General features: G+C 40.6%; 39 protein-coding genes. 13 read left to right on the forward strand and 26 right to left on the reverse strand.

Annotated elements, in window-relative coordinates; translation table 11 throughout:
- A partial coding sequence (locus QNK26_RS09445) for an AsmA family protein (protein WP_319222460.1) occupies nt 1-1,902 on the reverse strand: 1,902 nt, incomplete at its 3' end.
- Nucleotides 1,903-2,545: 643 nt separating this feature from the next.
- On the opposite strand from QNK26_RS09445, the gene QNK26_RS09450 reads away from it, so the two are divergent.
- The gene (locus QNK26_RS09450) at nt 2,546-3,937 is read left to right on the forward strand and encodes a YjiH family protein (protein ID WP_319222462.1); all 1,392 of its coding nucleotides are present in this window, start codon (nt 2,546-2,548) and stop codon (nt 3,935-3,937) included.
- A gap of 138 nt (nt 3,938-4,075) precedes the next feature.
- Here the strand turns inward: QNK26_RS09450 and dcd are convergent, their stop codons facing one another.
- The 3 genes from dcd to apbC all read right to left on the reverse strand — a co-directional run bounded on the left by dcd (nt 4,076) and on the right by apbC (nt 6,587).
- Nucleotides 4,076-4,678: a dCTP deaminase gene (dcd, locus tag QNK26_RS09455; RefSeq protein WP_319222464.1), complete on the reverse strand. Its 603-nt coding sequence runs from the start codon at nt 4,676-4,678 to the stop codon at nt 4,076-4,078.
- Nucleotides 4,679-4,704: 26 nt separating this feature from the next.
- Nucleotides 4,705-5,361, reverse strand: a complete 657-nt coding sequence (udk, locus tag QNK26_RS09460) for a uridine kinase (RefSeq protein WP_319222465.1) — start codon at nt 5,359-5,361, stop codon at nt 4,705-4,707.
- 149 nt (nt 5,362-5,510) lie between these two features.
- Nucleotides 5,511-6,587 carry an iron-sulfur cluster carrier protein ApbC gene (apbC, locus tag QNK26_RS09465; protein WP_319222467.1) on the reverse strand — a complete coding sequence of 359 codons (1,077 nt, stop codon included), beginning with the start codon at nt 6,585-6,587 and terminating at the stop codon, nt 5,511-5,513.
- A 203-nt stretch (nt 6,588-6,790) separates the two neighbouring features.
- On the opposite strand from apbC, the gene metG reads away from it, so the two are divergent.
- From metG to cdd, 3 genes are all read left to right on the forward strand, one after another.
- Nucleotides 6,791-8,851 carry a methionine--tRNA ligase gene (metG, locus tag QNK26_RS09470; RefSeq protein WP_319222473.1) on the forward strand — a complete coding sequence of 687 codons (2,061 nt, stop codon included), beginning with the start codon at nt 6,791-6,793 and terminating at the stop codon, nt 8,849-8,851.
- Between the two features lie 120 nt (nt 8,852-8,971).
- Entirely contained in the window at nt 8,972-10,162 is a 1,191-nt protein-coding gene (locus QNK26_RS09475; RefSeq protein ID WP_319222475.1) for a class I SAM-dependent methyltransferase, read from the forward strand.
- Nucleotides 10,163-10,264: 102 nt separating this feature from the next.
- Nucleotides 10,265-11,161: a cytidine deaminase gene (cdd, locus tag QNK26_RS09480; protein WP_319222477.1), complete on the forward strand. Its 897-nt coding sequence runs from the start codon at nt 10,265-10,267 to the stop codon at nt 11,159-11,161.
- Between the two features lie 116 nt (nt 11,162-11,277).
- Here cdd and QNK26_RS09485 read toward each other — a convergent pair whose 3' ends face one another.
- Entirely contained in the window at nt 11,278-12,270 is a 993-nt protein-coding gene (locus QNK26_RS09485; protein WP_319222478.1) for a GGDEF domain-containing protein, read from the reverse strand.
- Nucleotides 12,271-12,536: 266 nt separating this feature from the next.
- Nucleotides 12,537-13,214: a thiol:disulfide interchange protein DsbA/DsbL gene (locus tag QNK26_RS09490; RefSeq protein WP_319222480.1), complete on the reverse strand. Its 678-nt coding sequence runs from the start codon at nt 13,212-13,214 to the stop codon at nt 12,537-12,539.
- 400 nt (nt 13,215-13,614) lie between these two features.
- On the opposite strand from QNK26_RS09490, the gene QNK26_RS09495 reads away from it, so the two are divergent.
- From QNK26_RS09495 to QNK26_RS09505, 3 genes are all read left to right on the forward strand, one after another.
- Entirely contained in the window at nt 13,615-15,528 is a 1,914-nt protein-coding gene (locus QNK26_RS09495; RefSeq protein ID WP_319222481.1) for a methyl-accepting chemotaxis protein, read from the forward strand.
- 302 nt (nt 15,529-15,830) lie between these two features.
- Entirely contained in the window at nt 15,831-17,744 is a 1,914-nt protein-coding gene (locus QNK26_RS09500) for a methyl-accepting chemotaxis protein (RefSeq protein ID WP_319222482.1), read from the forward strand.
- 363 nt (nt 17,745-18,107) lie between these two features.
- On the forward strand, nt 18,108-20,021 hold the full coding sequence (locus QNK26_RS09505; protein ID WP_319222484.1) for a methyl-accepting chemotaxis protein: 1,914 nt from the start codon (nt 18,108-18,110) through the stop codon (nt 20,019-20,021).
- Between the two features lie 51 nt (nt 20,022-20,072).
- On the opposite strand, the gene QNK26_RS09510 is transcribed toward QNK26_RS09505, so the two are convergent.
- The 9 genes from QNK26_RS09510 to QNK26_RS09550 all read right to left on the reverse strand — a co-directional run bounded on the left by QNK26_RS09510 (nt 20,073) and on the right by QNK26_RS09550 (nt 31,978).
- Nucleotides 20,073-20,876 (reverse strand): EAL domain-containing protein, encoded by an 804-nt coding sequence (locus tag QNK26_RS09510; protein ID WP_319222485.1) that lies wholly within the window; start codon nt 20,874-20,876, stop codon nt 20,073-20,075.
- 154 nt (nt 20,877-21,030) lie between these two features.
- Entirely contained in the window at nt 21,031-22,494 is a 1,464-nt protein-coding gene (locus tag QNK26_RS09515; protein ID WP_319222486.1) for a diaminobutyrate--2-oxoglutarate transaminase family protein, read from the reverse strand.
- Nucleotides 22,495-22,547: 53 nt separating this feature from the next.
- On the reverse strand, nt 22,548-23,717 hold the full coding sequence (gene nspC, locus QNK26_RS09520) for a carboxynorspermidine decarboxylase (RefSeq protein WP_319222487.1): 1,170 nt from the start codon (nt 23,715-23,717) through the stop codon (nt 22,548-22,550).
- Nucleotides 23,717-24,937, reverse strand: a complete 1,221-nt coding sequence (locus tag QNK26_RS09525) for a carboxynorspermidine synthase (protein ID WP_319222488.1) — start codon at nt 24,935-24,937, stop codon at nt 23,717-23,719. Before QNK26_RS09525 ends, nspC begins: the two co-directional genes overlap by 1 nt.
- A gap of 94 nt (nt 24,938-25,031) precedes the next feature.
- A complete protein-coding gene (locus QNK26_RS09530) occupies nt 25,032-26,585 on the reverse strand; it encodes an aspartate aminotransferase family protein (protein WP_319222490.1) in 1,554 nt (517 codons plus the stop codon).
- Between the two features lie 549 nt (nt 26,586-27,134).
- Nucleotides 27,135-28,334, reverse strand: a complete 1,200-nt coding sequence (gene gltS, locus QNK26_RS09535; protein WP_319222491.1) for a sodium/glutamate symporter — start codon at nt 28,332-28,334, stop codon at nt 27,135-27,137.
- Nucleotides 28,335-28,618: 284 nt separating this feature from the next.
- Complete coding sequence (locus QNK26_RS09540; protein WP_319222492.1) at nt 28,619-29,041, reverse strand: universal stress protein; 423 nt, start codon at nt 29,039-29,041, stop codon at nt 28,619-28,621.
- Nucleotides 29,042-29,165: 124 nt separating this feature from the next.
- Nucleotides 29,166-30,290, reverse strand: coding sequence for a DNA alkylation repair protein (locus QNK26_RS09545; protein ID WP_319222493.1), 1,125 nt, complete (start codon nt 30,288-30,290; stop codon nt 29,166-29,168).
- Nucleotides 30,291-30,343: 53 nt separating this feature from the next.
- Nucleotides 30,344-31,978, reverse strand: coding sequence for a sensor domain-containing diguanylate cyclase (locus tag QNK26_RS09550; RefSeq protein WP_319222518.1), 1,635 nt, complete (start codon nt 31,976-31,978; stop codon nt 30,344-30,346).
- A gap of 350 nt (nt 31,979-32,328) precedes the next feature.
- Here QNK26_RS09550 and QNK26_RS09555 point away from each other — a divergent pair, with 350 nt between their 5' ends.
- From QNK26_RS09555 to QNK26_RS09575, 5 genes are all read left to right on the forward strand, one after another.
- A complete protein-coding gene (locus QNK26_RS09555; RefSeq protein WP_319222494.1) occupies nt 32,329-32,778 on the forward strand; it encodes an SMI1/KNR4 family protein in 450 nt (149 codons plus the stop codon).
- Nucleotides 32,779-33,218: 440 nt separating this feature from the next.
- A complete protein-coding gene (locus QNK26_RS09560) occupies nt 33,219-34,691 on the forward strand; it encodes a DUF1254 domain-containing protein (RefSeq protein ID WP_319222496.1) in 1,473 nt (490 codons plus the stop codon).
- A 98-nt stretch (nt 34,692-34,789) separates the two neighbouring features.
- On the forward strand, nt 34,790-35,128 hold the full coding sequence (locus QNK26_RS09565) for a hypothetical protein (protein ID WP_319222497.1): 339 nt from the start codon (nt 34,790-34,792) through the stop codon (nt 35,126-35,128).
- 15 nt (nt 35,129-35,143) lie between these two features.
- On the forward strand, nt 35,144-35,470 hold the full coding sequence (locus QNK26_RS09570; protein WP_319222498.1) for a hypothetical protein: 327 nt from the start codon (nt 35,144-35,146) through the stop codon (nt 35,468-35,470).
- A gap of 227 nt (nt 35,471-35,697) precedes the next feature.
- Nucleotides 35,698-37,773: an alpha-amylase gene (locus QNK26_RS09575; RefSeq protein ID WP_319222500.1), complete on the forward strand. Its 2,076-nt coding sequence runs from the start codon at nt 35,698-35,700 to the stop codon at nt 37,771-37,773.
- Between the two features lie 120 nt (nt 37,774-37,893).
- On the opposite strand, the gene QNK26_RS09580 is transcribed toward QNK26_RS09575, so the two are convergent.
- Nucleotides 37,894-38,844 carry a chromosome segregation ATPase gene (locus QNK26_RS09580; RefSeq protein WP_319222502.1) on the reverse strand — a complete coding sequence of 317 codons (951 nt, stop codon included), beginning with the start codon at nt 38,842-38,844 and terminating at the stop codon, nt 37,894-37,896.
- Entirely contained in the window at nt 38,844-40,181 is a 1,338-nt protein-coding gene (locus QNK26_RS09585) for a sphingomyelin phosphodiesterase (protein ID WP_319222503.1), read from the reverse strand. The genes QNK26_RS09580 and QNK26_RS09585 overlap by 1 nt, the downstream gene beginning before the upstream one ends.
- 333 nt (nt 40,182-40,514) lie before the next feature.
- On the opposite strand from QNK26_RS09585, the gene QNK26_RS09590 reads away from it, so the two are divergent.
- A complete protein-coding gene (locus QNK26_RS09590; RefSeq protein ID WP_319222504.1) occupies nt 40,515-41,447 on the forward strand; it encodes a DUF368 domain-containing protein in 933 nt (310 codons plus the stop codon).
- 98 nt (nt 41,448-41,545) lie between these two features.
- Here the strand turns inward: QNK26_RS09590 and QNK26_RS09595 are convergent, their stop codons facing one another.
- The 9 genes from QNK26_RS09595 to QNK26_RS09635 all read right to left on the reverse strand — a co-directional run.
- Complete coding sequence (locus QNK26_RS09595) at nt 41,546-42,040, reverse strand: nitrous oxide reductase accessory protein NosL (RefSeq protein ID WP_413816356.1); 495 nt, start codon at nt 42,038-42,040, stop codon at nt 41,546-41,548.
- Between the two features lie 37 nt (nt 42,041-42,077).
- On the reverse strand, nt 42,078-42,896 hold the full coding sequence (locus QNK26_RS09600) for an ABC transporter permease (RefSeq protein ID WP_319222506.1): 819 nt from the start codon (nt 42,894-42,896) through the stop codon (nt 42,078-42,080).
- Nucleotides 42,893-43,864, reverse strand: coding sequence for an ABC transporter ATP-binding protein (locus QNK26_RS09605; protein WP_319222508.1), 972 nt, complete (start codon nt 43,862-43,864; stop codon nt 42,893-42,895). Before QNK26_RS09605 ends, QNK26_RS09600 begins: the two co-directional genes overlap by 4 nt.
- The gene (locus QNK26_RS09610; protein ID WP_319222510.1) at nt 43,861-45,180 is read right to left on the reverse strand and encodes a nitrous oxide reductase family maturation protein NosD; all 1,320 of its coding nucleotides are present in this window, start codon (nt 45,178-45,180) and stop codon (nt 43,861-43,863) included. The genes QNK26_RS09605 and QNK26_RS09610 overlap by 4 nt, the downstream gene beginning before the upstream one ends.
- Before the next feature lie 119 nt (nt 45,181-45,299).
- The gene (gene nosZ, locus QNK26_RS09615) at nt 45,300-47,198 is read right to left on the reverse strand and encodes a TAT-dependent nitrous-oxide reductase (protein ID WP_319222512.1); all 1,899 of its coding nucleotides are present in this window, start codon (nt 47,196-47,198) and stop codon (nt 45,300-45,302) included.
- A gap of 116 nt (nt 47,199-47,314) precedes the next feature.
- Nucleotides 47,315-49,420, reverse strand: a complete 2,106-nt coding sequence (gene nosR / locus QNK26_RS09620; RefSeq protein ID WP_319222519.1) for a transcriptional regulator NosR — start codon at nt 49,418-49,420, stop codon at nt 47,315-47,317.
- A 251-nt stretch (nt 49,421-49,671) separates the two neighbouring features.
- Complete coding sequence (locus QNK26_RS09625; protein WP_319222514.1) at nt 49,672-50,133, reverse strand: cytochrome c-type biogenesis protein; 462 nt, start codon at nt 50,131-50,133, stop codon at nt 49,672-49,674.
- Nucleotides 50,134-50,142: 9 nt separating this feature from the next.
- The gene (locus tag QNK26_RS09630; RefSeq protein WP_319222515.1) at nt 50,143-50,700 is read right to left on the reverse strand and encodes a DsbE family thiol:disulfide interchange protein; all 558 of its coding nucleotides are present in this window, start codon (nt 50,698-50,700) and stop codon (nt 50,143-50,145) included.
- On the reverse strand, nt 50,690-52,246 hold a 1,557-nt coding region (locus QNK26_RS09635; RefSeq protein WP_319222516.1), incomplete at its 5' end, for a heme lyase CcmF/NrfE family subunit. The genes QNK26_RS09635 and QNK26_RS09630, both read right to left, overlap by 11 nt.

Consider the following 52,246-nt stretch of genomic DNA (forward strand, 5'->3'; position numbering starts at 1 on the left):
AAACCCTTTAAATAGCTTTTCCTTAAGTTTGTCTTTTTTCTCATCTGAACCAAGATATTTATCAATTAGTTTATCTTTTTCAAGCTCGAGAACTTGCTCAGTGATATCACCAAAATCAAACTTAATACTCGGCGCTGCAAAGCTGCCTTTTACATCAATAGGCAGACGTAAATCACGTACTGCTTTCATTGTTGAACTCGATTGACCACCAATATTCTCAGCTACCGATGCATTGAAAGTAAAATCAAGATTCTCACGCATTAAGTCTGCATAACCTTTACCATCGACCTTGATTGCAGGTGAAGCCAAATCAATCTTAGTTGATGTTAACTTACCGCCGCCCAGTTTAAAGTTTGCTACCATGGCGCTAAAGTCTGTCTGCTCGGCTTCATCAGCTGACTCCTTAGCTGGTTTTTTACTAAACATGGCAATGGCTTTACGCACTTCTTGCGCCACGTTAACCCCTAATACCGCGCCGTCAGTGAAGCTGGTATTAATTGTACCTTTGGTTGCAGATTTAAGTTTAGTCATGGTCAGGCCTTTACCGCTTACACGCACGTCAACATCAACTAACCCAGTTAACATTTTCTTACCCGCGGCGATTGTGACTAATTGTTCTGACTGTACTTTTTCTAGCGTGCTGTTCAAATTGAACGTCGCTGGTTTTTTGTTGCTGTCTAATAACGCTTTAACCATTAACTTACCTTCATATAGATCTGAAGATAGTTTCGTGAGTTGGAATACACCGTCTTTTAACTCACTTTGCAGTTTAATATTATCCAAGACATATGCGCCTTGTTTAATTTTAGTAATGGTTAATGTGCCTTTTTGATTCACACTTGATAATGCACTCAGGTCAGGTTCAACTTCAGGTGCAGGTTTCGCTGCGCCCTTTTTAGTACTAGCAGTGCCTTTCGCAGCAGTATTATCATTCGCAGCTGCAGTCTTAGGTAACCAATCATCAACAACCAGGGTATTCATTGCTAGGTTATATTCTAAACTCGGTTTTTCAAATATATCAGCTGACAAATCACCCGTGATATTAAGTTCATCAACGTCTAATTTAAGTCCTGCTAATGTCATGGTTTTATGCGTATTATCGTATGTCATATCACCTTGTAGTGAGATATTCATTTCAGGACGTGGTAATGACTCGCCTGTTAATGCGAGTTTATTATCAAGCTGGGCTAACTTTATTTCATTAAGCTGTTCATCAACCGTCAGCGTCAAGCTGGTATTTAATTTAGCCGTTAACTCGTTAGAACGATAATTCGCGGATAACACAATGTCCACAGGTTTAGAAAAAGCAAACTCCCCCACCTTTAAACTACTGTCAGACAATTTATGATAAGTACCATCTTGACGGTTATTTAACGATAATTGTGCGTTAGTGATATTTACACCTTTAACAATAAACTGATAATCACTTTTGGCTGTGTCCGCTTTAGGTGTGACTTCAATCGCTTGAATATCTCCGTTTGATGATGGTTTTTCCGAGGGGGCTAATGTGGCTAACAATTCGTCCATATTATTACGGCCGTCAGCCAGTGTTTCTATATTGACTGTAAAACCGTCGACTTCCACATTGGTTACTACGATTGTCTTAGTAAATAGTGACATTAGTTCAACAGAAGCACGTACACTACTTACTTCTATTTGTTTTGAGTCTGCATATTCAGGCTTATTAAATAACGTTACTTCCCCTAATTCAAAACCAATCTGTGGATAGAAAGTTAAATTCAAATCACCTTCAATTGCAACATCTTGCTTAGTGAACTGTTTGGCTTGTGTAACCAAGTTATCTTTAATTAATTCTTCATTAACTAAAAACTTAATCGCAACGACACCCACGATAATAAGAATAGCAATGAGCCCACCAATACTAAGAAGTATTTTTTTCATCCTGAAACCACCTTAATAGAAATATATCTTAATCAGCTAAAACAACGTATTACATGTGATGTTTATGCTATCTGCCTTAAGAATATCATGTAATTAGTATAAGCGCAGAAAGATAAACAAAAAGCACACCGACTTAGCATTAATTGTAACGACTAAATAATAAAATTCAGCCGAAAACCAACAATCCGCTTAAAAAGTCAACATAATGTGAATGCTATCATCTAGTTATTATTCACTAATACAGCCACAATGCGCATCTGCAATCACTATTACTGCATATCTATTGATTATCGATATATAAATCTAGAAAAAACACAGTAATCAACACAATAATTCATTTTTAAAGTCTATTTATGTGAGCCATGACACTTAAAATGCTATGAATTATTTTATTTTTATGACACTCGGCACATGGTGTTAATAATATGTTTCTCACATGTATATTCGCAGTTACTATCCCCAGCAATCACGGTCATAACAGAGTTTTAAATCGCGCTGAAATAAGATATCAGGATTTAATTCATCGGATTAATGATGATTCGATAGCTTATGACCTTAGCTAAGATTGAATATGGAATATTTAGTGATGAATACCAGCCTCACTTGATGCTGTTTCTCACGCTATAAAAAAGGGAACAATTTAATGAAAGATAATAACGTTTGCGCAGAATCACCACAAAATGCCAATCAAACCAGCTCAGGTAATAAATCACTACTGCGATTTTTATTGCCCTCGTTAATCGGCTTATTCTTATTCATGACACCGATGAGTTATGAAGGTCAGATGACGATACCAGTGGCTATTCTAGCCAAGTCTTTACTTGCGTTGTTGGATGGTTACTTGCTCAACATCATCACAGTAATCATTACATTCATGGCGCTGGCATCAACATTAGCCGTTCTGCTTAAACCGGCATTTATAACGGAGCGGGCGTTCCTTAAAGAATTGTTTATTCCAACACCACTTTGGCTAATAGTCAGAATTGTTAGTTGCGCTTTTACTATAGCGACCATTTTTCAAGTTGGCCCAGAATATATTTGGAATGCAAATACCGGTGGCCTAGTGCTAAACGATTTACTACCAACGCTATTCGCGGTATTTATCTTTGCCGGTTTGTTACTGCCCCTACTGCTTAATTTTGGTTTGCTGGAATTATGTGGCGCGTTATGTACCAAAATCATGCGTCCAATATTCAATCTGCCAGGGCGCTCAGCAGTTGACTGTATTGCTTCTTGGTTAGGTGACGGTAGCGTGGGTATCTTATTAACTGATAAACAGTACCAAGAGAAGTTTTATACTCAACGTGAAGCGGCTGTTATTGGTACCACGTTCTCGGCGGTATCGATTACTTTCAGCCTCGTTGTTATTGCACAAGTTAATTTAGAGCAATACTTCTTACCTTACTACCTCGCCATTACCTTATCAGGCATCGTTGCGGCAATCATCGTGCCGAAGCTACCACCGCTATGTTGGAAAAAAGATATCTACATTGACGGCACACCAAAAAAACACGATTTAGAGTCAATTCCTACTGGACACACGGTTTTTTCATGGGGCATTGACCAAGCCGTTGATCGTGCATCAAAAGTAACATCATACCGCACAGTATTTATCGAAGGTCTGAAAAATGCAACGCATATGGTATTTGGTATCTTACCTGTGGTAATGGCTATCGGTACTGTTGGTTTGCTTATCGCTGAGTACACATCTGTGTTTGCCGTGCTTGGTAAACCGTTTATGTATTACCTTGATTTCATGAATGTACCAGAAGCTGCACTAGCATCTGAATCGTTAGTGGTTGGTTTTGCTGATATGTTTGTACCAAGTATTCTTGCGACATCAATGGAAAGCGATATGACTCGATTCATTATTGCGGGTGTATCAGTATCGCAACTTATCTATATGTCTGAAGTTGGTGCATTACTGTTAGGCAGTAAAATACCGGTAAACATCGTCGATTTGTTTATTATTTTCGTACTACGTACCATCATAACATTGCCGATTATTACCGGTGTTGCTCATCTGATATTTTAATCAATATTAAAATATAGAAAACACTAATAATCTAAACGAAAAAAATCCCCATCACTACAAGCGTGCTGGGGATTTTTGTCTTTATACTAGCGGTATCATTAACGGTATTCAGTCAATCAGTGTCTAGTCGTGTTAATACTAGTTGCTTTGATTACTATTGTCGTCTTGGTTAATACGACTTGAATCAGCACCATGTTGATTTTTATACTTAGCATCTTTACGTTGATTGTAAGGACGCGCAGCAGGTGCAGTCAGTGTTTCAAAGTTTAGCGCTGCAATCGTCATTTTCGGACGTAATGCTAACGGTAATTTACCACTGTTATAAAACTCAAGTACGATACGACCAGACCAGCCAGGATCAATACGATGCGCAGTTACATGCACCATAAGACCAAGACGCGCTAATGACGAACGTCCATCTAACCAACCCACAATATCTGCTGGTAACGTTACTTTTTCAAACGTAACAGACAACGCGAACTCACCTGGGTGTAAAATGAAAGCTTCACCGTCAGGTACCACGATTTCATCGCTCATTACTTTATCAAGTTGGGTAGCGACTTCTTCTTTCGGGCCACTCAAATCGATGTAAGGCGCATTATGTGCTTGGAATACTCGGAATTCATGACCTAAAGTAACATCAACGCTTACGCCGCTAATTTTACTTTGATCAGGTTTTGGTTCGATAGAAATTCGACCATCATCTAAGTATTTTTCAATATCAGTGTCGCACAGGCGCATGTTTTCTCTCTTTAATAGGTGCTGTGTTAGCTGTTATTAGTTCTCACTAATAGCTGACAAATTTTTGCTTTTAATGTATCAATCGCAAAACGGTTTTTACCACCGCGCGGAACAATAAGATCTGCATATTGTTTTGATGGTTCAATGAACTGTAAGAACATAGGACGAACAGTATCATTATATTGTTCAATTACCGATTCCATTGTTCTGCCACGTTCAGCAACATCACGTTGTAAACGACGAACGAAACAAATATCTAACGGTGTATCCATAAATACACTTGCGTGAATAATGTTACGGATAGCTGGATCTGTCAGTAATAAGATACCTTCTAAAATGATCACTTTCTTTGGTGTCAATTTAGTCGTTTCAGCCATACGCGTATGTTCTGTATAGCTGTACGTTGGAATTTCCACTGCATTGCCATCACTCAAACCCTGTAAATGACTGCACAATAATTTATGGTCCATCGCTTGTGGATGGTCATAATTTGTTTTAACTCGGTCTTCCATCTCGAGGTGACTTTGATCACGGTAATAACAATCTTCGGTAATTACAGCAATTTGTGATTCGCCGAACTCAGCAACAAGCTCATTGTAGATTGTTGAAGAAAGTAAGCTTTTTCCAGATGCAGAAGCACCTGCGATTGCGATGATCACACAAGAGTTAGATGTATTATTCATTAATTAAATGATCCGTTAGGGCTTAAGACCCCGTTATTATAGAAATTTATAGTCCGTCATTCTAGAGTAAACATAAAAATACCTATAATAAGTTAGAAAATACCTATAATAAGTTAGAAAACACCTATTAATTTACAACAATAACGATATTAGGTTAGCTTAATTGGGATTTCTGTCGATATTGTGTGCGTTTGAAAGAACATTTTACTGACAATATCACTTGCTAATTGCGCATAAACGGCTGAAAAGGCAGAGTCAGGTTGCGCAACAACCGTTGGTTTACCCGCGTCAATATCCGCACGTAGGTCAATGTGTAGCGGTAACTGCGCGACACATTCTGTATCAAAACGCGCTGCCATTTTAATCACACCACCCGTGCCGAAAATTGCCTCTTCGTGTCCACAGTTATTACAGATATGGGTACTCATATTTTCGACCACACCCAATACAGGCACTTTCACTTGCCTAAACATGCTGATGCCTTTCGCTGCGTCAGCCAATGCCACATCTTGTGGGGTTGATACGATTAGCGCACCGGTTACTGGAATATTTTGGCTTAATGTTAATTGAATATCGCCCGTGCCCGGTGGCATATCAATAAACAGGTAATCAAGTTCGCCCCAATGGGTTTCGCCCAACAGCTGCATTAATGCTTTACTCGCCATGGGACCACGCCAAATCATCGCTTGATCATTTAGCGCAATAAAACCAATACTATTAACGGCTAAACCATGGGCATTGATCGCCTTCATGGTATTACCATCGTATGCTTCTGGACGAGACTCGCTCACACCGAGCATAAGCGGAATTGATGGCCCGTAAATATCCGCATCCATGATGCCGACCTTGGCGCCGAGTTTAGCCAAGGCTAATGCGGTATTAACAGTGGTCGTTGACTTGCCTACCCCACCTTTACCCGATGCAACAGCAATAACATTCTTAACACCATTGATAGCAGGAGCCTCATTACAACGCGCAAGTGTCGCGACATCTAATTTTATCAACCAATTGACGCTTTCAACGCCTTTTATTAATGCGACTTTTGGCTCTAACTTAGTTTTTACTTCGTCTTCAAAATCTAATGATGGAAACGGTAAACGTATCTGGATCTCAACACAGCCATTCTGGTGGCTAATTGTCTCTAATACATTAGTGTCGGCGATATTTTTTAACCAATTTTTAGGTTGAAACATACCAACAAGCTGAGTGATCTTTGCAATATCCATAACCGCCTCTTAATTTAAGGTTGTAAGTGTTTAGCTTTTAAGCATTTCTACTTTATTAATCTACAATATCAATCATAAAGCAAAGGATCACAAATAAATACGCTAAAAATAGCAGGGTTTTTAGCCTAACATCTATGCTTTATAAGCCGTATCAGGTAACATCGGATAACTTTATTTTTAACCACAAGATGAATCAGATTTTTATGACATCAGAACGCAAAATCTTAGTAACAAGCGCATTACCCTATGCCAATGGCCCTATTCACTTAGGCCATATGCTTGAGTATATCCAGACTGACATCTGGGTTCGTTTCCAAAAGCAACGTGGCAACACATGTACATATGTATGTGCAGATGACGCCCACGGCACGCCAATCATGCTTAAAGCGCAAGAGCGCGGCATTACGCCGGAAGCAATGATCGCGCAAACTAAAATTGAGCATATGGCAGATTTTGCTGATTTCAATGTTGGTTTTGATAACTATCATTCAACGCACAGTGATGAAAACCGTGAACTTGCAAGCATGATCTACACGCGTTTACGCGACAATGGTCATATCAAAACACGTGTAATCTCACAGCTATTTGATCCTGAAAAACAAATGTTCTTACCTGATCGTTTTGTTAAAGGCATCTGCCCAGAATGTAAGAGCGAAGATCAAAACGGCGATAACTGCGACAACTGTGGTGCAACTTATTCTCCAACCGATCTAATCGAACCTCGTTCTGTTGTATCTGGTGCTGAACCAATTCTTAAAGATTCTGAGCATTATTTCTTCGACCTGCCTGCATTTGGCGAGATGTTACAAGAATGGACACGTTCTGGTACATTACAAGAAGAAATCGCTAACAAACTTGCAGAATGGTTTGAAGTGGGCCTACAGCAGTGGGACATCAGCCGTGATGCACCTTATTTTGGTTTCGAGATCCCGGATGCACCAGGTAAATTCTTCTACGTTTGGTTAGATGCGCCAATTGGTTATATGGGCAGCTTTAAAAATCTTTGTGATCGTAGCGACGACCTAGATTTTGATGAATACTTCAAAAAAGACTCAACGACTGAACTTTATCATTTCATTGGTAAAGACATCGTTAACTTCCACAGCCTATTCTGGCCTGCAATGCTTGAAGGTACGGGGTTCCGTAAACCGACTGGCGTATTTGCACACGGTTTTGTTACTGTTAACGGTAAGAAAATGTCTAAATCACGCGGTACATTTATCATGGCGCGTACTTATTTAGACAATCTAAACCCAGAATACCTACGTTATTACTACGCAGCTAAACTAAGCAACAAGATTGTTGATTTAGATTTAAATCTTGAAGATTTTGCTCAGCGCGTAAACTCTGACGTTGTGGGTAAAGTAGTTAACCTGGCAAGCCGTACTGCAGGTTTCATCTACAAACGTTTTGATGCAAAACTAGCAAGCGAAATTTCAGAACCTGAATTACTTGCTGAGTTTGTTGCTGCTGGCGATACCATTGCGCAATATTACGAAACACGTGATTTCAGCAAAGCAATTAAAGAAATTATGGCATTAGCTGATAAAGCAAATGCTTACATTGCTGATAAAGCACCGTGGCAATTAATCAAACAAGAAGGCTGTGAAGCAGAAGCGCACCTTGTTTGTACTATGGGCATCAACTTATTCCGTATCTTATCGGTTTACTTGAAACCTGTATTACCAGAAATGGTTGCTGAAGTTGAAAAATTCTTAAACGATGAATTCAACTGGGAAAGCTACAAAACAGTATTAACAGACCACGAGATCAACAAGTTCAAACCGTTAATGCAACGTGTTGAAATGGACAAAGTTGAAGCGATGGTTGAAGCATCGAAGCAAAACTTAGTGGTTGCTGAAGAAGAGAAAGAAGTAGTTGAAGAAACGCCTGCTGACCTTGCTTCTGACAAGCACCTTAAAGAAGAGCCAATTGGTGAAATGATCGCATTTGATGATTTCGCAAAAGTTGACTTACGTATTGCTAAAATTGTGAAAGCTGAGCATGTTGAAGGCGCTAAGAAATTACTTAAGCTAACCTTAGATGTGGGCGGTGAAACGCGTCAAGTATTTGCTGGTATCAAATCAGCTTACGAACCAGAGCAACTTCAAGGTCGCTTAACGGTTATGGTAGCTAACTTAGCACCCCGTAAGATGAAGTTTGGTATGTCAGAAGGCATGGTACTTGCTGCAGGCCCTGGCGGCAGCGACATCTTCGTACTAAACCCGGATGAAGGTTCTGAACCTGGCATGCGTGTAATGTAATTAAGCTCAGTTATCGAATGGCGATTTAAGCTATTTTACAACTGACTTTTAAAGGGACTCACACTGGGTCCCTTTAGTATTTATGATGTATCACTACATTTATAACGATAAGAGATTGAAATGACAGCTCAAATTATCCTTGCTAAAGGCAAAGAAAAAGCACTTAAACGTAAACACCCGTGGATCTTCTCTGGCGCAGTACAGAAAGTAAAAGGCGAAGTAGAAGTTGGCGGCACTGTTGATATCATGAGTGCTGGCGGCGAATGGCTAGCAACGGGTAGTTACTCTCCAGAGTCTCAAATCCGTGTACGAGTATGGCATTACGATCGTGGCGTAGCAATCGACCAAGCATTCTTTGAAAAACGCATCAAACAAGCACAATCACTACGTGATGAATTAATCGCAGAAAAAGGCCTAACTGGCTACCGCTTAATCGCGGCGGAATCTGATAGCCTGCCGGGTATCACGATTGACCGTTACAACGACTTCTTAGTATGTCAGCTATTATCAGCGGGTGCCGATTTCCACCGTGACACATTAGTTGCAGCATTAAGCGTACTTTACCCTGAATGCAGCATCTACGAACGTTCAGATGTAGCAGTACGTAAAAAAGAAGGCCTAGAATTAGTACAAGGCGTTCTTAAAGGTGAAGAGCCACCAGAAGCAGTTATCATCGAAGAAAACGGTGTTAAAATTGAAGTTGATATTAAAGGTGGTCACAAAACTGGTTTTTATCTTGATCAACGTGACAACCGTAAAGCTGCAGCAAAATATGCTAAAGGCAAAGACGTACTGAACTGCTTCAGCTACACTGGCGGTTTCGGTGTTTACGCACTACAAGCTGGCGCTAAATCAATCACTAACGTTGATTTATCACAGCCTGCGCTAGATATTGCAAAACGTAATGCTGAGCACAACGAACTTGACCTATCAAACGCTTCTTTCGAACGTGCTGACGTATTCAAAATTTTACGCCAATACCGTGAAGAAGGTCGTACCTTTGATACTATCATTCTTGATCCGCCTAAATTTGCCGAAAGCAAAGCACAAATGAAAGGTGCTTGCCGTGGTTACAAAGATATTAATTTCGTAGCAATGCAAGTACTTAAGCCTGGTGGCACACTGTTAACATTCTCATGTTCAGGCTTAATGGAAGACGGTTTATTCCAAAAAATCGTTGCTGATGCAGCACTAGATGCAGGTCGTGACGCTTACATCGTAGAGCGTTTATCACAAGCAGGGGATCACCCAACGGCTAGCTTCTACCCAGAAGGTTATTATCTAAACGGTTTAGTACTAAAAGTTCTATAATTGAGAGCTTTATCCTTGTAATAAGTCGGTTTTAGTTGCAAAGTGGCACTCAGATAGAATTTTATTCTCTATTCAGTGCCACTTTTTAATAAGGCCAATTTTATGAAAGAAAACCTCCTTAAAGCACTTTCACGCTTACCAGTATCACTTCACAGTCATGTGCTACCTATAATCTCTAAACCTGATTTTAAAGGTGTTATTAGCGCTGAAGATGTGGATCTATTACAGCTACATTCTGCATTAGAAACTCCTGAATTATTACTCAGTTTATTACCCCTTGCAGCAGCCTACTCTGTCGCACCAATATCTGATTTTAATGTCGGCGCAATTGCCCGAGCTGAATCGGGCAACCTGTATTTTGGTGCCAATTATGAATTTACTAATCAAGCGTTATTTAATAGTGTTCATGCTGAACAAGCCGCTATTAACAATGTATTTAGTCATCATGAAACCGCAATATTAGATATCACGATTACCGCAAGTCCTTGTGGCCATTGCCGCCAGTTTATGAATGAATTGAGCTGCGCGAATGAGTTAATTGTTAATCTTGCAACTAGTGGCAGTAAACCATTATCGGTATTGCTACCTGATTCATTTGGTCCAATTGACTTAGGTGTTACCGCTCCCCTACTTGCAGCTGATGCCGTACAGTTAACATTGTCTAATACAGATAAACAATCAGCACTTGCTAAAGCAGCATTGCAAGCGGCGAATACAAGCTACGCGCCTTATAGCCATTGCCATGCAGGTATTGCGATAAAAACAACAACAGGCACCGTAATTACTGGTCGCTATATTGAAAACGCCGCCTTTAATCCGTCACTATCGCCACTGCAATCTGTGTTAATTAATTTAAACTTAGCGGGATTTGGATTGGCTGATATTGCAGCGATGACATTAGTTGAAAAAGCAGAAACCAAGATGAGCCATGCACAAGCAACACAAGTGCTGGTATCAGAAATGGGCATTGAACATTATCAACATGTATATGCACATTAGATGAGCATTTAAAGCATCCGTTAATTCATGTATAAACATAATTAATAGATGCTTTCTTTGGTTTAACTTTTATTTCAATAAATTGAATGGCAATAAAGCGTATTTCGATCAGTTTATTAAAACAATTTGTGTTTATGCTCAACGACACATTCTATGTTGTGTAGATGCTCAATATTTCTAAAGTTTGTCACCTTATTGCGCCCAGACTGTTTGGAGTCATACAAAGCACGATCCGCTTGTTGAACGAGAGTTGATAAGAGACTTGAACTCTGTAGTTCGGTAAAACCACTGCTTATCGTAATATTGCCGACTTGTGGAAATATATGCTCAGCAATCATCTCCCTTAAACGCTCTAATATATGTACAGCTGTATCTTCTTCCGCACACTTAAACAGTACTGCAAATTCTTCACCGCCATAACGAAAAATATAATCTTGGCTACGAAAATTAACTTTAATTAAGCGAGCAATTAAAATTAATACCTCATCGCCAATAACATGTCCAAATTGATCATTCACCTGCTTAAAGTTATCAATATCCAACATGGCAAGATACCAAGAACAATGTTCATCAATTTGGCCGCGGCGCTCATTATAATCATGCCCCGTGATCACCTTCATCAGTTTGTTATCAAAGGTTTGACGGTTAAGTAACTCGGTAAGTGGGTCAAGTCGGCTTTTAAGTAACACGTGTTGTTGATTAGCATAAATGTGCAATACGTTAACGGCCGTAGCAAATTGCTTTATATCTAAAGTATCACGACTTGCATGCACAGCAACAACAAAACCAATGACAGCGTCACAATGACAGATGGGGATATAGCTGATCCTTATTTGCGATCGCAAACAGGTATGGACCTTATTATCTTGTAGTTTTTGGTAGAGGTGAGTGATTGTTTCGGGAGTAAAGTCTAACAGGGTTAAGTTATCAGAGATCAGTGTGACTTGTTGTTCAGCAATCTCTTTTTTGCTGACAAATACAGCCACTTTATTCGTGCCTAAGATAGCTGTCATTGACGCCATTAGCCTAAACTCAAGCTGCACTTCATCTTCCGCTTCGGTTAATGAAATAAGCCATTCATGGGCACAATTATTAAACGTTTTTAACATTTACGAATACCATTCGACTCCATCAATACAGTGAGTCTAGTAAACAAAACAAACAATCGAGTATATAAAATGCCTATAAATGCGCTTTAATTAGAACTTACCTATTCAAATCAGACGTTAAAGCGTATTTAGCTCACGTAATATTTCAGTTAAACTTTCATCTGCAGTATAACATTCCAATAGCAGTGTACCGGCTTTCGCATGCAAAAAAGGAGTGGTATCGCTACCACTCCTTTTAGAATAAATACAATAAGTTGTATTTGAGGTTATTTATCTAAACTGTTCAAATATGAAATTGTTGCAGCTAGATCTTCCAATGTTTTATGCGCGCCTGAGTTAACCAAGTATTTACCTTTGACAAGAAAAGCAGGTACTGATGCAATATTCGAGTTAGTCACAACCGTTTCCGCTGCAATCATATTCTGATATACCGACTCATGTTCAGCTTCGCTTAAATCAATTGGGCTCTTCATATTGTATTTTGCAAAGATTGCAATCATCTGTGCTTTTTTCTGTGCTGGAGTCATCGCTTCAGCCGGTTCTTCTTTCTCTTCACCAGCGCCATGATCATGGTTATCGGCACCAGCACCATTTTGGGTATAATCGAATAAATCAGCCATCATCTCGGCGCTCGGTTTGCCGTCATTTTGAATGGCTGCCGCATAATAAACGTAAGCTGAACGTTGAGCACTTTCATTAAAGGTAACATGGGTTTTAGCAATATCTACTTTAGACATATCTTCAATTGCAGGGATCATAGATTCCATATTCTTACAGTTTCCGCAGGCAAGCGAGAAAATTTCGACAACATCCGGTAAGTCAGCCATTGGCATCGGGATAATTGTATATTGATTGCCTTCTTTTGGATTGTTGTCGTCACTGCAACCAGCAAGAGCAAAAAAAGAAACAAACAAGAATAACAGCGGCTTAAAGATAGTTTTCATAAATAGAGGACCATAGGTTGAAGATGGAAGGTTAAAACTTGAGGAGCGTATAGTGATTAATTATAACTGTCGAACAATATTACTTAGCTTTACTTTCATGGTGATTTAGTTCAATTAAGCAGCATTATTCGATAATCAATTCAGCAAACACATAAAACAACACACCTAAATAAGCATATATAAAGAACAATAAAACTAGCTATCAAACCACAAGTGGTCATTAAAGAACCAATTCCTTACAATCATAGAATAAACTATAAAAAATTTATCAATAAAGGTGATCTAGATACAGCTTATTATATAAACAAATATACAATAAATAGCCTTATAGCTATCATCCCGCGCTCTTGTATCACTCCATAAACATACCATCGAATAATGTTCTTAAGGATTAAGTAACGTGAATTTTTTATCTAGTTTTAAAGGACGTATCATTACAGTTGTAATGCTACTTGTTATTTCATCGCTGGTAATTGCTAGTTTTATTTCTTATCGACAATTATCTACCTCTATTGTAGGTAACATTGATAAATATTCACACTTACAAGTTGATAGTACCGCAAATAAAGTAAATAGCTGGTTTCAAAGTATTAAAAAAGGCCTTATAACTACCGCACCAGATTTTGCAATGCCACGTGATGATGCACAGTTATTGCTTATGGTGAAACAATTATCTCTCGCTACCGACGCCAATGACATCTTGGCCGCTTATGAAGACGGTACAGCCATTACCGCGATAGACGGTAAGTTAAGTTTAGAAAGTTATGATCCACGAGTTCGCGATTGGTATAAAGACGCTAAACAAAAAGGCTCGACAATTATAACAGGGATCTACAGTGATGCGACAACCGGTGGGTTGATGATCAGTATCGCAGAACCTTTTTATTATAATAACCAATTTACTGGAGTGCTATTAGCTGATATTCGCTTAGAGACTGTCAGTAACTTTATTCAAAATTCAACGTTTAAACATACCACGCTTAATTTATATGACATGACAGGCATGACGATCGCGTCAACAGATAAGCGCCAAGTTGTAGGCAAACCATTGGATTCTGCTAATGCCGTATTTACACCACTTAAAAACACGCTTACAAATAACCAACAAGGCACGTTTGAATTTAGTCAAGGCAAGGTAACAACGCTTGCTTATTTCGCGACATTGAACCTAGATGATAATACTTCTTGGAAAGTAGCGATCACAGTAGACAAGTCATCACACTTTATCGAAATAGCCGAAAGTTTAGATAGCGCATTTATCACTGGACTTATCCTTGTCATCTTAGCCTGCATTATCATTTTCGTGGCGTTAAACCATTTATATCAACCTATCCTATCGTTAAAAGATACCATCGTAGATTTAGCTGAAGGTAACGCCGATTTAACTCGTCGAATTAAAGTACATAGTAACGATGATTTGGGTCAAATAGCTGAAGCAGTAAACAAATTTACCGCTAATTTACAAAGTATGATGCTAGAAATATCTCAGTCAACAGAGCACATATCCGATGGCATTAACGCACTGCGTTCACAAACAGAACATAATAATAATGTCCTGCTAGATCATGCGAGTGAAACCGAGCAAATTGTTGTTGCGATCACCGAGATGAGCTCGACAGCTGATAGTGTTGCTCAAAGTGCAGCCCAGTCTGCTACCTTTACACAAAAATCAACAGATGAAGCCAAGCGATCAAAAAAAGTGGTTCAAGGCGCAGTCTATGGTGTGGCCGAGCTAGTTACTGAGGTTGACGCGATGGCAGTAAGTATCCAGACCATGAATGAGGACACCAATAAGATAAGTTCTGTACTCAGTGTCATAGGTGAAATTGCTGACCAAACTAACTTGCTTGCATTAAACGCCGCGATTGAAGCTGCCCGCGCAGGTGAACAAGGCCGTGGCTTTGCTGTTGTTGCTGATGAGGTAAGAACATTAGCGGCGAGAACACAGCAAAGTACATCTGAGATTAATGACATGTTAACGCGATTGCGTAATGGTGCTGATTCGGTTGTCAAAGCAATGCATACGACAAAATCAAGCTGTGAACAAACAGCCGAAACAACAGAAAGTGTCAATCACAGTCTAGACTCAATGACTGAATCGGTATTACAAATTAATGATTTGGGTATTCAGATTGCTACCGCTGCTGAAGAACAAAGTTCTGTAACGGAAGAAATTAACCGTAATATGACAGCAATCCAAACAATGGTTTATCAGTTAACAAGTAACAGTGATAAAACCCTCACTAGCTCGCATGATTTGGCCAATAACAATGCGCATTTAATGACGATAGTAAGTAAGTTCAAACTGAAGTAACCCGCCCTTTATGACATGTGTTGGCCTTCTTATCATGAGGGTCAACATTGCCTTTCTTGTTTAGCCTTCGTTAACATAACAGCTCTAAATCGTATAGCCGTCCCTCCTCTCCTATATCAGAATTTATTACTTAATGGTTATACTCGTTATATTTACGCGATCAAGATCACTTATTGATAACTTTAAATGCGATATTACAATTTCCAGCCGATAAGCTAATAACAACATAATTGCGATAGTGTTATCGCGGTATAACGCGAGTTCATACTCTCAATTTTAATTATTAATAAGGATGTACCCACGTGAATTTCTTATCAAGTTTTAAAGGCCGGATAATTACAGTAATTATGTTACTGCTCATCACGACACTAGCAATATCAAACTTTCTTTCTTATCGCCAATTGTCTACATCGATGAAAAGTGACATAGACAAGTACTCAACGTTGAAGGTCAGTAGTACATCCGAAAAAGTAAACGCATGGTTTCAAACAATCAAAGATGGTGTGGTTGGCACCGCACCCGATTTTGCTGCAGCGCGTAATGATGAGCAAATTAATTTGATGGTTCAACAAATTAACGCCGCAACGAAAGCAACAGATATCTTAGTTGGTTTTGAAGATGGTCGTTCATATAGTGCCATGACAGGTACACGCTACGTTGAAGATTACGATCCACGTTCACGTGGTTGGTATGAAGAAGCCAAGCTTAAACGCAGCACCATTATTACCCCAATGTACAAAGATGCATTAACTAAAAACTTATTGGTTAGTATCGCCGAACCTTTCTATAAGAACGGACAACTAGCTGGTGTACTACTTGCTGATATTGAATTAAATATCCTCGAAGACATTGTTAGGTCATCTGCGTTTGATCATGCCACGACCAGTTTATTTGATGAATTAGGTACCGCAATTGCGTCTACGGCTACAATTGAAAATCCAGGTAAATCTAAGCTTGCAGATAATAACGTATTGGTAGACCTGCAACAGCAAATGCTGGCTGATAAAAAAGGTAAATTAGCCCATATCGTTAACGGTAAAGAAAAGGTGAGTTACTTTGAATCAGTGGATCTCGACAAGCAGTTAAGCTGGCATATCTTAGTCACACTTGATAAAGAAGCACACCACGCTATTATTGCTGACAACTTAGAAGATTCGTTAATAACAGCTGCGATTATGACGTTGATCGTCGCGTTGTTAATCTATGTTTGCCTTAATAGACTTTACCAGCCAATTATTGCTTTAAAATCAACAGTCCAAGACCTAGCACAAGGTAATGGTGATTTAACACAGCGCTTAGAAGTAACCAGTAAAGATGACTTGGGCCAGATAGCCGAAGCCGTGAATACTTTCATTATCAACCTGCAAACCATCATGTTAGATATATCACAATCAACAGTCCATATCTCGACAGGCATTGAGCAACTGCGCTCACAAACAGAGCACAATAATACCGTATTAATCGATCATGCAAGTGAAACGGATCAGGTCGTTGTTGCTGTAACAGAAATGAGTTCGACTGCAGACAGCGTTGCTCAAAGCGCAGCGCAAAGTGCAACCTTTACGCAAAAATCGACGGATGAAGCGCATCAGTCTAAAAATGTCGTTGAAGGTGCTGTCAGTGGTGTTGCAGATTTAGTGAAGGAAGTAGAAGCAATGGCGTTAAACATTCAAACCATGAATGAAGATACCCATAAAATCAGTTCAGTACTGAGTGTGATCGGTGAGATCGCAGATCAAACTAATCTACTGGCACTAAACGCTGCAATTGAAGCGGCGCGTGCAGGCGAACAAGGCCGAGGTTTTGCCGTTGTTGCTGACGAAGTTAGAACGCTTGCCGCAAGAACACAGCAAAGTACCTCTGAGATTAACGAAATGCTAAGCCGACTGCGCAACGGTGCAGATACTGTCGTTAAAGCGATGGATGCAACGAAGTCGAGCTGTCAGCAAACTGCCGATACCACCGCCAGTGTCAATGACAGTCTTGATTCGATGACCAGTTCAGTGATGCAAATTAATGATCTTGGTATTCAGATTGCCACCGCCGCCGAAGAACAAAGTTCTGTCACCGAAGAAATAAACCGTAATATGACCATGATACAAAATATGGTTTCTCAGTTAACTGAAAATGGCGAAAAGACTATGGACAGTACCCATACGCTTGCCAGTTCTAATGAGCAATTAGTCGCGATTGTTGCACAATTTAAATTGAGCTAACTTAACCGCTAACCTGCTATCGTCTTTGATTTTTATCGTATACCAAAGACGATTAGCGCCACAATAGTTAACAGTCAGAGCTCAAATGCAGTGTCAAATTCAAGTAAGGAGTTCAACCCCAAGTAAAGCATTAAGATAAAATATCAGGCTTTATATTATTTTATGTCAGTTTATAGCGATAAAGTTTGATTATTTATTATTAACCAAATACTTCGCACCAACTTTACGCTACAAACGCTTACAAAACTCTACCCCAGCTTTCATATGAATGTTAGGATGAGCAAAAAATTACTAAAAACCAACTATTTGTTGAAAGATTAAACAAATAACAACATCTACAACCATTAAAGGGTACATGTTCACGTGAATTTTCTATCAAGTTTTAAAGGACGAATAATCTCTGTCGTTATTTTACTCTTAATAACAACCTTAACTATTTCTAACTTCTTTTCTTACCGCCAGTTATCTTCTTCGATGTCGAGTAGTATCAATGATTACTCTATAGTAAAAGTAGACACGACATCAGAAAAAATTAACACTTGGTTTCAAACCATTAAAGAAGGTTTGACAGCAACAGCACCTGATTTTGCACAAGTGCGTGGTGACGAGCAGTTACTTTTAATGGTTCGACAAATCACCGCAGCAACAAAGGCCAGTGATATTGTGGTGGGTTTTGCTGATGGACGCTCTTATGGCGCCGCAAGTGGTAAGCGAGATTTAGCAAATTATGATCCTCGCACACGTGACTGGTATACCTTAGCCAAGCAAAAGCGTAGCACTATTGTAACGGCAATGTATAAAGATGCATTAACCAAACAACTGCTTATCAGTATTGCTGCGCCGTTTTATAAAAATGGTCAATTAGAAGGTGTACTACTGGCAGATATCGAGCTAGGTGTGTTAAATGATATGGTGCGTGATTCAGCATTTGCGAATGCGGTTACCAGCTTACACGATAACCAAGGTACGACTATCGCCTCAACGATGCAAATCAATAACCCGGGTCAAAGTAAATTAGCTGACGATATGGGTTATGCGCAACTGCAACAAGAAATGTTGAGTAAAGATGAAGGTGTAACAAACTTCTCTGTTAATGGTGCTGATAAAGTGAGTTACTTTGAGAGCATTGAACTTGATGATTCTATGAACTGGCACCTGCTAATAACAATCGATAAATCAGCGCATTACGCGCAAGCGCAAGAACTGTTAGAAGAAAGCCTATTTGGTGCCCTACTACTTATCATTACAGCATCCGCTATCGTTTATGTTGCACTTAACCAGCTATACCGCCCAATTCTGGCATTAAAATCAACGGTTGTTGACCTTGCCCAAGGTAACGCAGATTTAACACAGCGACTGGCTGTAAACAGCAATGATGACCTAGGTCAGATCGCTGAAGCAGTAAATCGATTCGTGATCAACTTACAAGAGATGATGCTAGAGATATCCCAATCAACAGATCATATTTCATCTGGTATTGAGCAATTAAGATCGCAAACTGAACACAATAATATAGTACTGGTTGATCACGCAAGTGAGACTGATCAAGTTGTAGTCGCTGTAACTGAAATGAGTTCAACTGCTGACAGTGTTGCTCAAAATGCAGCGCAATCAGCGACCTTTACGCAGCAATCTGCAGATGAAGCACATCAATCAAAAACAGTGGTTGAAGGTGCTGTACACGGTGTTGCAGACTTAGTGAATGAAGTTGAAGCGATGGCTCTTAACATTCAAACCATGAATGAAGATACCCACAAGATCAGTACGGTATTAAGTGTGATAGGCGAAATCGCCGACCAAACTAACCTACTTGCCTTGAATGCGGCAATTGAAGCTGCACGCGCTGGTGAGCAAGGTCGTGGTTTTGCAGTTGTTGCTGACGAAGTACGTACGCTTGCGGCACGCACACAGCAAAGTACCTCTGAGATTAACGAGATGTTAGCACGTCTTCGTAATGGTGCCGATACAGTTGTACGAGCAATGGATATCACTAAGGCTAGCTGTCAAAAAACGGCCGCAACCACTGCAAGCGTTAATGATAACCTTGATTCGATGACTAGCTCTGTCATGCAAATCAATGATCTAGGTATTCAGATTGCCACAGCTGCCGAAGAACAAAGTTCAGTAACGGAAGAAATCAACCGTAACATGACAATGATCCAAGGCATGGTTAATCAACTGACCCAAAATGGTGAAAAAACCATGGACAGTACGCGTGATCTAGCAAGTTCAAATGAACAGTTAGTGGCGATTGTTGGTCAGTTTAAATTAAGATAATACCGCATATTTAAATACTTATGTATGTCGTTTATTCGGCTCTTGACTCGTTCAAGGGCCGACACTACGCCTAGATATAAACTGCGGTTTAAATAGAAAACCTTGAACATAATCAATATTTAAAGCTTTTGCAAACGCCAGATCATCATCTGTTTCAACGCCTTCCAAAATTGTTTTCTTGCCCGTATCTTCAGCATAAGCAACCAGGGCTTTAATCAACAATAAAAATTTTGCGTTATGTTTATTCAATACCACAAAACGATCAAACTTTATAAAATTAACTTGCTCTAATACCGCTGTTGAAAGCATAGACTGTTCGTTACAGACATCATCAATTGCCGTTCTTATATTGTATGACGCCATTAACTTGATCATGTTGAGACTCATTTTGGCATCGTTTATCTCAGAATTTTCAATTAGCTCTACAATTACTTCATTATCACTATGATCTAAAAACAACCGAATGAAAGGATTCAACTCTTTCGTTGTTATCGACAACTCTGCGATATCATCGCCATAAGCAAAATATGAATCTTGATCTAAATTAACGAATAATTTGAAATTTTTTGGGGCATGTTGAAGCTGTAATTTTTTCTGTGCTAATTCCACCTGAAATAATGACAGCGGGTTGTGATGCAAAGCCCTATATACTTGGTCTGGGGCAATGGGATTATTTTTATCATCATAAAAACGAGATAAAGCTTCATAAGCAAATACTTCAAGCGTATCAAGCGCTACGATAGGTTGATATTCAACACCATAATTCTTTGATTTTAAAATATATAATAGTAACTTAGGTGGTAGAACTGGCACTATACTAGTCAAATCCGTTAACTCTGGCTTAAAGACAATCAAGTATACTAACACCATATTGTAATGATTCTCAATATCATCTTATAACTCGGATTTTGTAAAAGAGTGATGACAGCCACAAAAAAGGCCTTTAGCATTGTTTTATACAGTACTAAAGGCCTTTTTATTATGCGTTGAATTGTTATCTATTTATCAGCTAAGCAACAGAGTTAATGGCATCCGTTAAGATTGCCACAACCACATCAATCTCTGCAGGTTGAATAATTAGCGGTGGTAACATGCGAATAGTCGAACCAAAACGGCCGCCTAATTCGATAATCAGCCCACGACTCAGTGCAGCTTGTTGAATCGCTTTTGCGCGAATGCCGTCTTGTGGCAAGTTACCGAGTACGTCACGTTCACCATTAGGCTCAACAATCTCGATGCCTAACATCAAACCACGGCCACGAACATCGCCAATAACGGCAGAGTTAATAGCCTCTAAGTCATGTTTTAACTTAGCGCCCATCGCACCTGCATGCAAATGTAATTGGTTTTCCGCAAGGTGACGCATCACCACCATGCCAGACGCCATTGCCAGCTGGTTACCACGGAATGTACCCGCGTGCGCACCTGGATTCCATTTATCAAAATCACTGTGATACACAATTGCAGCTAGCGGTTGACCGCCACCAAGGGCTTTAGACACCACAATCACATCTGGTTCAATATCTGCATGTTCAAATGCAAAAACTTTACCCGTACGACCCATACCCGCTTGAATTTCATCAATGATAAGCACAATGCCGTGACGCTTAGTAATATCACGTAAACCTTTAAGCCATGTTGGGTCTGCTGGTAATGACCCCGCTTCGCCCTGCACTGCTTCAACAATTATTGCTGCCGGTTTAGCAACGCCAGATTCAGGATCTGTCAACATTGTTTCTAGCTGGTAAAGACTGGCTTTAATACCGGTCTCACCTAAGCCATAGGGACAGCGAGGTGCATACGGGAATGGCATGATTTGCACATCCGCGCCCGTCATGCTCAAGGCTGATTTAGGCCCTAAGTTACCCATCATGGCTAACGCGCCATGCGTCATGCCGTGATAAGCACCCGAGAATGCCAGTACAGAACGACGACCCGTGGCAATTTTAGCCAGTTTTAAAGCTGCTTCAACCGCATCTGAACCACAAGGGCTACACATTTGAATACGTGCATTTGCAGCCATATTGCCCGGCAATAATGCTAACAACCGTGTCATAAACTGATCTTTAACTGGCGTCATCAGATCCAGTGTTTGCATTGGTATTTCTGACTGCACAGCTTCTATCAAAGCAGTTGTTACATCGGGGTGGCTATGACCCAACGCCAACGTACCAGCAGCAGCTAAACAATCAATAAAGATCTGTTGCTGAGTATCTTCAACAAAGATACCTTGGCCGCGTTTTAACGCCAATGGCAAACGACGCGGATAACTGCGAGCATTTGACTCACGTTGTTCTTGGCGTTGTAAATAGCTATTAGTCGCTAGCACACGTGCTGGCTGACTAAGAAACGAATCCAAGTTTAACGCGCTAGGCATTGCTGCGCGCGTCACTGGTTTATCGTTATTCATTTCAGTCACATAATTTAAAACTTCGCTCACGTCGTTTTCAACCTTCTTTGATCTTTTATTCATAATTGCCACCTTGTGAAAGGTATCATTCATATTGTTGCTGACACTCGGCAAGATTAAGCTTTGCCTAAGGTCGCTTTGAAATCCTGATAATCAAATTGATTCAGGCTTTCAATATGTCCTTGAACACCATCGATATCGACACGCTGAAAATAAATGCTTGGCATTTTTAGGCCGTTAAACCAATTCAATTTCACCATGGTGTAACCGGCTGAATCTTTAATGGTTAGACGATCGCCAATTTGTAATGGCTGTGGGAAATTGGCTTCACCAAATATATCCCCCGCCAAACATGAACAACTGCCAATGATGTAAGGGTGTTCCCCCTCAGGCGTTGCTTCAGAAAAACTCGCAGGCTCGTTATAGATAAGCGTGTCTAAACGGTGTGCTTCAGTTGCACTGTCTACGATTGCCGTTTTCTTATCATTTTCAACGATGTCTAATACCGATACCACAAGGTCAGTGGTATCCGTAATAACCGCTTCACCCGGTTCAAGATATAACTGCACTTGGTGTTTTTCAGCAAAGGCTTTAAGCGCTAATGCTAATTCAGCAACCAGATAACCCGGATAAGTGAAGAACAACCCACCACCCAAGCTCACCCAAGATACTTGATCTAGGTGCGCTGAAAACTGCTGTGAAATGGTGTTAAGGATGGTGTTATAAGCAACAAAGTCCTTGTTTTCACAATTCATGTGGAACATCAAACCATCAAGTTTAGCGACAGTTTCAGCTGTTAGCCCCGCTTTTTTAACACCTAAGCGCGAGTAAGCACGTGCAGGATCTGCGAGATCTTGCCCTGCATAACTCACTTCAGGGTTAATGCGCAAACCAACACTGCTTGAAGCAGATAACAGAGGCTGCATGCGCTCAAGCTGTGATACCGAGTTAAAGATAATCTTATCGGCAATATCACGTACCGCTATCACGTCATCTTCGCTGTAACCCACACTGTAAGCATGTGTTTCACCGGGAAACGTCTCATGGCCTAGCTGCACTTCATACGGGCCACTGCTGGTTGTACCGTCTAAATATTTGCTAATGGTATCGAATGTTCCCCATGTAGAGAAACACTTCAATGCTAATACCAATTTCACATCCGATAGATCTTTTAACTGCTTGCAGATCTCAAGATTACGCAGCAGTTTATCTTCATGGATCATAAAATAAGGTGTTTTCAGCGGCGCATTAAGCGCCCCTGTTACAGTTGTATTAACTGCCGACATTACTCGCAATCCAGCTCTTGAACTTGCCATGTTAGACCAATGCGTGGCATCAATTCTAAGAAGTCATCTGGGTTTAACTGCTCTACATTAAATAGACCAGCTTCGCTCCACTTACCTTGGAAGTAAAGTAGTGCTGCCGTGATTGCAGGAACACCAGTTGTGTAAGAAATCGCTTGATGCTCAACTTCTTGGTATGCTTCTTCGTGGTCGCAGATGTTGTAAACGAATACGCTACGTGGCTTGCCCGCTTTAGTACCACGAACCCATGTACCGATACATGTTTTGCCCGTGTAACCTTCAGCTAGTGATGTTGGATCGGGTAAGATCGCTTTTAATACTTTCAGTGGTTCAACCGTAATACCGTCAGTTGTTGTAACTGGCACTTGGCTTAACAAACCAATGTCGCGCATTACGTTGAAGTATTTAAGGTAGTTATCCGAGAAACCCATCCAGAATTCAATACGTTTTGCCGGAATAAACTCTGCTAATGAACGTACTTCATCGTGCGCCATTGAGTAAACTTTTTGCTGACCAACCACAGGGAAATCAAATTCCATTACGCGGCTGTGGCAAGGCACTTGATGCCATTCTTTGTTTTCGTAATAGAACGAGTCGCCTAAGATCTCTAACATGTTTGTTTCTGGATCAAAGTTAGTTGCAAAGCGTTGACCGTGATCTCCCGCGTTTACATCCATAACATCAATGCTGTCGATTTCATCGAATAAATGCTTGTATGCATACGTTGCGAATACGCTTACTACACCTGGATCAAAACCAGCGCCTAGGATACCTGTGATACCAGCTTTTTCGAAGTCGTCACGGAATGCCCATTGTGGATCGTAAGCTTCAGGTACTTGCTGACCTTCGCTGCATAAATCAGTTGCTACAGATGTGTCTAGGTAAGCGGTTTTAGTCGCTACACAAGCAGCCATAATTGCTACGTTAACCCACGGAGGACCGGCATTAATGACTAAATCAGGATTTACTTCTTCGATTAATGCAATTAGCTCATCTTTGTTATCTACGTTGATTTGACGTGATACTAAGCTACGAGTTTTGTCTTTTAAGTTATCGCGGTGATGAACACTGGTGATGATCTTGTCACATTTAGCGATAGTGCGTGATGCGATTGTAATGTCACCAAACACGTCATTGTTTTGAGCACATTTATGCGCAATAACCCAACCAACACCACCAGCACCAATTTGTAATACAGACATATCTATTCCTTAATCTTATTCTTTTGTTATTTAGTAAATGGCTGGCATATTCGAGAAATGCCAACCAATGTAATTCAATTTATTTGCTATCGGCTTACTTTACGTAAGCTTGCTCATTAGCAAAATCAGCGATCTTGCTAAACAAGCTTTCAAAATTATTTAACTGCAAGCATGGGTTCAAGATGGTCAGTTTTAGGCAGGTGTAACCATTAATTTTGGTTTCGCCTAATACTGCTTGCCCTGCTGTTAGCAAATCTAAACGTAAACGTTGATTAATCATGCTGATTTGTTCTTCATGCTCAATACTGACGTCATTGTTGTTTGTAGATAGTTCGTTGTTTTTGCACAGATGGTTGTATCTGAATAACACAGTGCTTAATTGCGGTTGTGCTAGCAGTTCAAACTTGTCTGTCGCTGTGACTAACGCACCAACATCTTGAGTCAGGCTGATAAGGTGATCGTACATCGCACCAAATTTATCAGTACCTAACGCTTGCATAGACATAAGCAGTTTCAACGCATCAAAACGCTTGGTTGTCGCAATTGATTTATCCACCAAGTTTGGTAGTTCGTCAGTTTCACGATTTAAGTAGTCAGCATGATGCAGCAGATATTTGAAGTTGTGGTTATCGCGGATCAACAATGCACCACAGCTAATCGGTTGGAAGAACAACTTGTGGAAATCGGTACTGATCGAATCAGCCAGTTCTATTCCCGCCAAACGTTCTTTGTGTGAACTCAAGATCAATGCACCGCCGTATGCGCCATCAACGTGGAACCACATATTGTGTTGTTCGCTGATTGCCGCAATCGCTTGTAAGTCATCAATCGCGCCAAGGTCGGTTGTGCCTGCTGTACCCACAACACAAAATGGCATCAAGTCTTGAGACTGAAGATCTGCAATCGTGGTATTTAGTGCGTTCATGTCTAAGCAACCAAATTCATCAGTCGCGACCGTGATCACTGCGCGTTCACCCAAGCCCATTAACGAGGCTGATTTTTGCACAGTAAAATGACTTGTTTGCGAACACAAAATACGTAATTTCTTCGCGTAACTTGGTAAACCGTCTTTCTGAACACTTTCACCGGATATTTGCTCAACAGCACGATCACGTGCCAGCAACAAGCCCATTAAGTTACTTTGCGTGCCACCACTGGTAAACACACCATCAGCGCCATTATTAGTCGCAGACTGCTCAAGGTTATAACCGAATAGTTCACACAACCAATTTGTCATTTTCTGTTCTACGTAGGTAGCAGAAGATGCTTGGTCCCATGAATCCATTGATTGGTTTAACGCAGAAATAATGGTTTCAGCTGCCAGTGCTGGAATTAACGGTGGCGTGTGTAGATGGGCAATACAATGCGGATGCTGGACAATAATCGAGTTTTTACCGATAACGTTAACATTGTTTGAAATGATTTCAGCAAGCGGCGCAATCGGCGTTTTACCAATTGGCATTGCCATGATTTGCTCATTCAACGCTGCTGGTTCTAGCCCTGAATACGGCGCCTCAACAGCGGTAAACATCGCTGATAATTCACGGGCAGAGTGCTCGATTGCGCTAAGATAATGCGGCTGAGCGCTAGGATCTAGATGTACAAATACATCAGACCAATCGTTGTTTTGGTTTGAGTTTTTCATCATTCTTCAAATTTTAAATAAAATAATGCATATTCGAATGCTAAATCACGCTAAAAACGATTTAATCATTTTTAAAAAGAGTCTAGACAAGCGAACAAGTAAGCTGCGCAGGGCAACAGATAGAAAATGCTAAATTTTAGGCAAGCCTGTAAAGCGCTCGCGCTAATCAGAGATCAGAAGTACGGAAGGGAAATACGAAATGTGTGATTAATGATTTGTATCACTGTCTTTTAAAGTCCATATAAAAACAAAATAATCGAGGAGCTCGATTTAGTGGCGACAATGTAATTTAAATGTAATCGAGATGCAAGTTTTTTATGTCACCATCATTATAATTTGCTCTGTGAATACAGGTTTGCTTGCTTTTAACCACTCCTCTGCATGTTCACTCTCAATACCCGAACTAAAATCATATCGCAGATTTGTCATGTGTTTTGGACTCATTTTCTTGAAGTATCCGTTCTAACTTATTTGTTGTCAAAATGAGGTCGAATGCACTGCCAATACTTAATTTTGTATTGGCAGTGCAGACATATAGCGATTAACCGACGATTAGCCATGAAAGCCAACAAACCAATTAATAATCAGTGCATTTGCTAAATCGATAAAGAAACCACAGACTAACGGCACGACAATAAATGCTCGGTGGGCTGCGCCATACTGCTGGGTAACCGCAGTCATATTAACAATTGCAGTGGCGGTTGAACCAAGAGTAATACCACCAAAACCAGAGCTAATAACGGCTGCTTCATAATCTTTGCCCATAAAGCGGTACACGATGAAGACAGTAAACAGAACAGATGATAAAGCCTGCAGTAGCATTACAGAGCTAAGATAAGCAATCGCACTTTGTAATTGCCAAAGCTGTAAACCCATTAATGCCATGGTTAAAAACATACCTAAACAGATATCAGATATTAAGCTTAAGCCTTGTTGCGTGCCTTCGTTAGTTTTGCGCTTTAAGACCATAGCCTTAAAATTACCAATACAGATACCTGCAATTAAGCATGAAACAAATAAAGGCAGTTGTAAGCCGGTTTGTGCAATGGCCATGTCTATTAAGTAGCCAATAATTAAGCTGACATTTAAAAGTAACCAAGCATGTAGCACAGAAAAGTGATCGAGTTTAATGTGTTCTTTATGACTAATACCAATCTCTAAATGTGAGTCATTACTGGGGGTTAACTGGTGGCGCTTAATTAAATAATTTGCAATAGGCCCCCCCATCAAACAGGCTAATATTAAACCGATGGTATTACTAGCAATACCAATCTCAGAGGCACCCGATATACCCATTTCTTCATAAATTGGAGCCCAAGCAACGGTGGTACCTACCCCGCCAATTAATGAAATAGAACCAGACATTAAACCCAATAAAGGATCTAAACCAAACGCAGTCGCAACACTAATACCTAATACATTTTGTAAAATAATATAAGTGACGGCAAGGCCAGTTAAAACAAGTAAAGGTTTACCACCTGATATTAAACTTTTGAAATCAGCATTTAAGCCGATACCGGCGAAAAAGTATAAAAGCAGAATATCACGCACTTCTAAATCGAAATGAACTTCTATCTTAAACAGGTAATACAACAGTGCCACAACAGCAGCACAGAGAAAACCACCAATAACGGGCTCTGGAATGCTGTATTTTCGTAATAACTCTGATTTTATGGTCGCGTGCTTACCAATAAATAATAAAATAATAGCGAGGGTAAAGGAAACAAAGCCTTTAACGGTGATGATATCCATAATCTTCCCAAATAATTAAGCCCTGTTAATAGGGGGTTAAAAAATAACGTCAACATTAGCTGGAGTATAGTAAATTCGAGGTTATACGCATTCGGTTTGAAAGTGGCTAGGTGGAAAAAGGACTATTTAGGCTTAATGTTATTGGTCTATCCGATAGCAATACCCAGTAGGTTTAGTCGGGGAAGTAAGGGGAGGATCGAGCAGTTCCCCTCACTCCATTAACCATGACATGGGTGATGCGCAGAGGTATTCGCCTCTTAATGATAGCCAAATTAACTGTCTTATTATTTTTCAAGATAAACAATTAATAAGTCTGTGTTGACGGTGTTTGCCAGTTTTCGAACTGAAGATAATAAACGACTCCAGAAATCATGATGGTGGCCACAAACTAATAGATCAGCATCTAATTGATTGATTGCTGTTGTTAATTTCACCTCCAAATCACCGATTACAACCAGCGTGTTTTCTACCGGGTAATCAAGCTGATCGACTAATGCGCACAGCTCTTCCTTCTCTTTTCCGCTATCAACTTCAGGCATAGCTAACAAAGAAGCACGCCCTGGCACTGAAATGCTCAAATGATGGGGATCAACATAAATAAATGAAAGTTTAGCATTCGCCTCTTTTGCTAATAAGACCGCTTTACCAATCACTATTTCACTGGATTTAGTTAAATCAACAGCAACTAATATATGGTTATAGCTCATTGAATTTCTCCTTATGAAACCTCTTATTGATAGTAGCAGACTGTAGTCGTTCAGTGAGTTTAACCTAACACGTCACTGAATAAAGCTGCCAATTATCTATCATGCATTAATTCAAAACTATCTATCACGCCATTAATTCAAAACTATATAGCGCCTCTTGTTCTGGACTAACACTGCATTCTTGGCCATTAATAATAATGGCTAATTTATGTATGCCTAAATGAAATACACGGGTACTAATCACTTTAAAGCTTTGCTGGCGGTTTATCTGTTCTTGCGTATTCGAGGCAATCATACGTTCACTGATTTTAAATACTTTTCGCGCCAAAGTTCCGTTCTTTTTACGATAATACAGGCCATATTCCAAACGTAATTTTTGAGGGTTATTAGTGGCATTTTCAATCGTGAAGTTAAAGCTAAGCTTGTCCCCTACTTTCACAACAGGCGTGGTGATCGCCATTGCGGTGAGTTCTATCTGGTTTTGTTTAAAACCAAACAGCGCCATGATCTTTGGCTCGGCTTGCTTGAGTAATGTCCGGCACCCATGTTTGACTAATTTGTCAGTCAGTTCGTTGTTGCCTAACCACAGCGTTGCGATCTGCACTACAACGTCACTGTTATCTTTGGCTATGTCATTTAAGTTATTGGCGACACTGCGCCTGACAACTTCACAATCATCCAGTTTTAATGCGGTTAAAATCGGTAACAGAGGCGTGGGATCATGCTTTAATTCAGGCAGCGCCATTGCCCAAGGTAATCGGGGCCGTGAACCTTCACTGGCTAAGCGACGAACGTGTCGACTTTCGTGACGAGTCCATGCTTGCATCTGCGCTAACATCTGTGTTGAATAACGGATGAGGAAAGGTCTAACGGCAAATTCACAACTGGTGTATTGAGTCACATATTCAAAGCCGTCTACAGCACTGTCATAATCTTCCAGCCCATACATTTCAATATAAGCAGGCAGACACATATACTCAATACTTTGCTCTTGAATTCCCTGCTCGCGTAGTTCTTGAATAATACGTTTCAGACAGTCTACTGCGGCGCTAAAATCTTGTGGCATGAAGTGGTGAAGTACTTCTGCAGTATGCAGCATCCGTTGCTTAAGTTCATAATCAGCAAAGTATTCATTAAAGATCATGTGGTTAAATTCAACAGAGTCAAAATCAGGCAATACCTTGCTTAAAACTCCCGATAATTGATGATAAAATGCCGGACAATAAACGTCTTTAAATAACTCAGCCATAAGTATATTTCATCCTAATAGTAATTAATGCAACGGTTTACAACGCTTATTCTTTAATTTATTTCATCACATTCAGGCACGAAAAAATGAATGGGATTTAAAGCCGATGCTTTTGATATATACATAGCTTTGTCCGCTTTTTTAATTAACTCTATAGATGTAACAGCATCATCCGGGAACATCGAAATCCCAATCGATGAGCCTATTTGCAATGCATAATCATATACTTTAATCGGCTCATTAATCGAGTTGATGATACGCTTTGCAGCAGCCAATATTTCATCCTTACCTTTAGGGTTATCGAGAACGAAAATAAATTCATCGCCCCCTAAGCGGGCTACGATATCTGAATGGCGAACTAATTCCAACAGCCTCTTCGATATCACTTTAAGCAACTCATCTCCAACATTGTGACCATATGTATCATTAATCAATTTGAACCCATTAAGGTCAAGAAACATCACCGATAAACTACGCTGCTGACGTTCACAATTAATTATTTTTTGATCCAAACGTTCCATCAATAACATTCGGTTTGGTAAATCGGTTAATGCATCATAAAAGGCTAAATGCTTAAGATGCTCATCTTTGTTCCATAGGTCAGTGGCATCGCTAAATACCGAGATATATCGCAACGGCCTACCTTCCTCATTTTTAACCATGCTAATGTTCAGCCGCGATAAAAAAAGATCGCCACTTTTTCTGCGATTCCATATTTCGCCAGACCACCGTCCCTGTGTGATAATACTTTCCCACATCAATGGATAGAAATCTTGACTTTGACGGTAAGATTTAAGAATACGAGGCGTCAGACCGATGGCTTCATCTGCTGTATAACCCGTTATATGACTAAAAGCAGGATTAACTGACAAAATAATACCGTTGATATCGGTTATCAAAATGCCATCAACGGTGCTATCAAACACACAAGCGGCTAATTTTAGCTGCGCTTCAGTTTCTTTTAGATGCGTAACTTCGCTTGATTGAATTGAAAAACCTTTAACAACACCATCAATATCAACATCGGGGATATAATGTGCGAGGATATTACTAATACTGCCATTCGTTTTTTTTAGTGTCCGCTCAAAACTCTGTACTTCTCCCGCTAAGGCATTTTGAATATAGCGCTTATTCAAACGGTATAACTGCTCACCAGCTAATTCCTTAAATGAGACCCCAATAAGATCTTTGGGATCTAGAGTGAACCACTCACTAAAAGCTTTATTCGCAAATTGGCAACGTAACTCTTGATCCCAATAACCTATCATATTAGGCATAGAATCAATTATTTTGGTAATGAATTGATGCCGCTGAACTTCAGATTGATGTATTAATTGTACTTCTTCTAACTGCAATTTAGTGCGCTGAACCATACCATGAAGATAAGATATATAACTACAGACTATGACAAAAACAAACATTTCCAACACATCGAAAACATTATTCATTAACGAGTACGTTGCAAAAAGTGGCCAGAGAAAAACCAGTGTTAGAAATGTCAGTAAAGTTGCGATCAAACCCGCAGATATCCCACCAAAGAGTATTGCAATAATTACGGCTAGATAAAAAGTAAACCAAGTGATGTCTTGACCTATATTTTTCAATGGCCATGCCTGCAGTAAAATGGCAATACTGATAAGTAAAAGTGCAAAAATAAAATGCTTAAATTGACTGTGTGTTGCCACCATTTTTCTCACGTCATTCATGCTCATTCCTTGACCTATCAGCGCGCATTTAAATATTTACGAATAAATAATATACGACTAAAGTCTAGCTTATTTTATACCTGCTAGAACCACTAACTATAAAATATATATTTAAAACAGATGTATATATAAATAACCTTGAAATATAGAAGTCAGAAAAACTATAAGTGATTACATTCTAAGTAGAAGTGGCCAACGAATAACCGTGCAATTAAAAACCGCAAAGAATTGAATCATCTGCTTATCATGTGTATCTTGCATTTATTCAAAAATTTAAACGTTTTTATCGCAAAGCGTGATACTAAGCTATTAGCGGTATTGGAGTATTTCAAATGAATAGCATTGATCAATTTGTAACAAACTGGGGAAGTAAAAATGCCATGGTGCCAATAAATAGTCAGGCCATTGCAGAACTTGAATCAAAATTAAATGGTTTTTTACCCGATGCATATAAATATTTAATATCTACTTATGGTTTGGTTCACACACCCAATGTATTAACTAAGATTTGTGACTTAAATTCCGACATTTCTGAAGTACAAGATTTCTTAAGCCTAGACGATATATTTTCACTCTCTCAACTCTATGAAATGAGTGGTATGCCAAAGGGGCATATTTTGTTTGCATCTGATTGTAAGGGAAACATGTTTTGTTTCAAACTTGAGGATTGTGTCAGTGCGCAAAAAGATAGTCCGGTATGGTTTTTTGACCATGGTCTGCGTACCGTCACAAAAATATCGAACTCTTTCATTGAATGGCTTGAACAGTTCAATAAGCTTTAATTATCACGCTTAGTTTACGCCAATCGTACGGCTATTTTGATATCTTTTGTCGTAGTTACCCTCTTGCTTGATAGCAATCCGCGATTGCTCGATACCCTACTTTCTATGAGCACTATTATTCTGGCATTCAATTGCCATAATAATGAGCTCATTCTAATAGTCTCCGTTTCAACTTTTGTAAAAATATAATGTATTGAAATATATAGTTTCTGTTCTCCATCAATTTATTTATAGAGGCTCCTATAAATAAAAGTCTCAATGCCTCGGAACAAAATGCTTAAATCAAGACTACCATTAACCAATTAATGCATTGAGTGTAAAAACAACTTAATATTTTTTATTTAATTTTACAGCATTTTAAAAAAGTACTTATACAGATGTAGGTATCATAAGCTGGTAACTGCACCAACAATAGCATCCCTGAACTTAGGAGATTCGCAATGAAGGCAACGCAGGTAGCCAGTGTAGTCTTAACCGCGGTCATTGCGGTCAACATAGCAACCTCAGTGCAGGCAACTGAGATGCCGTCGGAACCACGCGGAGGTCAGCCACCGATAGGTTCTAAGCCATCCGTAGAGAACTTCTCCGAACAAGTCACCTACCAACGCGCATTCGAGGCGGTAATCTGGTCGATGCCAGCCATGATAAAATACGGTATGCGTCGGGCTTCGATTGAAATTGGCGCGGGGGATAACGTCGTTTGTGCCTGGTCCGCCGGTGCCAAGCCACTGCTGGAGACACTGACGCCCAACAACACATCTCCCTACGTGACATCGACCACGGACCTGCGCAAAGGGCCTGTAGTGCTTGAGGTGCCAAAGGCGACAGACAAGGCTATCTTGTTCGGACAGGTTGCCGACGACTGGTTTATCACAATTGCCGATATCGGACCAATTGGCCTCGACAAAGGCAAAGGCAATAAGATTTTACTGCTCCCCCCCGACTATACCGGTGACGTGCCTACTGGCTACGCGGTAGTGAATAGCCCCAGCTATATCCTTGACTTCGCCTTTCGATCCATACCGCTGGCCAATGGCAAGCCTGAGGACGCCTACGCGTTATCCAAGAAAATCAAGATGTACTACCTGTCAGAGCTGCCGAATCCAGAGCCAACGAAATTCGTGGACCCAATCGACACGCAGTGGTCAACCTTGCCGCGTTACGATGAGCGGTGGTTTGAGGATCTTCAGGAGATCATCAATGCAGGGCCTATCCGCGAGCGCGACAAGTTCATGATGGGATTGCTCAAGACGATTGGTATTGAGAAAGGTAAACCTTACAGCCCAGACGCAAAAACGAAAGAGATTTTCCGTCGGGCAGCGATCGACGCCTACTACTACATGAGAGAGGGCTACATCGCTGGCGTACCGGGCGAGATGGTATGGGGAGCAAAGCGCACGTGGCGGGACGTCTTCTACACTGACCCCGACGGAGGATTCAGTTGGGATACGGAGGGAATACTCGATTATGACAATCGGGCAATCCGTAACTGGTTCAACGTCATCTACTTTCCAGCCAAGGTCGCCGAACGTCCTGCCACCATGTATATCGATACGCCACTGGACGGGGACGGCAACGTGCTTCAGGCCGGAAAAACGTACAAGCTGACAGTGCCTAAGGATGTGCCCGTCGACAAGTTCTGGTCTCTGACAGTCTATGATATGGCGACCTGGGCCTTCATTTATACGCCTGAAGCGAAGCCAGGACTCTCGTCTTTCGATCTCGATGATATGAAACAGAATGCCGACGGCAGCGTGGATTTGTACTTCGGCCCCAGAGCGCCCAAGGGATATGAGAATAATTGGATATCTACCGGGGGCAAGACCCCTTACGTGCTGTTTCGGTTCTATGGGCCCACAGACGCGATCCTAGACAAATCATTTATCCTAAACGACGTCCAGTTGGTTGAGTGAGAGATAAGGCAGCTAACAAGGCTATTAAATCATAGCGAGGATATAGAATGAACATTTTGATGAGACCTATCAGCTTCCAGATATTGAGGAGATAAAATATGAAATATAAATTAACTACTAATGCTATCTGCTTGACTGGGTTAACCTTTTGTAATTTAGGTTATGCAGGCGTAGCTATTGATGGATATGGATATGGATATGAATATGAATATGAGTATAAAAATACAATTCCAGTTACTGAAGCAAACTACACGGACGTGGAAGCTGAATATAATTTTTTGAAATGGAAGAAAAAAGATGCGATGAACAAGTTATTCCATTTAACTCAGTTAACTCCTGCTGGTGTTATGCCAACAATTCGAATGAATCGTGACACTCTATACTCAGCTGCTTTAGTAGATGCCTCAAAAGGTTTTAAAGTTCATATGCCAGACTAGGGAATTTTTACCTCTGTGCTTATCATCGACCAAAAAGGTTATTCTCAAGATTATATATGGCAGTCAGGCACACATAAGATCACAATTGATAAAACTAATGGTAATTTTGTTTGGGTTCTTTTCCGCATAGGCCTTGAACAAGGTATCGAAAAGGCGAAAGAAGCTCAGCAGACTGTCGCCATAACGGATGTGGGTAATAAAGTTTGGTCCCCCCAACATTATGACAAAGCGCAATATCATAAGCTTCATGACCAATATATAAATGAGGCTATTAATACTTACAGACTTCTGAAAAAGTTTTTGGGTTTGCTTGGAGAGTATATGGTAGCTCTTATAAAGTGAAATCAGGACGGTGGAATCCAATTAATTCATTAGTTCAAGAATAGAGTCCATTTTTCAATAAGTGCTAGCATCTTGCCCAGCCGTTATTTTCTTTCTCACACTCTCCACCCTATTGTACTAAAACTTTGATCTAGTTAACTATTTGGGGCGTAGTTTGCTAGGATGATGTCTGAGTAATCATTCCGTTTTATTATGATATCAATTAATGGAATAATTCAGGTCTGAAGATGAAACTCAATAAAATAAGCCTTCTACTCATGCTTGCCTGCCCAAGCTTGTTTGCTTCACCCAATCTAACTATCTCAACGAGTACTAATAGTCGAGACTTCCCGCTTACTAGTCAATCGCCGTTGGTGGTGCCACTGACCAAAGCAAGCTATACCCTCAAAATAACAGGTATTGAAGGAAGCTGCGTTACGCAAACAAAACAAAAGGTAAAGTTTAATCAACCACTGGCGTTGAATTGCGATTCTGCGACTGAGTTACCGATTAAAATCAGATTTAATGGTGATTATGCTTTTGAATTTGATGCCGAGAAGAAAACACTGTTGATAAAACGACAGCCCAAAAAATCCACTCAAAAGGTATTCAAGCGCCCGCTTCCGCAAGTTCAGTGTGACAGTTATAATGGCGGTGACGTTACTGTTAATCTTGCCGATACCTATAAAGATGGGACTCAATTAAAAGACAAATTAAGCGGGCAAGTGGTTACCGTTAGTCAACAACAGGTTACCTTAACGCCAGCCGTTAATAGCGGCGGATTAATATTGTTAGAACCACTCCAAGAACAATTCCAACAAGCTGAATTTAACTGGCGTAACGCCAATATTTATTTTGTCATGATTGACCGTTTTAATAATGCCGATACCAGCAATGATAATAGCTATGGTCGTCGTAAAGACGGTAAAGATGAGGTTGGCACCTTTCATGGTGGCGATTTAAAAGGGGTCATAGAGAAACTTGATTATATCCAAAGCTTAGGAACAAGTGCAATTTGGCTGTCACCCATTGTAGAACAAGTACATGGGTTTGTCGGTGGTGGTAACGCAGGTTCGTTTCCATTTTATAGCTACCACGGTTATTGGGCGCGTGATTTTACTAAAATAGATGAAAACTTTGGTAATGAAGACGATCTTAAACGGCTGGTCGACGAAGCGCATAAACGCGGTATCAAAGTGTTACTCGATGTCGTTATAAACCACTCTGGTTATGCAACCTTAGCGGATCTACAAGCAGATCAAATTCCGGTGGTTAATCCATCCGAGAATTGGCCTATACAATGGAGCGACTGGCAACCAAGTACCGGTCAAAGTTGGCATAGTTTCAATGACAATATCGATTATAACAATGTTGAATGGAGTCAATGGTGGGGCGGTGATTGGGTTCGAACAGATTTACCAAATTATCCCAAACCAGGCACCAACGACCGCACGCTGTCATTAGCTGGCCTGCCCGACTTTATTACAGAATCGACCAAGCCAGTCACCCCGCCAGAATGGCTGTTAAACAATCCAGGCACCCGTGTAATTGCTCGTGACAATTACACCGTAGCGGATTATCTGATTAAGTGGCAGACCGACTGGGTAAGACGTTTTGGTATTGATGGCTACCGTATCGATACGGTAAAACACGTGTCGGGCGATGTGTGGATGCGCTTAAAACAAGCGGCGACAAAAAGCTTAAATGATTGGCGTGAAGAGAATGATAAAACAGGTCAACCATTTTGGATGATGGGTGAAGTATGGGGACATAGTGCTTATCGCAGTCCTTATTATGATGACGGTTTTGACGCTCTGATCAATTTTGATATGCAGAAAAAAATGGATCAAGGGGCAACCTGCTTTAGCCAGATGGCCGATACTTACCAAGATTATGCCGATACACTCCAAGATGAACCCGATTTTAATCCGGTCAGTTATATGTCATCTCATGATACGGAACTTTTCTTTGGGCGATTTAAATCATTTGCAATGCAACGTAATGCAGCCAGTGCACTATTACTAAGTCCTGGCGCTGTACAAGTTTATTATGGTGATGAAACCGCAAGAAATATTGGTCCTTATGCCGATGATTTCCACCAAGGTACGCGTTCAGATATGGCTTGGTCATTGGATGCTAATCGCCAACAATTGCTCAAGCACTGGCAAATACTGGGGCAATTTAGACAAGATCATCCCGCGATTGGTGCAGGCCGCCACGATGAAATTAAGCAACAAAACGGCTATGCGTTTTCTCGTACGTTAGGTGCTGATAAGGTCGTGGTGGTATTTGCTGGTAAGCCAAAAAATGACCCATTTGAATGATTAACTTAATACACACAAGAAATGTGATGACCTGCTGACCCGATGACGGTTTTCCTGCGTGTAGCAACCACAGTGATCATCGGTTTGCAACGCAGGTTAACTTTCAATATAAATCTTTATCTATGGACTAAAAAAACCAAGTCGATATTGATATAAGCGATCAGCTTTGTAAACTTGCCACTCTTCATCACTCAGTGCTTGCTTTGACGTCGCGCGTTCATTAGCAAGTATTGCCTCAAGTTCATTTAAACCCTGTTGATAATCAGAGACATCCTGATGCTGCTTATCGACTTGCTCTGCTCTACTGGCAATAGCTTGCTGGGTATTAGCGGTTAAATACTGCTTTGCTAGTTGCTCCATAATACGCGCGACTTCATTCTCAGGCATAGACGGGGGTATTAACTTCACTGCTTCTTCGTACTTTGCGTTATCAGAGTCTAGCCCAAAGGTGGCCAAGTCATCGCCCCACTCTGCTAACATAACACTGTATTGGTGCATAAAATCATCCGAATTCTGAGTTTGGCTAAGCAAATTGTTCGGGTCTGCTATCGATAGACGGTAATTATAATAAGCATCTTGTTCTGCAAACAATAGCTTGGCATCGTCACCCCATACCTGCTCGCGGATAGTGTTAACGTTGGCAATTTTATCTGCCAGAGTCGCGTCCTGACTGATTAATGATTCGCCCATCAAACGTTGTTCCTCCTGCTGATGTTCAGGAAAATGAACTAACAACTGATAACGATGTTCATCAAGTATTAACTGCTGTTGAGCAAGCATTTCATCACAAGTACGTTGTTGAAGACATTGTTGCCAAAAAGACGTTAAAGCCGTCATTAGCACCTGCCCTTCAGCTTGTTGCAATAACGTCTCTTGCTCAGATATAACCTTGTTAACTGGCGCTTTATCCTTAACTTGACTTGATGTGGTGGCTGTCGGTTGCGCCGTTAAATGAGGAGCTTTAGGTATCGCTTGCTCATTTTCAACTGAGTTCAGTTCATTTTCATTCGTGATGAAGAGATAAACGCTGCCGATAAAGGCAACGCTTACCAAAATTAACGGTGCCCGCATTAATGGATCTCCGCTTTAACGGGGAAATGATCAGATAGATTCCAATGTTTCCATAAACTAGCAACTGTAGTACGCGGTACTTTAACTGTGTTTATGTTGTCATTGCGTTGCGCAAATTCATTACTGGTAACTATATAATCGAGATATTCGATATTCTCACCACCCGATAACGCACTTCCGGCAAAGGCATTAATACGCGGGTCAAACGTTGACTCGGTATAACCTGCGTATTGCGGTTCATCTGCGCTAAGATTAACAAACATCTGTTGATAATCGGTTGGGAACTTACGCTTGTTCACATTAAAATCGCCACCATAAACAACCGTATCCGTTACTGGAATATTCTGTGCATGAGCAAAGTCACGGATCTGGCGGAATTGACGTTGACGGTAATCACGAGCGGTATCGGTATCAAACGATGCTGTGTGCGTAGCGAATACATGATACGCCTTACCATTTTTGATTACTTCCGCGTAGTTAACCCCTTTGTCTGCAAAGCAATCCGTACCTGAACAGTCCGGATAAACATATTGTCCTTCGTTAACAATTGGATAGCGACTGACAATCGTAACACCACCATCGTAAATATTTACACCCGATTGATCTAACATCTTGGTTTGATATGGGTATTCTTTGGCAAGGTCTCGTAAGAACGCGTCCCGGCCAGAGGCAAAGACTTCCTGCAGCATAAGGACATCATAGCCTTTCAAGTGTTTTGGTATCTCCTGAAAACGCTCACCAATGTGCGATGCAATAACAGGCAGCGCCCAGACGTTGTATGACATCACTTTAAGAGTATCGGCATCATTGATAGGCAGTTCATCAATTTGCTGTGGGCTGATACTGTAATGAATATCATCATAGCGTGCCGTAGCACTGGCTTTAAAGGCGATCTCAGTACTACTGCTGTGACTATTATATTGCGATTGATAACGGTAAGTCTCACGATCATCAGCCCAGTTCAACGCAACATCGTTGGCGCTGGCACCATGTTCAAGTGACGACTTATACCAATAACCTTTCACCTGTTGTAACAAAGACAGCGACTCGCCGTTGTCATTGCTAACCAGTGTCTCAAATTGATAGTTTTCGCCCGATTTAATCCCTTCCCAACGGTTAAAACTTAATACCATTTTGGTTTCCCAAGGTTTAAGTGTCTGTGCGTGTTGCTGCCACTCCGAACCTTCTTCAAGTAAGTCTGAACCAGTATGGTTGACCTGAATCGACATCGTTTGGTTAGAGTTATTCGTAAGGTAGATATCACTGTCAGCAAGCGCTGACGCACTCATCATGCAAGTGAAGCAAGTCGTGGTTATTGTTTTTGTCAGTATATTCACATCAAATCCTTTGATTGTAATGATAACGGATCCGAGATTAGGTTAAGAAGATGGCATTTAAAATACAATAATATTAAATATTTAGTTGCGATCACAACTAAGCATAAACAACAAGAATAAGTGTGACCCTTGATGGTAAACACTTAATTAATGATTCAAGTTGGCATTGCCAATAAGCACCTAAATTGATGTTTAACTCTATTTTTAAGATATCCAACTTAATGTAATTTAGAGTAAATTCAAAAAAGGATCTGCTGTTTTGACATTTTTTTGACTAAAACAGTTTATAATGCTGGCAAATATGCCATCAATCAATAAAGTGTACGGAGAATCATGAGTAAAGTTTCTATCTTTTTAAAAGGTATGGCAATGGGTGCAGCAGATGTAGTGCCTGGCGTATCAGGCGGTACAATAGCCTTTATCACCGGAATTTACGATACTCTGTTAGGCAGTATTAGTCGTATTACACCACGCCTTATCGGTATCATCAGAAAAGATGGGTTAAAAGCGGCTTTTGAGTACATCAATGGTACATTCTTGATCGTATTATTGGCTGGAATCCTGACCAGCATCTTTACGCTAGCGCGTGTTATTACTTGGATGTTGCATACTCACCCTATTCCACTGTGGTCTTTCTTCTTCGGTTTAATCATTATCTCGGTAAACCACATGTTTAAGCAGATTGAGCATTGGAATGTCAGCCGCTTTATTGCGTTGCTCGTCGGTATTGCTTTTTCTTATAGTATAACCGTACTGCAACCTCTGAACCTTGAGCCAACTTCAATCAATATCCTACTTGCTGGCTCAATTGCGATTTGCGCAATGATCTTACCGGGTATTTCAGGTAGCTTCATCTTACTGATGTTGGGTATGTATGCACCGATTCTGGCTGCTGCTAAGTCTATCGACGTGGTGACACTAACAACGTTTGCAGCGGGCTGTGCTATTGGTCTTCTAACATTCTCACACGTATTAACATGGGTACTGAGACACTACCGTGATATCACACTGACGTTTTTAACCGGTCTAATGATAGGTACCCTGGGTAAAGTATGGCCGTGGAAAGAAACACTAACGTGGCGTACAGATTCAAGTGGCCTAGAAGTGCCACTACTAGAGCGTAATCTCTCACCATTTAGCTTCGAAGACATCACCGGGCAGCCAGCATTATTAGCTTATGCGATTGTGGCGATGCTTGCTGCTATTGCACTCATTTTAGTGCTAGAAAAGGCGGCGAATAAAACCACTAAAAGTCATAATTTATAATTAAACGATAGAAAGAGAGAAAGAGAGAAAGAAATACCTGAGTGTATTTCTTTCTCTTTTAACATCATTATTCGTTTTTTAGTTCACTAATCGCGTATCTAAAGTATGTCGATAGTAATGTCATCAAAAGCATACAACTGACCACCGAATTCCTCAATAAATACCCCCGCATCCACCTTACTACTAAAACTACCCAGTGTTTTACCCATAGCGCCTTTTTGGCTCGAACCAATGACAAACCACGCCGTACGCGCATCAATAAAATGTTCATCACCCGGTGTTGCCCAAGGTGTTTTACTCATATCATGAACAAATACCTCTTTCACCTGACGTTTATTTTCTGGTTGTAGGATGAAACTAAATAGATCACGAGTAGAGCAAAACTTATTAATACTCTCAGTGTTACTGCTGAAATGCTCTCCTTTAGGCCCTGGGAAATTGCTGATAATCATGCCACATAAATGACATTCATCAGCCTGCTCAATAGCGACCGCTTGACGTACCATTTCTTGCTTACTGGTATCTTCACTACAACCAACAAGTAACATAAACACAGTAGCAAGTGAAAATACTTTCCATTTATTATTCATTATTTCTATCCTTCTAATTCAATGCAAAAACCAATGTAAATCAAAGCGACTTTCTATTAAACAGGACACTTGCTAGCAATAAAGGAGTGACTATCCACGCCAGCATAAGCACAATTAAAGAACTAACAGACTGACTACTATTGATAGCAACCGCTAAAACACCATTCACATCCGTTACATCTAAAGCAGCAAGGTTGGTTAACCTAAATATATCCGCAGGGTTAAACATCATGGTATTCACCAAACCTTGTTGAGTAAAACCGGAGTCAACACCAACAAGTAACGCTAACAGTGCCAAATCAAAAACCAATACAAAGAAAAACCAGGTAAGTAACGCTAAACCGGCGGCTTTTGATTTTTCATTAACAGCAATGCTAATCACATAGGCAATGCTGATAAAAGACCAACCAAGCAAGGTTGCGGTTAAGATAAATAATCCAAAAGCAGGCAGTACCTCAGCAAAACTAGACTGACTGCCTAACAGTAATGCTGCGCTACCAAAGCCGATAAATGTCGCTAACGCAATAATACAACCCTGCCCGACAAACTTGCCCAACAGTAATTGTATTTTGCTGATCGGATAAGTTAACAACAGCAGTAACGTACCGGACTCCTGTTCACCGACAAAGCTGTCATAACTGAGTAGTAGCGCAATTAAAGGGATTAAAAATACCGCTAAACTAGACAAACTTGCAATGGTCGATGATAACGATACCGTGCCTACCTGCCCAGATGCCGCCGCACCATAATAGCTTAGTCCTAAAGATAGAATGGCAAATATCAAGGTAATCGAAATTAACCAACGATTGCGTAATCCGTCTTGAAACTCCTTCATTGCCACAGCTAAAATTTGATTCATACGCGAGCCGCTCCTACACCAGTATTAACTACAGTATTGATATCAACTTGAACATCATTTTTTACATCAACGTCGTTAATGCCACCAGCTAAATAATACTGATATAGCTGATTCAAACTCGCATGCTCGATGTGTATATCTTGCACGCCTGAGTAAGACATAACCTGTTTGATCACCGTCATTTTTTGCGTTTCCGAAACGGATAACACATCAGCTTTAATCAGTAATGGACTCAATAATGGGTCTGTCATTAACTGTTCGGTAATACCTTTAGTTGAAATCAATACCGGTAAATGAGCACGATTACGCAATTCACTCAAAGTTCCAATCATTAATGCTTCACCGCCTGAAAGGATCATCGCGCGATCGATATGTTGCTCGACGCCCGGTAATACGTGAGAACATAAAATAATGCTCGCCCCCTTACTTTTCAGTTTATCTACCGATTGGTAAAACTCTTGCGTTGCAGTGGGATCTAACCCCACTGTCGGCTCATCTAACAGCAATAATTTCGGTTCACCCAAAAATGCTTGTGCCAAACCAAGACGCTGACGCATGCCTTTAGAATAAGTTTTCACCGGACGATGCATCGCATGTGTTAACCCAACCTGCGCTAACAACTCACTCACCTGTATTTTACTGACCGATTTTAAACGCGCAAAATAATGCAGTACTTCGGCACCAGTTAGATGCTCATAAAAGCTCACATTTTCAGGTAGGTAACCGATTTTACGCCGACCATGCCAAGCTTGTTTAGAACCAGGATCAGTGCCAAATACTTTGACGTCTCCTTGTGAAGCATTCATCACACCCAGAATCAATTTCATCATGGTTGTTTTGCCTGCACCATTATGGCCAAACAGGCCGAGTACTTCTCCAGGTGCGAGTTGTAAGGAAATATTTTTTAATGCTGTGAGTCCCTGAAACTGCTTGCTCACGTTTTCAATAGATACAATTGAAGAGGTCATAAAGCTAATGCTACCTCGTTATTTTTAGAATGAGAATTTGATGCAACAGGAAATGGTTGCATCAAGGGAAAGCTATCTTTAACGCCACCGGGCTTAAGTACCGGAAATTGATTTTGTACCCAGCGTAATAACAACACAGCGGGACTATCAAGTAACACCTTTGCTTCTGGATATTGCCAAACCATTTTATCAATACCATCATTCGGCACAAACGCGGTATCACCGGTACCGTCATTATTCAGGTCCCAACCTAAATAATTACTCCAATAGTTGCCGATACCATCAAGGCTCCACTCTTGTTGTTTATTCGAGACATATTTAATTTGTACAGGGTTATTAATGAAATTGTTACCATAGACCTTGGTATTTTCAGAGCCTGCAGTAAGGTGTACACCAATTTCAGCAGTATCAATGGTGTTATACATGATCTTGTTATAAGCCGAGTTATAAATAAATAACCCCTTACCATCACGCCCTAACACCTTGTTTTCTGCTTTCGTCCAAACCTGTTTAATTTGATTATAACTAATTTCGGAAGACGTAATAAAATTCATTAAAAATCCGTAATCTTCACTATTAACCGTGCGATTGCCAGACACAATTAAATTACGTGAACTCATCAGTGCATAGCCAGCTCGGGTATTATATGCAAAGTTATTAAGCACTTGATTGTTATGCGAATACATATAATGAATACCATAACGTAAGTCATGCATAGTATTGTTTTTTAAAACATTTTGTTGGCTAGAAATAATGTATAAACCATCCCGGGTATCATTGACAGTATTACCTTCGACGAGCGCATTTTTAACCATAGATAACTGAATACCATTACCTCGGTCTGCAGAGCGTAATGTTGAATTACCCGTTATATGATTATTCTCAAGCAATACACCGTCACTTTTTTGCACCCAGATACCAAAACCATCACCCTTTAATACATTGTTACGTAAAGTTAAATTAGTTGACCCCACATCTGTATAGATCCCCGAGTCTTGGGTGGTTAAGTTTCTGCCCCAGTTCACTATCGTTAGGTTTTCGATGGTAATATTAGAATTTTGTAGTTCTAAGCCATGCCCGCTGTTATTGGCATTTAAAACCACACCTTTTTCACCAATAACACGAATAGCGCGGCGCACAATAAAGTTACCTTTATATTTCCCTGCCGAAATGGCCACAACATCACCATCAAGCGCTAAGTCGAATGCTGTTTGTAAATCATCCGAGGCAGCAACAAAGATGTCTTTGGCCCAGCTTGCACTAGAGAAGCTCGTAGTAAATGTTACAAATATAAAAAGTAATAATGGTTTTATCATTCATACTCTCGACAGCATAAAGCTACAATATGGAATAAAAATAAAGTCGAGGACAATCCATACTCATCACCCTCGACTTCTTAACTAACCTAGCGATTAAACTTTAATAAAATTAACGACTAAGTTTCAACCAACATACGACCACGCATTTCCATGTGTAGGGCATGGCAGAACCAATTACAGTAATACCATTGCACACCGGGCTTATCGGCAACAAAAGTAACTGATGCTGTCGCTTGTGGGCCGATCTCCATTTGCACACCATGATTAGTCAAACAGAAACCATGTGTTACATCTTCAACCATATCTAGGTTAGTCACGACAAATGTCACTTCATCACCGAGCTTCACCTTAAACTCGTTAATGCCAAAAGTCGGTGCAACAGAAGTCATATACACACGCACTTTTTTACCATCACGAATAACTTTATTCTCTGCCATCACATCAACACCATCTGCTTTTGCCATCGCAATAGTGTCAGCAAAAATAGGATCATCACGTGTCCATAATTTTTTAGGTTTCACTTTGCTGCGATGCACAATGATGCAGTCATGCGGTTCTGCAAACGTAGGACCATCATGTACCAGCTTCATTTCATCGCCTGAGATATCAATTAACTGATCATTTTCTGGGCGTAGCGGTCCCACTGGTAAGAATCTATCTTTCGAGAATTTACATAATGATACAAGCCATTTACCATCAGCATCACGGGTTTCACCTTGTGATGTATGGTTGTGGCCTGGTTGATAATGCACGTCGAGCTTTTGCTTAAGGTAATTAACTTTCTCACCGTTGTACGCACGGATCGCTTCTTCAACATCCCATTTCGCGATTTGGCTATCTAGGAACAAGGTTGTGTAAGCATAACCACGGTTATCAAATGCAGTATGTAGTGGACCTAAACCTAATTCTGGTTCTGCAACCACCGTATCACGAGGTTTGATCTTGTCGTCAAACAGGGCATCAAGTTTATCAATCGCAATAATCGACACCGTTGGTGATAATTTACCGTTGGCAACAAAGTACTTACCATTTGGCGAGGTATTCATGCCATGTGGTGACTTAGGCACTGGGATATAACGGGTAAGTTCAGAACCTTTACGCCCATCAAGTACAGGTACATCATTACCATTATAAGTTTTGAATTTACCCGCTTTAAGCGCAGCTTCACAGCGCGCTAGGTTAAATACCACAACATGATCACGTTCAGCGGCGAGCATTTCACCTAAGTTCATGCCCATTTCTGAGTTGTAACAGGTTGAAGCAAAATACTTGCCGTCGAAATCAGCATCGGTATTATCTAAGTTACCGTCAACCATGACTTGGAACGCCATTTCCATTGATTCAGCATCAATAACATTGAATAGCGAACGATAAGTACTGACGTCTTCCAATGATGCTTTACCATCATTGTTCATCGGAATTTCAAACTCACTATTGCAGATCACATATTTTGTATAAGGTACTTTTTGCACACGTAAACCATGAATCGCTTGTACGTTTGGCACTGTCAGCATCTTGTCTGCTTTCATTACATCACAACGGATACGCGCAACACGTGAGTTAGCTTTGTCGTTAATAAATACATATTTACCGTTATAACGGCCATCCGTCATACTCATGTGCGGATGATGAGAGTCACCCGCTAAAAGGTGCGCACTATCACCTTTGATGCGTTTACTTTCGTTGGTTAAACCCCAACCTGTGGCGCTATCGATATTAAATACCGGAATACGCATCAGTTCGCGCATAGAAGGCAAGCCCATAATACGAACTTCACCGGAGTGACCACCACTCCAGAAACCATAGTACTCATCAAGTTCACCGGGATGAACCACTGGGCTATTTTCATACTCCACACGTTTTGCTTGCGCGACAGACGAGAACATTGCGGCAGACATAGGTGCTAATACCGCGCCTGCGCCTAAAACGGCCGTTTTACCAAAAAAGCTACGACGCTCCGAATTTTCGATTGTGACATCTTTAATTTCTTCAATATTATTTTTTTTATCAGTCATTATTAATCTCCATATTATCAATCTAGTCAGTACTATTTATGTATCGTTGAGTGTTGAGTATTACTTATTTATTGTTGAGTCTTGCTTATATATTGTTAGGTATTCGCTATACATTGCTAGGTATTGGTTACCTCTATGGCTTGCTCTTGGAATTTTTTCAGTTTGCGTGCTTGCTTTTTAAGTGGTGGACATTTCTGATCATTAAAGTAGGTAATTTGACAATCTAAGCAGTAATGACATTCGCGCATATTAATAACACCGTCAGGTTGGATGGCTTGGATCTCACATTCTTTTGCACATGTTTTACATGGCTGACCACAATCTGGACGGCGTTTAAGCCAGCTAAATAAGCGCATATTACTGCTCACAGACAGTGCCGCGCCCAACGGACATAAGTAACGGCAAAATGTCTTACGATTGACAAGATTAATGAGCAGTAACAAACTTGCCCAAGCAACAAATGGCCACTCGCGATCAAACTTCAATAAAAAGGTGGTTTTAAACGGTTCAATCTCGGCAAATTGCTCAGCAAGTGCCAGTGAATCTAATGAGATGCCAAACAAGGCAAGTAAGATAAGATATTTAATTGCCCATAAGCGTTCATGCACCGCATAAGGCAGTTCGATTTGTGGTAATTTGATGAAACGACCAAACACATTGATCAGCTCTTGCAACGCGCCAAACGGACATAACCAACCGCAATAAACCGCTCGCCCCCATAACAACATAGTGACAGCAGCCGCACACCATAAAATAAAGATGATCGGGTCAAGTAAGAATAAGTCCCAAGAAAAGTCATTCGCTAAAGCATGTAAAAAGGTGAATACATTAACAATCGAAAGCTGTCCAGACCATGCCCAACCAATAAAGACCACGGTAACTACTAAAAAACCGTGACGTAAATTATGCATAAATTTAGGATGACGAACGAGCACATCTTGAAAGAATAGAATCAATACCAATACCACAATTAACAGGATCAGTACGATCACTTCTAGATTTCGCTCTTGCCAAACTTGTTGAGTAAGCGTCAATTCGGGCTCTGGATAAATCGCCGGTGGCGTATCAACATATTTTTCTAACATGCTGTATTGACCTTTAAAACTATTAAACAAACTATCAACCGGTCCGGTTTGACGTCGAACTAACAGCTCAAATTGCCATTCAGCGCCAGGGTCAAACTCATGGTGTGTCGCAATTTTAAATACTGACATTTCTGAAAATGCAGGGGCGCCCTCAATAAAGATATCCGTCAGTCGTTCATGCTCTAAATCGCGGAATGAGATAGCATTGTTGTTTTGATGCACTTGGATACGATCAAAGATACCACCGCGCACATAACCAGAACCTTTAAATGAATAACCATTACCAAACACAGCGACAAGGTGCTCATTGGGTTTTAACTTGCCCATTAACCATTGGTAATCGGATTCACTAAATAAGTTTTTACCAATAGAGGGCACATCCGCAAGCGTATAATAAATCTCTGCAAACATATCTTGTTTTTCTGATGCAGCGGCTTCATCAACATGCTCAGCATCGGTACCAACAAAGCTTTCATCAACCGTGGCACGGTTAAGGTATAACTTACGAATCGAGCCATCGCCAGTGAGATCTAACCAATTAGCAGGGCTAAATACGTCTGCTTTAATCGTCGACGCTGGTTGGATGATGCCGTTGTCTGGTTCAATAATGCCTAACGACACAGCAACTTTATGGGCTGCTTTGGTAATACCAACGTTCATCACCATCACTGTCACTGTCGCACCAGAAAGACCATCGATAGCAACATAACCTTCACTTTTATTACCGCCTACTTTTAAGCGGTCCAACACAGAGAGTCCGGTATATTGGTCAGCGAAATTCCATAGTTTTTGCTCTGGAATACCAGCAAGGATAATCGGTTCGTGATGCTCCAATACCTTCGCGGTCAAGTAATTGCCTTGTGGATCGATCGCCACCAGCATATTGACTGGTTCACCAGAATAAGCCGGTATACGCGCGACATCATTGGTTTCAAACGCATACCCTAATACAAGGTCATTTTTTCGTACGGTCCAAACTAAAGGATCACCGGTTTTTTCTGAGATATCAGTCGCATCAGGAAAGGTTTGTTCAATATAAGGTATCGGATCTTTTGGTGGGCTAACAAACAAAGCGTAGCTCGGTGTGGCAAAGATGACTAATATTACGCACACTAAAGCCAACGGTAAGTATGGCACTATAAGCTGGCTAATTTGGGTCGTATTAGAAGTGCGTTTGTTTGTTGTATCCACGATAAATCCTTAATCTAACAAGCACTGCTATATTGCACTGCTGTTGCCATTGAGTATCATAGGGAATAGTAGTAGATCGATAAATGACATGTATCAAGTGTGTTGAAAATATAGACAAAATGTAAATGCGAAGTATATTTTATGCGACGTCACACGAAAAAATCACTAATAAAGTTTAATAATCATGAGCTATCTAACTAATCAGCCTGCCGAGTCTGGACCATAGCGCTGTTGATTCGGCGATACCCCAACCAACCAAATACACCGACAAAAAACAACGGTGCGAGCCACAATACATAGGTTCTTGGTTCAAATTTAGGTTTATACAACACCACATCACCAAAACGGCTAGTCATAAAATTAATCACTTGTGCATCAGTTTCACCTTTATTGACCATCAAATAGACCGCTAAACGTAAATCTTTGGCTATCGGGGAATTAGACTCCATCAAATTTTGATTTTGACATTGGGGGCAGCGTAATTGGCGCGCCAAATAAATCGCCCGATTTTGTTTATCAACAGAGTTAAACGCAAACACCTCTACCGACTGCATTGCTTCAACACCCGAATCGCTAATATGACTCGCTAGTGGTTGTGCAGATAAAGGCAATATGGTGAACATCGCCACCATGAAAATATACGCTGATAATCGTTGCATGTTATCCCTTTACTTTGCTTGTTTCGTTAATAGTTTTTGTATAAATGGCTTAAAGTAATGTTGCCAAACCACTTCATCTAGCGCGCCAGAATAACGAAATAATACGATACCTTTATTATCTAACAGGTACGTTTCTGGTGTCGAAATAACTCCGATATCTAATGCAAGCTTGCCATCATGATCAAAAATGGTTGCCACATAAGGATTGCCCAGCGTGGTTAATACTTGATTGGCAGCAGCGCGTTGATCACGATAATTTAAGCCGATAATACGCACTTCATCTTTAACCGCTAGCTGCATTAAAAAATCATGCTCACTTTGACAAACCGCGCACCAAGAAGCCCAAACATTTAACAAGGTGAATTTATTGTTCGTCTGTAGCACACTATTATCGACTAACTCAGTATTCGAAGTTAAACTACGGGCGGTAAAAACCGGGATCGGTTTACCTACCAAAGCCGAAGGCGTCACTTGCCCTTTTTGAGACATTAATGCAGCCATCATCACAGCAACAAATAGCAAACCCAATAAGCTCGGCAGTACTAGCTTCAATTTGTTATTTAGCATAACGCTGCCCTATCGCCAACATACCACCAAGCATCATCATTACACTGCCTGCCCATAACCAATTAATAAACGCTTTGTTTTGTACTCGAATAGCATAAGCGTTGTGATCAATCTTCTCACCCATGGTGATGTAGATATCACGCAGCCAATTAGAATGAATAGCGGGCTCGCTCATATTCATCACTCGCACTGGATAATGACGTTTTTGTGGTTTCAATTGCACAATAACTCCTTCTTTATCAACAATATCAATCACTGCTTGTTCCGCGGTATAATTAGCCGCAACCAGCCATTCAGTATCCACATAAGTAATAGTTAAATCACCGAACTCTACTGAACTACCAGGACTCATTTTAGCACTCACCTCTGTGGAATTATAACTGACCAGTAAGATACCCACAGCAGTGACCGCCACACCGATGTGCGCGACAGCCATGGCTGAACGGCGGAGCGTCACGCCAGCGAACAAAGATGACATCACGATACCAACGCACAATATCAACACTAATAATACAAACACTGATAAGCTGTGATTAAACAGATAACTGGCGACAGAACCGACGAAAACAGAGGCAACCCACGCCAATATCAACCTAATATTCACGCCATTAAAATGCGTCTTTTTCCAATGAATAAAAGGGGCAATACACATCAGCATAAAGCAGAGCAAAGCCAGAGGAACAAATACCGCATTAAAGAAAGGTGCGCCCACCGAAATACTCGCTAGGTTTAATACTTGAAAAATCATCGGGTAAAAAGTCCCTAGCAATACTGATAATGTCGCCACCACCAATAAACCATTAAGCATTAAAAACAACACTTCTCGACTCACAATACTGTGTAACTTTAACGGTATTATCTTGCCGCTTTGCAACATAAATAAAGTCAATGGCACCACGACACAAACAGCCAGAATAACAAGTAGCACGAGACCACGTGTTGGATCGACTGCAAACGCATGCACTGAAGTTAAAACCCCAGAACGCACTACAAATGTACCGAGTAAGCTTAAGCTAAAAGTGAATATAGACAGCAACAAGCTCCAGTTTATCAATGCTTGGCGCTTTTCACTGGCGATCAGTGAATGCAATAACGCCGTACCCGTTAACCAAGGTAGTAAAGAGGCATTTTCAACCGGATCCCAGAACCACCAGCCGCCCCAACCCAGTTCATAATAAGCCCACCAAGAACCCAGCGCGACACCACCCGTCAGCATGATCCAAGCAGCAAGCGTCCAAGCCCGACTCCACTGCGACCACGGGATATTAATATCAGGCATAGTTAACGCTGCAACGGCAAAGGCAAATGCCCCCGAAAAGCCAACGTAACCTAAATACAATAATGGCGGGTGAAAAATAAGACCCACGTCCTGTAACATCGGATGCAAATCGCGTCCATGCAAAGGTACAGGAAACAAACGCGAAAAAGGATTAGAAGCCAGCAGCGTAAATAGACCAAACGCGGCGGTTAATAAACTTAATACAATTAATACTCGGCTAATAAAAGCCTGATTGTGATTGCGGTTAACGAAAGCTATCGCTGCCGA

Origin of the sequence: Moritella sp., from assembly GCF_033791185.1 — a bacterium.
GTDB lineage: Bacteria > Pseudomonadota > Gammaproteobacteria > Enterobacterales > Moritellaceae > Moritella.

Coding starts and splice junctions, on each gene's coding strand:
- QNK26_RS09450 (WP_319222462.1), top strand. CDS start 2,546: ATGAAAGATAATAACGTTTGCGCAGAATCACCACAAAATGCCAATCAA.
- dcd (WP_319222464.1), bottom strand. CDS start 4,678: ATGCGCCTGTGCGACACTGATATTGAAAAATACTTAGATGATGGTCGA.
- udk (WP_319222465.1), bottom strand. CDS start 5,361: ATGAATAATACATCTAACTCTTGTGTGATCATCGCAATCGCAGGTGCT.
- apbC (WP_319222467.1), bottom strand. CDS start 6,587: ATGGATATTGCAAAGATCACTCAGCTTGTTGGTATGTTTCAACCTAAA.
- metG (WP_319222473.1), top strand. CDS start 6,791: ATGACATCAGAACGCAAAATCTTAGTAACAAGCGCATTACCCTATGCC.
- QNK26_RS09475 (WP_319222475.1), top strand. CDS start 8,972: ATGACAGCTCAAATTATCCTTGCTAAAGGCAAAGAAAAAGCACTTAAA.
- cdd (WP_319222477.1), top strand. CDS start 10,265: ATGAAAGAAAACCTCCTTAAAGCACTTTCACGCTTACCAGTATCACTT.
- QNK26_RS09485 (WP_319222478.1), bottom strand. CDS start 12,270: ATGTTAAAAACGTTTAATAATTGTGCCCATGAATGGCTTATTTCATTA.
- QNK26_RS09490 (WP_319222480.1), bottom strand. CDS start 13,214: ATGAAAACTATCTTTAAGCCGCTGTTATTCTTGTTTGTTTCTTTTTTT.
- QNK26_RS09515 (WP_319222486.1), bottom strand. CDS start 22,494: ATGAATAAAAGATCAAAGAAGGTTGAAAACGACGTGAGCGAAGTTTTA.
- nspC (WP_319222487.1), bottom strand. CDS start 23,717: ATGTCGGCAGTTAATACAACTGTAACAGGGGCGCTTAATGCGCCGCTG.
- QNK26_RS09525 (WP_319222488.1), bottom strand. CDS start 24,937: ATGTCTGTATTACAAATTGGTGCTGGTGGTGTTGGTTGGGTTATTGCG.
- QNK26_RS09530 (WP_319222490.1), bottom strand. CDS start 26,585: ATGATGAAAAACTCAAACCAAAACAACGATTGGTCTGATGTATTTGTA.
- gltS (WP_319222491.1), bottom strand. CDS start 28,334: ATGGATATCATCACCGTTAAAGGCTTTGTTTCCTTTACCCTCGCTATT.
- QNK26_RS09540 (WP_319222492.1), bottom strand. CDS start 29,041: ATGAGCTATAACCATATATTAGTTGCTGTTGATTTAACTAAATCCAGT.
- QNK26_RS09545 (WP_319222493.1), bottom strand. CDS start 30,290: ATGGCTGAGTTATTTAAAGACGTTTATTGTCCGGCATTTTATCATCAA.
- QNK26_RS09550 (WP_319222518.1), bottom strand. CDS start 31,978: ATGGTGGCAACACACAGTCAATTTAAGCATTTTATTTTTGCACTTTTA.
- QNK26_RS09555 (WP_319222494.1), top strand. CDS start 32,329: ATGAATAGCATTGATCAATTTGTAACAAACTGGGGAAGTAAAAATGCC.
- QNK26_RS09560 (WP_319222496.1), top strand. CDS start 33,219: ATGAAGGCAACGCAGGTAGCCAGTGTAGTCTTAACCGCGGTCATTGCG.
- QNK26_RS09565 (WP_319222497.1), top strand. CDS start 34,790: ATGAAATATAAATTAACTACTAATGCTATCTGCTTGACTGGGTTAACC.
- QNK26_RS09575 (WP_319222500.1), top strand. CDS start 35,698: ATGAAACTCAATAAAATAAGCCTTCTACTCATGCTTGCCTGCCCAAGC.
- QNK26_RS09580 (WP_319222502.1), bottom strand. CDS start 38,844: ATGCGGGCACCGTTAATTTTGGTAAGCGTTGCCTTTATCGGCAGCGTT.
- QNK26_RS09590 (WP_319222504.1), top strand. CDS start 40,515: ATGAGTAAAGTTTCTATCTTTTTAAAAGGTATGGCAATGGGTGCAGCA.
- QNK26_RS09600 (WP_319222506.1), bottom strand. CDS start 42,896: ATGAATCAAATTTTAGCTGTGGCAATGAAGGAGTTTCAAGACGGATTA.
- QNK26_RS09605 (WP_319222508.1), bottom strand. CDS start 43,864: ATGACCTCTTCAATTGTATCTATTGAAAACGTGAGCAAGCAGTTTCAG.
- QNK26_RS09610 (WP_319222510.1), bottom strand. CDS start 45,180: ATGATAAAACCATTATTACTTTTTATATTTGTAACATTTACTACGAGC.
- nosZ (WP_319222512.1), bottom strand. CDS start 47,198: ATGACTGATAAAAAAAATAATATTGAAGAAATTAAAGATGTCACAATC.
- QNK26_RS09625 (WP_319222514.1), bottom strand. CDS start 50,133: ATGCAACGATTATCAGCGTATATTTTCATGGTGGCGATGTTCACCATA.
- QNK26_RS09630 (WP_319222515.1), bottom strand. CDS start 50,700: ATGCTAAATAACAAATTGAAGCTAGTACTGCCGAGCTTATTGGGTTTG.